General features: G+C 37.4%; 71 protein-coding genes and 1 riboswitch (2 of these 72 only partly in view). Of the genes, 4 read left to right on the forward strand and 67 right to left on the reverse strand.

The window, feature by feature from the left end; all coding sequences use genetic code 11:
* From H9635_RS09800 to trhO, 21 genes are all read right to left on the reverse strand, one after another.
* A protein-coding gene (locus tag H9635_RS09800) for a methyl-accepting chemotaxis protein (protein WP_318245200.1) crosses the window boundary here: on the reverse strand, positions 1-118 show its 5' portion. The gene continues 1,136 nt to the left of window position 1, outside the view; 118 of the gene's 1,254 nt are visible here — the first part of the coding sequence; its start codon is at positions 116-118; its stop codon lies off the left edge, out of view.
* A gap of 405 nt (positions 119-523) precedes the next feature.
* Entirely contained in the window at positions 524-1,138 is a 615-nt protein-coding gene (gene kynB, locus H9635_RS09805) for an arylformamidase (protein WP_191700057.1), read from the reverse strand.
* 10 nt (positions 1,139-1,148) lie between these two features.
* Positions 1,149-2,495 carry a sodium-dependent transporter gene (locus tag H9635_RS09810; RefSeq protein WP_191700060.1) on the reverse strand — a complete coding sequence of 449 codons (1,347 nt, stop codon included), beginning with the start codon at positions 2,493-2,495 and terminating at the stop codon, positions 1,149-1,151.
* A gap of 39 nt (positions 2,496-2,534) precedes the next feature.
* Positions 2,535-3,392: a tryptophan 2,3-dioxygenase gene (kynA, locus tag H9635_RS09815; protein WP_191700062.1), complete on the reverse strand. Its 858-nt coding sequence runs from the start codon at positions 3,390-3,392 to the stop codon at positions 2,535-2,537.
* An 11-nt stretch (positions 3,393-3,403) separates the two neighbouring features.
* Positions 3,404-4,663 carry a kynureninase gene (kynU, locus tag H9635_RS09820; RefSeq protein ID WP_191700064.1) on the reverse strand — a complete coding sequence of 420 codons (1,260 nt, stop codon included), beginning with the start codon at positions 4,661-4,663 and terminating at the stop codon, positions 3,404-3,406.
* Between the two features lie 80 nt (positions 4,664-4,743).
* Positions 4,744-5,622 carry a hypothetical protein gene (locus H9635_RS09825; RefSeq protein ID WP_191700066.1) on the reverse strand — a complete coding sequence of 293 codons (879 nt, stop codon included), beginning with the start codon at positions 5,620-5,622 and terminating at the stop codon, positions 4,744-4,746.
* Positions 5,615-6,091, reverse strand: coding sequence for an RNA polymerase sigma factor (locus H9635_RS09830; protein WP_191700068.1), 477 nt, complete (start codon positions 6,089-6,091; stop codon positions 5,615-5,617). Before H9635_RS09830 ends, H9635_RS09825 begins: the two co-directional genes overlap by 8 nt.
* Positions 6,092-6,502: 411 nt before the next feature.
* Positions 6,503-6,682, reverse strand: a complete 180-nt coding sequence (locus H9635_RS09835; protein ID WP_191700070.1) for a hypothetical protein — start codon at positions 6,680-6,682, stop codon at positions 6,503-6,505.
* 127 nt (positions 6,683-6,809) lie between these two features.
* Positions 6,810-7,517, reverse strand: coding sequence for a response regulator transcription factor (locus H9635_RS09840; protein ID WP_191700072.1), 708 nt, complete (start codon positions 7,515-7,517; stop codon positions 6,810-6,812).
* Between the two features lie 22 nt (positions 7,518-7,539).
* Positions 7,540-8,193, reverse strand: a complete 654-nt coding sequence (gene phoU, locus H9635_RS09845) for a phosphate signaling complex protein PhoU (protein WP_191700074.1) — start codon at positions 8,191-8,193, stop codon at positions 7,540-7,542.
* Between the two features lie 15 nt (positions 8,194-8,208).
* A complete protein-coding gene (gene pstB, locus H9635_RS09850) occupies positions 8,209-9,024 on the reverse strand; it encodes a phosphate ABC transporter ATP-binding protein PstB (protein ID WP_225231236.1) in 816 nt (271 codons plus the stop codon).
* A gap of 16 nt (positions 9,025-9,040) precedes the next feature.
* Positions 9,041-9,865, reverse strand: a complete 825-nt coding sequence (gene pstA, locus H9635_RS09855; RefSeq protein WP_191700076.1) for a phosphate ABC transporter permease PstA — start codon at positions 9,863-9,865, stop codon at positions 9,041-9,043.
* A gap of 1 nt (position 9,866) precedes the next feature.
* The gene (gene pstC / locus H9635_RS09860; protein ID WP_191700078.1) at positions 9,867-10,781 is read right to left on the reverse strand and encodes a phosphate ABC transporter permease subunit PstC; all 915 of its coding nucleotides are present in this window, start codon (positions 10,779-10,781) and stop codon (positions 9,867-9,869) included.
* Between the two features lie 21 nt (positions 10,782-10,802).
* A complete protein-coding gene (locus tag H9635_RS09865; protein WP_191700081.1) occupies positions 10,803-11,633 on the reverse strand; it encodes a phosphate ABC transporter substrate-binding protein in 831 nt (276 codons plus the stop codon).
* Between the two features lie 468 nt (positions 11,634-12,101).
* Positions 12,102-13,463: a hypothetical protein gene (locus H9635_RS09870; RefSeq protein WP_191700083.1), complete on the reverse strand. Its 1,362-nt coding sequence runs from the start codon at positions 13,461-13,463 to the stop codon at positions 12,102-12,104.
* A gap of 17 nt (positions 13,464-13,480) precedes the next feature.
* A complete protein-coding gene (locus H9635_RS09875; protein WP_191700085.1) occupies positions 13,481-14,059 on the reverse strand; it encodes an FtsX-like permease family protein in 579 nt (192 codons plus the stop codon).
* Positions 14,049-14,813, reverse strand: a complete 765-nt coding sequence (locus tag H9635_RS09880) for an ABC transporter ATP-binding protein (RefSeq protein ID WP_191700087.1) — start codon at positions 14,811-14,813, stop codon at positions 14,049-14,051. Before H9635_RS09880 ends, H9635_RS09875 begins: the two co-directional genes overlap by 11 nt.
* A 75-nt stretch (positions 14,814-14,888) precedes the next feature.
* Positions 14,889-15,863, reverse strand: a complete 975-nt coding sequence (locus H9635_RS09885) for a sensor histidine kinase (protein WP_191700089.1) — start codon at positions 15,861-15,863, stop codon at positions 14,889-14,891.
* The gene (locus H9635_RS19475; RefSeq protein ID WP_191700091.1) at positions 15,860-16,471 is read right to left on the reverse strand and encodes a response regulator transcription factor; all 612 of its coding nucleotides are present in this window, start codon (positions 16,469-16,471) and stop codon (positions 15,860-15,862) included. Before H9635_RS19475 ends, H9635_RS09885 begins: the two co-directional genes overlap by 4 nt.
* Positions 16,472-16,568: 97 nt before the next feature.
* Positions 16,569-17,162, reverse strand: a complete 594-nt coding sequence (locus H9635_RS09895) for a hypothetical protein (RefSeq protein ID WP_191700093.1) — start codon at positions 17,160-17,162, stop codon at positions 16,569-16,571.
* 129 nt (positions 17,163-17,291) lie between these two features.
* Positions 17,292-18,233 carry an oxygen-dependent tRNA uridine(34) hydroxylase TrhO gene (gene trhO, locus H9635_RS09900; protein WP_191700095.1) on the reverse strand — a complete coding sequence of 314 codons (942 nt, stop codon included), beginning with the start codon at positions 18,231-18,233 and terminating at the stop codon, positions 17,292-17,294.
* 221 nt (positions 18,234-18,454) lie between these two features.
* Between trhO and H9635_RS09905 the strand changes: the two genes are divergently transcribed.
* Positions 18,455-19,219, forward strand: coding sequence for a YqjF family protein (locus H9635_RS09905; protein ID WP_191700447.1), 765 nt, complete (start codon positions 18,455-18,457; stop codon positions 19,217-19,219).
* Between the two features lie 126 nt (positions 19,220-19,345).
* On the opposite strand, the gene H9635_RS09910 is transcribed toward H9635_RS09905, so the two are convergent.
* Positions 19,346-21,916, reverse strand: a complete 2,571-nt coding sequence (locus H9635_RS09910) for a vitamin B12-dependent ribonucleotide reductase (protein ID WP_191700097.1) — start codon at positions 21,914-21,916, stop codon at positions 19,346-19,348.
* 251 nt (positions 21,917-22,167) lie between these two features.
* On the reverse strand, positions 22,168-23,001 hold the full coding sequence (locus H9635_RS09915) for a lipoate--protein ligase family protein (protein ID WP_225231237.1): 834 nt from the start codon (positions 22,999-23,001) through the stop codon (positions 22,168-22,170).
* A gap of 99 nt (positions 23,002-23,100) precedes the next feature.
* Between H9635_RS09915 and H9635_RS09920 the strand changes: the two genes are divergently transcribed.
* On the forward strand, positions 23,101-23,484 hold the full coding sequence (locus H9635_RS09920; RefSeq protein WP_191700099.1) for a rhodanese-like domain-containing protein: 384 nt from the start codon (positions 23,101-23,103) through the stop codon (positions 23,482-23,484).
* A gap of 128 nt (positions 23,485-23,612) precedes the next feature.
* Here the strand turns inward: H9635_RS09920 and gcvPB are convergent, their stop codons facing one another.
* The 8 genes from gcvPB to H9635_RS09960 all read right to left on the reverse strand — a co-directional run bounded on the left by gcvPB (position 23,613) and on the right by H9635_RS09960 (position 31,241).
* Positions 23,613-25,094, reverse strand: coding sequence for an aminomethyl-transferring glycine dehydrogenase subunit GcvPB (gcvPB, locus tag H9635_RS09925; protein ID WP_191700101.1), 1,482 nt, complete (start codon positions 25,092-25,094; stop codon positions 23,613-23,615).
* The gene (gene gcvPA, locus H9635_RS09930) at positions 25,087-26,433 is read right to left on the reverse strand and encodes an aminomethyl-transferring glycine dehydrogenase subunit GcvPA (RefSeq protein WP_191700103.1); all 1,347 of its coding nucleotides are present in this window, start codon (positions 26,431-26,433) and stop codon (positions 25,087-25,089) included. Before gcvPA ends, gcvPB begins: the two co-directional genes overlap by 8 nt.
* A gap of 23 nt (positions 26,434-26,456) precedes the next feature.
* Positions 26,457-27,560: a glycine cleavage system aminomethyltransferase GcvT gene (gcvT, locus tag H9635_RS09935; protein WP_191700105.1), complete on the reverse strand. Its 1,104-nt coding sequence runs from the start codon at positions 27,558-27,560 to the stop codon at positions 26,457-26,459.
* Positions 27,561-27,831: 271 nt separating this feature from the next.
* Positions 27,832-27,924: riboswitch (glycine riboswitch) on the reverse strand.
* 129 nt (positions 27,925-28,053) lie between these two features.
* Positions 28,054-28,566: a shikimate kinase gene (locus H9635_RS09940; RefSeq protein WP_191700107.1), complete on the reverse strand. Its 513-nt coding sequence runs from the start codon at positions 28,564-28,566 to the stop codon at positions 28,054-28,056.
* A 636-nt stretch (positions 28,567-29,202) separates the two neighbouring features.
* A complete protein-coding gene (locus tag H9635_RS09945) occupies positions 29,203-29,439 on the reverse strand; it encodes a DUF3006 family protein (protein WP_191700108.1) in 237 nt (78 codons plus the stop codon).
* Positions 29,440-29,442: 3 nt separating this feature from the next.
* Positions 29,443-30,489, reverse strand: a complete 1,047-nt coding sequence (locus H9635_RS19480; protein ID WP_318245201.1) for an MBL fold metallo-hydrolase — start codon at positions 30,487-30,489, stop codon at positions 29,443-29,445.
* 157 nt (positions 30,490-30,646) lie between these two features.
* Complete coding sequence (locus H9635_RS09955) at positions 30,647-31,024, reverse strand: hypothetical protein (RefSeq protein WP_191700110.1); 378 nt, start codon at positions 31,022-31,024, stop codon at positions 30,647-30,649.
* Positions 31,017-31,241, reverse strand: coding sequence for a transcriptional regulator (locus tag H9635_RS09960; RefSeq protein WP_191700112.1), 225 nt, complete (start codon positions 31,239-31,241; stop codon positions 31,017-31,019). The genes H9635_RS09955 and H9635_RS09960 overlap by 8 nt, the downstream gene beginning before the upstream one ends.
* A 105-nt stretch (positions 31,242-31,346) precedes the next feature.
* On the opposite strand from H9635_RS09960, the gene H9635_RS09965 reads away from it, so the two are divergent.
* Positions 31,347-31,952, forward strand: coding sequence for an HNH endonuclease (locus H9635_RS09965; protein ID WP_191700114.1), 606 nt, complete (start codon positions 31,347-31,349; stop codon positions 31,950-31,952).
* Between the two features lie 23 nt (positions 31,953-31,975).
* Here H9635_RS09965 and H9635_RS09970 read toward each other — a convergent pair whose 3' ends face one another.
* From H9635_RS09970 to H9635_RS09995, 7 genes are all read right to left on the reverse strand, one after another.
* Positions 31,976-33,208: an N-acetylmuramoyl-L-alanine amidase gene (locus tag H9635_RS09970; protein ID WP_191700116.1), complete on the reverse strand. Its 1,233-nt coding sequence runs from the start codon at positions 33,206-33,208 to the stop codon at positions 31,976-31,978.
* Positions 33,201-33,314 carry a 60S ribosomal export protein NMD3 gene (locus H9635_RS19245; protein WP_225231238.1) on the reverse strand — a complete coding sequence of 38 codons (114 nt, stop codon included), beginning with the start codon at positions 33,312-33,314 and terminating at the stop codon, positions 33,201-33,203. Before H9635_RS19245 ends, H9635_RS09970 begins: the two co-directional genes overlap by 8 nt.
* Positions 33,314-33,574 (reverse strand): holin, encoded by a 261-nt coding sequence (locus H9635_RS09975; protein WP_191700118.1) that lies wholly within the window; start codon positions 33,572-33,574, stop codon positions 33,314-33,316. The genes H9635_RS19245 and H9635_RS09975 overlap by 1 nt, the downstream gene beginning before the upstream one ends.
* Before the next feature lie 12 nt (positions 33,575-33,586).
* On the reverse strand, positions 33,587-34,009 hold the full coding sequence (locus tag H9635_RS09980; RefSeq protein WP_191700120.1) for a hypothetical protein: 423 nt from the start codon (positions 34,007-34,009) through the stop codon (positions 33,587-33,589).
* A gap of 293 nt (positions 34,010-34,302) precedes the next feature.
* Positions 34,303-35,178 (reverse strand): PIN domain-containing protein, encoded by an 876-nt coding sequence (locus H9635_RS09985; protein ID WP_191700122.1) that lies wholly within the window; start codon positions 35,176-35,178, stop codon positions 34,303-34,305.
* Between the two features lie 107 nt (positions 35,179-35,285).
* Positions 35,286-35,474, reverse strand: coding sequence for a hypothetical protein (locus H9635_RS09990; RefSeq protein ID WP_191700124.1), 189 nt, complete (start codon positions 35,472-35,474; stop codon positions 35,286-35,288).
* A gap of 58 nt (positions 35,475-35,532) precedes the next feature.
* Positions 35,533-35,946, reverse strand: coding sequence for a helix-turn-helix domain-containing protein (locus tag H9635_RS09995; RefSeq protein WP_191700126.1), 414 nt, complete (start codon positions 35,944-35,946; stop codon positions 35,533-35,535).
* 244 nt (positions 35,947-36,190) lie between these two features.
* Here H9635_RS09995 and H9635_RS10000 point away from each other — a divergent pair, with 244 nt between their 5' ends.
* Positions 36,191-36,583, forward strand: a complete 393-nt coding sequence (locus H9635_RS10000) for a hypothetical protein (protein WP_191700128.1) — start codon at positions 36,191-36,193, stop codon at positions 36,581-36,583.
* Positions 36,584-36,656: 73 nt separating this feature from the next.
* Here H9635_RS10000 and H9635_RS10005 read toward each other — a convergent pair whose 3' ends face one another.
* The 29 genes from H9635_RS10005 to terL form a co-directional block, all read right to left on the reverse strand.
* Complete coding sequence (locus H9635_RS10005) at positions 36,657-36,806, reverse strand: hypothetical protein (RefSeq protein ID WP_191700130.1); 150 nt, start codon at positions 36,804-36,806, stop codon at positions 36,657-36,659.
* Between the two features lie 59 nt (positions 36,807-36,865).
* Complete coding sequence (locus H9635_RS10010) at positions 36,866-37,168, reverse strand: hypothetical protein (RefSeq protein WP_191700132.1); 303 nt, start codon at positions 37,166-37,168, stop codon at positions 36,866-36,868.
* Positions 37,165-37,977, reverse strand: a complete 813-nt coding sequence (locus tag H9635_RS10015) for a hypothetical protein (protein ID WP_191700134.1) — start codon at positions 37,975-37,977, stop codon at positions 37,165-37,167. The genes H9635_RS10010 and H9635_RS10015 overlap by 4 nt, the downstream gene beginning before the upstream one ends.
* Complete coding sequence (locus H9635_RS10020) at positions 37,977-38,525, reverse strand: putative phage tail protein (RefSeq protein WP_191700136.1); 549 nt, start codon at positions 38,523-38,525, stop codon at positions 37,977-37,979. The genes H9635_RS10015 and H9635_RS10020 overlap by 1 nt, the downstream gene beginning before the upstream one ends.
* A complete protein-coding gene (locus tag H9635_RS10025; protein ID WP_191700138.1) occupies positions 38,518-39,606 on the reverse strand; it encodes a baseplate J/gp47 family protein in 1,089 nt (362 codons plus the stop codon). The genes H9635_RS10020 and H9635_RS10025 overlap by 8 nt, the downstream gene beginning before the upstream one ends.
* On the reverse strand, positions 39,603-40,013 hold the full coding sequence (locus H9635_RS10030; protein ID WP_191700140.1) for a DUF2634 domain-containing protein: 411 nt from the start codon (positions 40,011-40,013) through the stop codon (positions 39,603-39,605). Before H9635_RS10030 ends, H9635_RS10025 begins: the two co-directional genes overlap by 4 nt.
* Positions 40,013-40,390 (reverse strand): DUF2577 domain-containing protein, encoded by a 378-nt coding sequence (locus tag H9635_RS10035; protein WP_191700142.1) that lies wholly within the window; start codon positions 40,388-40,390, stop codon positions 40,013-40,015. Before H9635_RS10035 ends, H9635_RS10030 begins: the two co-directional genes overlap by 1 nt.
* A gap of 1 nt (position 40,391) precedes the next feature.
* On the reverse strand, positions 40,392-41,354 hold the full coding sequence (locus H9635_RS10040) for an XkdQ/YqbQ family protein (RefSeq protein WP_191700144.1): 963 nt from the start codon (positions 41,352-41,354) through the stop codon (positions 40,392-40,394).
* A complete protein-coding gene (locus tag H9635_RS10045; protein WP_191700147.1) occupies positions 41,347-42,030 on the reverse strand; it encodes a LysM peptidoglycan-binding domain-containing protein in 684 nt (227 codons plus the stop codon). The genes H9635_RS10040 and H9635_RS10045 overlap by 8 nt, the downstream gene beginning before the upstream one ends.
* Positions 42,023-44,176, reverse strand: a complete 2,154-nt coding sequence (locus H9635_RS10050) for a tape measure protein (protein WP_191700149.1) — start codon at positions 44,174-44,176, stop codon at positions 42,023-42,025. Before H9635_RS10050 ends, H9635_RS10045 begins: the two co-directional genes overlap by 8 nt.
* Before the next feature lie 58 nt (positions 44,177-44,234).
* The gene (locus H9635_RS10055; RefSeq protein WP_191700151.1) at positions 44,235-44,651 is read right to left on the reverse strand and encodes a hypothetical protein; all 417 of its coding nucleotides are present in this window, start codon (positions 44,649-44,651) and stop codon (positions 44,235-44,237) included.
* A 1-nt stretch (position 44,652) separates the two neighbouring features.
* The gene (locus H9635_RS10060) at positions 44,653-44,997 is read right to left on the reverse strand and encodes a hypothetical protein (protein WP_191700153.1); all 345 of its coding nucleotides are present in this window, start codon (positions 44,995-44,997) and stop codon (positions 44,653-44,655) included.
* A gap of 52 nt (positions 44,998-45,049) precedes the next feature.
* A complete protein-coding gene (locus H9635_RS10065; protein WP_225231240.1) occupies positions 45,050-45,205 on the reverse strand; it encodes a hypothetical protein in 156 nt (51 codons plus the stop codon).
* Between the two features lie 41 nt (positions 45,206-45,246).
* Positions 45,247-45,678 carry a phage tail assembly chaperone gene (locus tag H9635_RS10070; RefSeq protein ID WP_191700155.1) on the reverse strand — a complete coding sequence of 144 codons (432 nt, stop codon included), beginning with the start codon at positions 45,676-45,678 and terminating at the stop codon, positions 45,247-45,249.
* 67 nt (positions 45,679-45,745) lie between these two features.
* Positions 45,746-46,321, reverse strand: coding sequence for a phage tail tube protein (locus H9635_RS10075; protein ID WP_225231241.1), 576 nt, complete (start codon positions 46,319-46,321; stop codon positions 45,746-45,748).
* A 14-nt stretch (positions 46,322-46,335) separates the two neighbouring features.
* Positions 46,336-47,664: a phage tail sheath subtilisin-like domain-containing protein gene (locus H9635_RS10080; protein WP_191700157.1), complete on the reverse strand. Its 1,329-nt coding sequence runs from the start codon at positions 47,662-47,664 to the stop codon at positions 46,336-46,338.
* Positions 47,664-47,888 (reverse strand): hypothetical protein, encoded by a 225-nt coding sequence (locus tag H9635_RS10085; RefSeq protein WP_191700471.1) that lies wholly within the window; start codon positions 47,886-47,888, stop codon positions 47,664-47,666. Before H9635_RS10085 ends, H9635_RS10080 begins: the two co-directional genes overlap by 1 nt.
* The gene (locus tag H9635_RS10090) at positions 47,872-48,318 is read right to left on the reverse strand and encodes a phage tail terminator family protein (protein ID WP_191700159.1); all 447 of its coding nucleotides are present in this window, start codon (positions 48,316-48,318) and stop codon (positions 47,872-47,874) included. The genes H9635_RS10085 and H9635_RS10090 overlap by 17 nt, the downstream gene beginning before the upstream one ends.
* A complete protein-coding gene (locus tag H9635_RS10095; protein WP_191700161.1) occupies positions 48,308-48,811 on the reverse strand; it encodes an HK97 gp10 family phage protein in 504 nt (167 codons plus the stop codon). The genes H9635_RS10090 and H9635_RS10095 overlap by 11 nt, the downstream gene beginning before the upstream one ends.
* Positions 48,811-49,173, reverse strand: coding sequence for a hypothetical protein (locus H9635_RS10100; protein WP_191700163.1), 363 nt, complete (start codon positions 49,171-49,173; stop codon positions 48,811-48,813). The genes H9635_RS10095 and H9635_RS10100 overlap by 1 nt, the downstream gene beginning before the upstream one ends.
* Complete coding sequence (locus H9635_RS10105; protein ID WP_191700165.1) at positions 49,167-49,562, reverse strand: hypothetical protein; 396 nt, start codon at positions 49,560-49,562, stop codon at positions 49,167-49,169. Before H9635_RS10105 ends, H9635_RS10100 begins: the two co-directional genes overlap by 7 nt.
* An 11-nt stretch (positions 49,563-49,573) precedes the next feature.
* A complete protein-coding gene (locus tag H9635_RS10110; protein WP_191700167.1) occupies positions 49,574-49,855 on the reverse strand; it encodes a hypothetical protein in 282 nt (93 codons plus the stop codon).
* Between the two features lie 13 nt (positions 49,856-49,868).
* Entirely contained in the window at positions 49,869-50,894 is a 1,026-nt protein-coding gene (locus H9635_RS10115; protein WP_191700168.1) for a major capsid protein, read from the reverse strand.
* A gap of 34 nt (positions 50,895-50,928) precedes the next feature.
* Positions 50,929-51,243 (reverse strand): hypothetical protein, encoded by a 315-nt coding sequence (locus H9635_RS10120; RefSeq protein WP_191700169.1) that lies wholly within the window; start codon positions 51,241-51,243, stop codon positions 50,929-50,931.
* A 24-nt stretch (positions 51,244-51,267) separates the two neighbouring features.
* The gene (locus H9635_RS10125) at positions 51,268-51,867 is read right to left on the reverse strand and encodes a phage scaffolding protein (RefSeq protein ID WP_191700170.1); all 600 of its coding nucleotides are present in this window, start codon (positions 51,865-51,867) and stop codon (positions 51,268-51,270) included.
* 216 nt (positions 51,868-52,083) lie between these two features.
* The gene (locus tag H9635_RS19390; RefSeq protein WP_263617046.1) at positions 52,084-52,212 is read right to left on the reverse strand and encodes a hypothetical protein; all 129 of its coding nucleotides are present in this window, start codon (positions 52,210-52,212) and stop codon (positions 52,084-52,086) included.
* A gap of 46 nt (positions 52,213-52,258) precedes the next feature.
* A complete protein-coding gene (locus tag H9635_RS10130; protein ID WP_191700171.1) occupies positions 52,259-53,290 on the reverse strand; it encodes a minor capsid protein in 1,032 nt (343 codons plus the stop codon).
* A complete protein-coding gene (locus H9635_RS10135) occupies positions 53,271-54,776 on the reverse strand; it encodes a phage portal protein (RefSeq protein WP_225231242.1) in 1,506 nt (501 codons plus the stop codon). Before H9635_RS10135 ends, H9635_RS10130 begins: the two co-directional genes overlap by 20 nt.
* Before the next feature lie 14 nt (positions 54,777-54,790).
* Positions 54,791-56,152: the 3' portion of a phage terminase large subunit gene (gene terL / locus H9635_RS10140; protein ID WP_191700172.1), read on the reverse strand. 48 nt of this gene lie beyond the right edge of the window; only the last 1,362 of its 1,410 coding nucleotides appear in the window; its start codon lies off the right edge, out of view — the gene reads right to left on this strand; the stop codon is at positions 54,791-54,793.

Consider the following 56,152-nt stretch of genomic DNA (forward strand, 5'->3'; position numbering starts at 1 on the left):
TCCAAAATGTTAGTATTAGTCGCTCATTGAAATACATGGCGGCCATAATAAATGTTATAAATAAAATATAGTGTTTATTGATAGCGAATCCATCCAGGTAAAATAATAGAATAGTCACTATTGCCGGGAGTAGCGAGAATATTAATCCTTTTGCAAAGTAAGATATGTTTAAAAAATATGTTACCGACGATATTAAAATCACACTGCCTCCCGCTATAAGGAATGGGATGGAATGATTTAATCCATTTTTATAAATAAGCGGAGACACTATTAATATAACTAAAATTATTGTTATAAAACAATTTAACTGATGAATCCAATTTAACTTATCGACGCTCTTTTTCAATTTTCATCCCCCTAGGATTTTAAGACTATGCCATTATTGTCTTGTAGGAATATTTTACAATTCACAACTTCAAAATTCAATCAATATTTTTACATTTAATGGATTTATTAGAAATTCAATATTTTCAACAAAACAAAAAGAAGCACGACGATTTTTTTCGTGTGCTTCTCTCTATTATCATTTCTTCCGTATTACAGCCCGTACCGGTGACCCGTCAGCGCCTTCTATTTTTAACGGTAATGCAATTAAATCATAGAGCCCGGGCGTTACTTCACTTAAATCCAGCCCCTCTAAAATATGTATTCCATTTTCATAGAGTGCATGATGGGCTGATACTTCCTTACTATCTAAAGGATCAACAGAAGGATTATCCACACCGAGTAAAATAACACCGCGCTCCTTTAAAAAGGATGCTGCATCTGGAGAAATAACTGGTATCTTTTCCGGAAATTGTTTGGAAGATTGACTCACCATTTTCAACAGCACACGCTTTGCTCCAAGAAAATCAATGGATGATAGCATTTCAACTGTAATGACTTCTTCTCCGACACAAGATACAATATAACAATCGCCAATATAAGTATTGATGTCTAATTGTTCGATTGTCTCAGCCTCACTATTAAAATGAAAAGGCGCATCTACATGTGTACCGGTATGCAAGGAAGTTGTTATTCTCCCAATATTGACCGAGCCCGTCTGCTGCTTTGTATACCCAACTTCAAACGAAAACGGCGTATCCCCCGGCCAGTTCGGCATCCCTTTTTTCATCGTTTGTGTAATATCAATCCACATAGCAGCACCTCTAATACTGAAATACTAAATAACCGAGAACGAGCACAATTACTGCCGGTACTACAAAGGTCATTAGAATTCGATAGGTTCTGTAAAAGCCTTCCCCCATTTTACTCCCCTGTAACAACTCACTTTTAACAATATTTTTATCCATAATATGCATAATAAAAATTGCTATTAGTAAATTGCCGACCGGTAAAATTACATTTGACACAACAAAATCAGTAAAATCAAAAATACTTCGGCCAAATATTGATACATCACCTAGTGTACTGTATGTCAGTGTCGATGGAATTGAAGCGATAAAAACAAGTACACCAATAATCATCGTAATTTGAGCGCGGGTAATATTCCACTTCTCGATTATTGCTGCTACTATAATTTCATACATACTGAAGGATGAAGTTAACGTCGCAAATAAAAATAATATTAAAAACATCGCAAGGAACACTTCTCCAAATGGCATCTGTGAGAATGCAGCCGGCAATACCATAAATAATAATGGCGGTCCGCTTGCTACTTCCATATCAAAAGCAAAGACGACCGGGAAAATGGCCAAACCTGCTAAAAATGAAACAAAAATACTCAACCCTACAACTGACCCCGCTGAATTTGGTAAGCTCACATCTTTCTTTAAATAAGAACTATATGTAACTAAACAAGAAAATCCAACTGCGAGCGCAAAAAATGATTGCCCTAAAGCATATAGTATCGATTCACCTGTGATGTTCGAAAAGTCCGGATACAAGAAAAACTTGATTCCTTCCATCGCGCCATCAAGCGTAACAGCTCTAATTACCAAAATAAAGAACATAATAAATAAAAGCGGCATCATAAACTTATTCGCTTTTTCAATTCCGTTCTGTACACCTAGTGCGATAATGATTACATTGGCAATTGTGAATAATGCTAGTCCTAAAAGTGCAATCCATGGTGTACCTGTTACTTGTCCAAAAAATGCTCCTGGATCCAATGTCGGCTCAATAACATTACCAACTACTGAGACGCCACTATATACAAAAATCCAGCCACCTACAACACTATAAAACGATAATAACAGGAAACATCCTAATATACCGAGCTTTCCGATCCATGCCCAAACTTTTGGGTTTGGCGAAAGAACTTTATACGCAGTAACCGCTTCTTTTTGCGCGGCACGCCCGATAATATATTCTGATAAAAGCATCGGTAAACCAATTATTAATGTTAGTACTACAAAAATTAAAAAGAATGCGCCGCCTCCACTTTGACCGGCTACGTAGGGCATCTTCCATATCGCCCCAAGCCCTATCGCTGCGCCCGCTGACGCTAATACAAATCCTAACTTGCTTGACCACTGTCCTTTACTCTTCTCCATTGACCTCACTCCACTCATACTAAACTAAGCTTAACTAAACTATAACACTGTTCGTAAATCCCATAACTCAGGGAAAAAACGATGATCAAGAACTTGACGCAAATAATTGACTCCGGATGATCCACCCGTGCCTACTTTAAAGCCAATAATACGCTCGACCGTTTTCATATGACGGAATCGCCATTGCTGCAATGAATCTTCTATATCAACCAGCTTTTCGCCGAGCTGGTATAAATCCCAGTACTTATCGGTATTTTCATAGACGGTTTTCCATGCAGCAGCAACAGAATCGTCACCACTATATACTACCGAAAAATCTCGATTTAGCAAAGCCTCATTAACTGGTAACCCAGCTTTTGCCAATGCTTTGATAGAAACGTCATAAATACTCGGTGCACTATACGCTTCTTTTAATCTGGCCAAAACATCTTTTTCTTTCTCATAAATTTTAAGAATATGAGGTGTTTTATATCCAAGCGAAAACTCTATTAAACGATATTGATAGCTTTGGAAACCGGATGCTTTTCCAAGATCATCTCGGAACTGCAAATATTCTGCAGGTGTCATTGTCGCTAGCACATCCCATGCCTGAATAATTTGCATTTGGATTTTTGAAACTCTTGCCAGCATTTTAAAAGCCGGCTGCATTTCACCACGTTCAATTGCTTGAATCGCACCTTGCATTTCATGAATAATCAGTTTCATCCAAAGCTCGCTTACTTGATGAATAATGATAAATAGCATTTCATCGTGGTGATTGGACAGGCGGTTTTGATTGTTTAAAATAGCGTCTAAGCTTAAGTACTCGCCATATGTCATATCCTCGCGAAAATCCGTATGAATGCCCTTTTCACTGTTTAATTTTTGCTGTAAATCCGAAATCGAACGCTTTTCCATTAAACCACTCCTTATGCAATAATATCTCGCTTATTCTCATGATTCTCATAAGTTTTATTAATAACAATATCTTTTAAAATTTGTACTGCCCGCCAAACTTCTTCAAAGGAATTATATAGCGCAACAGGTGCCAGGCGGATACCATTTGGTGCACGGAAATCCGGTACGACTCCATTTCCCTTTAAAGCTTTACAAATCCTAGCAGCCTCGTCATGCACTAAAAACAGATGGCCCCCTCGTGTTTCATCAAGCGGGTTACCGAATGTAAATGTATTTGGCATTTCGTGCATAATGCATTCCATCATATAATCTGTTAAAGCAAGCGACTTTTCACGTACAGCATCAATACCTACTTCTGCAAAAATGGAAAGTGCACCTTCAATAGGCGCCAGACTTAATATATGAGGTGTCCCAATTTGGTAAGCCCCTGCATGAGGCGCTGTCGAAATCGTTGTCGTTAAATCAAATTGTTTTTCCTTTGCCGAGCCGAACCAGCCGGCTAAACCAGGTGCTGTACCAAAGTGCTTTTCATGGACAAACAAACCTGCAACTGATCCCGGGCCCCCATTTAAATGCTTATAATTGCACCAAAATGCAAAGTCTGCACCAATTTCATGAAGCTGATGTGGAATCGAGCCGATTGAATGGCATAAATCAAAGCCAACGATAATGTCTCGTTCGTGAGCCGCTTTCGTAATTGCCTGTAAATCCAGCACTTGCCCACTGCGATATAACACAGCCGGTAAAACAGCGACTGCTACATCATCAGTCATTGCTTCAATAATTGCTTCAGTTGTAATTGTTTGCCCATTCTCACTTTTTACGAGCTTCATATGGCTTTCCGGTAAATTATGTAGCGCAATTTGACTGGCAATCGCATATAAGTCAGACGGGAAATTCAGCTCATCTGCCAAAATTTTATTCCGCTTCTCGGTAGGTTTGAAAAATGTAGTAAGTAGCTGGTGTAAGTTCGTCGTAGTTGAACCGGTTAATACGACTTCCTCACTTTTTGCGCCAACAAGTGGTGCACAGTATTCACCGAGCTTTTCAGACAAATAAAACCACGGATGCTCCCCACTCGTCCAGCCATCAATTCCGTAATACTTCCATGAGTCAAGCAGGGTCAGTACCGATAGTTCTGCACGCTTTGAAAGCAGTCCTAGTGAATTGCCGTCTAAATAGATTTGACCTTCTTTTTTATAAAACTCATCGGCATATTTCCGAAGTGGATCCTGTTGATCTAGTAATCTTGCTTTTTCAATTGTGGACATCTTTTCACCTCTTCATTATTACTTACTATTATCGTACGAAGGAATAGATTTATTGTCAAAGTATTCTGAAACCAAATCCATTAATTTAATATAAACATTGAATATAAATAAACCGGAACAAGAAGGCCTATCAATAAAAATGATAGTTTGCGCCAATTATTTTTCCCGTATTTATTTTCAATCAAAATATTGATGCCGGCTACAGCAAGACTGCTGCCGACAATCCACATAAAATGAATATGGGGTGTGATAAACAGGAGGATAAGCAAGCTTAATAAATAGAATAACGTCAGCACACTTTGTCCTGTATGGGAATGCTTAGGTAACTTTCTTTTTGGATCCGATTTATCACGCATTTGGCGATCAGCGTATGCATAACTACCGATTAATAAAACAAACAGTGAATAAAACGCTACAGAGTGTAGAGTAGTCGGTTGATCATACTGAATAAGCGGTATACCCGAACCATCTTCCAATTTATAATACTGTCCTGTTGAAGCATCTTCATAGTAGATATTTCGAGAATCCAAATGTTGATAATACAGCTTAGATGTATCGTCGCTGAAATTAAACCGGTAAGAAGAATAAATTACCGAAGTTGCATCCGGTTTATCAGTTATTTGTAGTTGATTGTATACTTTCCAAATCTCATCCAATGCTTTCTCATTTGTCACCCGATTTACATGTAACTGCAGCGCGGACTTCGGATTCCCCTTTCCATTTACTGTATAAACAGAAATTAGTTGGCTATCATTAGTAGTTGTTGCCGTTTGATTATCGAGAGGAGTAGTTGCAATTAAAAACATTGTAATACCTACAATGCTGACGATTAATGCAAATATACGCCAATCAACAACCTTTTGCTTGCTGCGCCTTATTATCTTGTTAAGATCAGCCTGTTTTTTTTCCTCATCTACTTTAATATTGCGTAAGGTTTTTAAATGCTTCTCTTCAAACATCTTTTTCCCCTCCCAACAATTCACGCAATACCTTTAAACCGCGCGCCGTATTATTTTTCACCTTTACTTCACTACAGTTTAAAATCATCGCCGTCTCTTTTACCGAATATTCTTCGATATAGCGAAGGATAACTACTTCCCGATAGTTCCATTTAATTTTTTGTAACGCGCCATAGAGCTTTTCGATTTCTGCATTGCGCTCAATGATTTCTTCTGGTAAACCTTCCTTTGCAATAGGTTCTGAATTTAATTGAAAAAATCCAATAATTTTTTTCCTGCGGTAATGATCATATACAAGATTTCGTGCGATTTTCAGCAAATATGTACGTTCATACTCGGTATAATTTTTATGATAAAAACGGTAAAAGGTTTCTTGCAAAAGATCATGTGTTAACTCTTGATCATTTGTTAAATAACGTATGTATTTATAAACAGCTTCGTAATTGTCCTCAAAAACTTCACGTCGCAAAAAATCAGCCTCCTTCCTCTATAAAGACGAGTGACATACAATTTGGAATCACTTTGATTCACCACTATAAGTTGGCGGTGACAAAATTGGAAAAATAAGATTTTCTAATGAAGTGCGTTCTGCCGCCTCGCGATAGCGCAAGCGGCATGGTTAGGTAGTTTTTACTTCACTTTATAACGAGGGCAAAATTTTGGGATTGGTGGGCCTCGCAAACGGTAATAAAGGCAGTGATAAAGACATGTATCACGTGGCTTTATCGCTGTCTTGCCGCAGCCCACCAATCAAGTGGAATTTTATTAGAAAAGCAACCCCATGTTATGGTGATGAGCCATCACTTTGTTTCTATGTAAAAAATTACAAAAATAAAACCCCATGCAATTTTTCGATTGCACAGGGTTTCAAATTGCCTAATTATACGCCCATTTTACGACGTGTGTTGCTCGTTTTTTTCGTTTGTTGACTTTTCATCTTTTTCGTTGAAGTGTCACCTTTTAAATTGCCCTTGCCGTTATTGGCATTGTTTTTCTTAGCTTCTAATTGTTGTTTCACAAGTTCCTGTAAGCTTAATTTCTTTTTCTCTTGCTCAGACATATTCATACCTCCTCATTTACCTTCTCCACTTAGTATAAATCGAGGTTCACTCATTTGTAAAAGAAATGATGCATTTTCCCAATTTAAATTTAAACCAATGACGAATACTCATAAAAATAGTCTCCTACTAGTTGTAAGAGACTTCCTTTGTCGGGGAATTAAAGTAATATCCAATTCCGCTTTTCGTTTTTATCCATTTAGGGGAGCTTGGCTGTTCTTCAATTTTTTCTCGTAGTCTTCGGATATGTACATCGACTGTACGCCGATCACCTTTAGTAAAGTCCAGTATATCAATGATTTCTTCACGGGATTTAATATTTCCAGGCTGCTCTAGTAAATGCAGCAGCAATTTAAATTCACGCTTCGTTAATGGAATCTCTACTTCATCTTTAAATACTTTAAAGGTTACTAAATCGACACGGAACGGCCCAATTAATAGTTCTGATATACGCTCCTGTTGCCGAATTTCTTTTTCATGACGTTTTAAATGGATCCGAAGACGAGTGAGCATTTCACGGAACCCAAACGGTTTACGAATGTATTCCGTTGCACCAATCTCAAGGGCAAGCACAATATCCAACTCATCTGTACGGGCACTTATCATAATGATTGGAAAATCGTGCTCGAAACGAATTTGACGGCATAATTCGATCCCTTCAATATCGGGAAGCATCCAATCCAGCAAAATCGCATCCGGTTCAAACGCTTTAATAACTTGCATAATATTTTTCCCATTTTTAACGCAATGAACTTCATAGCCGTCCTTTACTAAATAAATACGCAGTAAATTCACTAAATTTTCGTCATCTTCAACGACTAATATTTTTTTCGTCATTAATGATTCCCCGCTTCTCTAGTTAATTTAGGTCAAATAACTGCCCTTTAATAAAGTACGCTGTTGATTCCGCCATATTTGTAATATGATCTGCTGCACGCTCAACAAAGCGATTAATGAAAAGCAACTGCAAAGTCTGCTCCGTATCTTCTGGACTTTCTTTTAAAAACTCTGTCAGTACCGCATAATTTTCATGGTTTTTTTGATCGACTTTATCGTCAAGCTCACCTACTGCTTTTGCTAAAGCAATATCTTCCTCGATGAAAGCAGTCATCGATTTTTTCAGCATATCCATTGAGATATTTTTCATTTCAACTAAGGATGTTTTTGCCAATATAGAATCGGTTTTGCTAATTCTGATCGTCGCTTTTGCTGTATTTACGGCAAAATCCGCTATACGCTCGATGTTGGAAGACATTTTAATCATACTAATAATACGACGTAAGTCACGAGCTACAGGCTGTTCTTTCGCCATCAACCAAATTGCCATTTGATTGATCTCATTTTCCAGGTCATCTATGGACGAATCTTCTTCAATAACTGCTAACGCTAATACCATGTCCTGTTCTTCTAAGGCTTTAAACGCTTTTTCCATTGCTGCAACCGTCAAGTCAACCATTTCACCCATCTTATTTTGTAACTCGAGCATGTTCTTTTCGAAATTTTCGCGAATCATCCGTAAATCCCCCTCTTATCCGAATCGTCCTGTTACATAGTCTTCTGTACGCTCATCTTTTGGTGTCGAGAAAATCACATTTGTATCATCATATTCAACAACCTCGCCATTTAAGAAGAACGCTGTTTTATCACTAATACGTGCTGCTTGCTGCATGTTGTGCGTTACAATAACAATTGTATAATCTTTTTTCATTTGCGTGATTAATTCTTCTACTTTTAATGTAGAAATTGGATCAAGCGCTGAAGTTGGTTCATCCATTAATATTACATCCGGCTTCATTGCGATAGCACGAGCTATACATATACGTTGTTGCTGACCTCCGGATAATCCTAAAGCAGAAGATTTTAAACGGTCTTTTACTTCGTCCCAAATGGCAGCACCGCGTAAAGATTCCTCAACTATTTCATTTAGAATTTTTTTATTTTTAATCCCTTGCATACGTGGACCATAGGCTACATTATCATAAATGCTCATTGGGAATAGATTCGACTTTTGGAACACCATCCCTACTTTTGTACGCAGTTTTATAACATCATTCGATTCATATACATTTTCACCATCAATATGAATATTACCGATTACACGTACACCGTCAATCAGGTCATTCATACGATTTAAAGTGCGCAAAAATGTTGACTTACCACAACCAGATGGACCGATTAATGCTGTTACTTCCTTTTCTTTTATATCTAAATTGACATTGTATAATGCCTGTTTTTCACCGTAAAATAAATTTAAGTCATTTACTTGTATTTTCGTGGCAAATTCGTCCGTCGTTGCAGTTGTTGTTGAATTGAAGATTGATGCCTCTGATACGATCATAGTCATGTTAATTTAGCTCCTTTTAATAATCTGCTTTGTTTAATTTTTTTGAAATATACGTTGCCGATAAATTCAGCACTAAAATAATGACGATTAATACGATACCAACAGCAGCTGCAAGACCGATATCGCCAGCCTCCTGCGTAACTAAAAATGAATGTACAGTTAATGTACGGGCAGATGAGAATATACTAGTTGGCATAGCCGCTACTGTACCAGCCGTTAAGAAAATTGCCGCCGATTCCCCTACGATACGACCAATTGACAGGATAATACCTGATAAAATACCTGGCATTGCACTTGGTAGGATTATTTTAATTAGTGTCTGCAATTTTGTCGTTCCTAATGCAAGTGAACCTTCACGATATGTTGTCGGTACTGTCTTTAATGCTTCTTCAGTTGTTCGGATAACAACTGGTAATACGATGATTGTTAAAGTTAGTGATGCTGCGATAATAGACATTCCTAGCTTTAAAATCGCTACAAAGAATACGGCACCGAATAGACCATAAATAATGGATGGTATCCCTGTTAAACTTTCCGTTGCAAAACGAATGATGCGGACTAGACGACCTTGTTTTGCGTACTCTTGTAAGTAAACAGCCGCTAAAATTCCGATTGGTGTTGCAATGGCTAATGAAATTAAAATTGTTAATATTGTTGTGACGATCATCGGGAAAATACCGCCGCCACCTGTTGGTGAATAATCACCGAATATAAAATCAAAGCTGATGTATGAAAAACCTTTATAGAATATATAGCCCACGATTATAACTAGGACAGCTACCGAAACAAATGCGGAACCCCAAAGTAATCCACGGAGCATATTATCTTTAAATTGTCGCATGTTACTGAGCTCCCTTCGCTGTTATACGAGCTAATACAAAATTTAAAATTAAAATGAATGAGAATAAAACAATCCCTGTAGCAAACAGCATCTCCTGGTGAGTCCCTGCTGCATAGCCCATTTCAAGCGCGATGTTTGTCGTTAATGGACGCACACTATCTGTTAAGCTTGTCGGAATAATGAGTGAGTTCCCCGCCACTAAAATTACGGCCATTGTTTCTCCTAATGCTCGGCCTAATCCTAGTACGATTGCCGCCATAATCCCTGATTTTGCAGCTGGAACGACTACTTTAAAGATTGTCCCGATTTGCGAAACACCAAGTGCCAACGAACCTTCTCTATATGTTTTTGGTACTGCGCGAATAGCTGTTTCTGCTACTGTTACGATTGTTGGCAGCATCATGATCGCTAGTACTAGAATTACTGCAATTAAACTTTGCCCACGTGCTAACCCTAAATTGTTCTGTAAAAAAGGTACGATAATTGCCAATCCGAATATCCCGTACAATACAGATGGAATACCTGCTAAAAGCTGAATCGCCGGTGATACGATTTTTGCTACTGATTTCGGCGCTATTTCCGCTAAAAAAATTGCTGTCAGTAATCCAATCGGTACACCAATGATAAGCGCTCCAATTGTTGCATAAATTGATGCAACAATCATTGGGAAAATACCGAATTTATCTTCCGAAGGCACCCAATCATTGCCAAAAAGGAAATCAAAGAAACTGTAGCCGCCCGTTATAAACGGGTTTGAGCCTTTATAAAATACAAACCCTACAATTAGTAGTAGGCTGACAACTGATAAAAGCGCACATGCCAGGAAAATTTTTGATGAAAGACTTTCCAAAAAATATTTTCGTTTATTGCCTTTACTAATTTGCTGTTCTAGTTCATTTTTGTCTTGTATATTCACAAATTTATCCTCCAGCACTGATTATTTCGTTAATGGAATTGCTCCAGCAGCTTCCACAATTTTCTGTCCATCTGCACTTAATATATAATCCATAAACTTCGTTGCTGCTTCTGGAACGTCTTCTTTATGAACGAATAAGAATGGTCGGGATAATTGATAGTTCCCATCTAATACATTGCCTGCTTCTGCTTTTACCCCATTAATATCCATAGCTGAAACCGTTTCATCAATGTATTCGAATGATATAAATCCAACAGCGTGTTTATTTGTTGCGACTGTTGTTTTAATATTGCCATTGCCGCTTGCAACAATTGCATTGCGAATTAACTGACCTGATTTATAGCCTACGATTTCCTGGAAAGCATCACGCGAACCAGAACCATCCTCACGCGACACGACTACAATCTCTAAATCTTTACCGCCAAGTTCTTTCCAGTTCGTAATTTCCCCTGTGAAAATCTGCTTTACTTGTTCCATCGTTAAATCTTTTACAGGATTGGAAGGATGTGCAACAACTACAATCCCATCATAGGCAATGATTAGTTCCTCAATACCCGAATCTATTTCTTCCTGTTTAAGATCACGCGATGACATACCGATTTGTGAAACATCCTTAATTGCATTTGTAATACCTGCTGATGAACCAATTTGGTTAATTTCTATTTTTACATTTTCATTATCTTCATATTTCTCTGCTAACTTTTCAGCTAAAGGTCCAACCGATGTGGAACCTGAGATTGTGATTAAATCTTCACTGCCGGAATTTGATTCCGATGTTTCTTCTCTATTGCAGGCTGCTAATACTACCATTAGAATTGTTAACCCAATGAAGTAACATGTTTTTTTCAACATACTTCAATCCTCCATCAACTTGCATTTTTTCTATCTGCCTTAACAATACCTTTATAAAATTAATAACATATGTGAATCATGTAAACCTTCTGTAAATTATGAAGAGAGTAATGCATATTTTTGTAAAACTTTTCAATAAAATCTGAATATTTTGTATTAATAGTTCTATTAGCCTTAACTTTTTATAATTGTGGTTGAATCGGGCAATTTATACATCAGTAAGAAGCCATATTTCAGATAGTTCTGAAATTAATAGTTAAATTACAGTTAAATAGCGTTAATATTTCTATTAAATTAGATGTAAAGAGCCTCTTTTTTTGAAAATGAGATGAATTTTCCGTAAATCTCATTTACAAAACCTTTACAATGGCTAAGTTTTTTATTTTACATAATAAAAAAAGCCGATTTTCATCACAAGAAGTTGTGAAAAATCGACTTTAATATTAATTTGCATTCCTTTTAGCTTTCCTACCGCCTTTGGATAACATATTTTTTCGTCAGTCCGAAAGTAACCATAAAATAAAGGAAGTATATCATCCCTATAACTACTACTATTGAAACGGATACTATATTAAAATTCAGCATTGCGCTAAATCCAGCCAGATCAATAAATTGATTAAGAATGATTGTAATTGGTATGGATAAGCAGATTGGAACGACTATTGGAAACGTAAAGAACACAAAAATTTGCTTCGCTAATGTCTTTCGCTGTAACTCCTCATTTACGCCCAATCGATTGAGCAGTCTATACTTTTTCTCATCATCACGTAGATTCGATAATATTTTTAGTGCTAAAATAGCCATAGCCAGTAAAATAAAGACGACCGCTAAGTATAATGCCCCGACTATAAAGATAGCTGAGAATGCTGCAGCATATAATCGACGCTGCTCTTTAACCCGGTAGTCACTCGATAAAATAGAGTAATTGTTTTCTTCTATTTTATAACTATAACTTAATGCATCTTGAAGTTTTTGTGCATCAAATGGTCCTTCTTCTAGAGTAATGGCTACCGCTGTTTGACTTATTTCCATACCTTCTACTACTTCATCCGGCACGACAATGACAAAATAGCTCCATAAAAACATCGGCATAGATTCCACTACATGACTTAATGTATAAGTTTGACCTTTATGATTAAATGATGCCTCTGAAAAGTCTGCCCCTTGAATTCCCGGCATATCAGAGAAAATTGCAAATTGATTTTCTAGATTTAGTGGTTTGCTGCCAAGTTCTTGCAATAGCTCATTTACATCCGATTCTTTCATGAACATATCGACGTCCTGATATTTATCGCCCTGCCAAATTGTATGCTTATGGAATGTCCTTTCATTTGTGGAATAGCCGTTATACACCTTCGACCAATCTATAGGCATATAAGATTCAATCGTTTCCTTTGCTTGTTCCAATGGAATACTGCCCTCTTGCTCCGCATTAATATTGGCTATAATATCAAACGGATATTGTTTATCTAAATTTGCTTCTTCAATTTCTTTATATAAAAAGCTGAAATTAGCAGCAATCATGGCAAATACAATTAAAAAAGACAGCGACCCAAGTAGAATGGCATTAGAGCTTAACATCGCACTCAATTGACGTAGTAAAAATTGATTTGTCCCACGTTGTGTAAAATGTTTAAACCCTAATAAAATATACATTAAGCTTTTGGCAAGTCCCATATGGAATGTCACCAAGGATATGGCTAATAATAGCATCAGCCATACGAGGTTCCCCGGGTTTGAATCGACTTCTAAAAAGATATGCTTTAATTCCCGAGAAAAAAAGATAAATGATACGATGATTCCAACTAAGGATACGCCTGTCACTAGCATGGCGACATACGGATGTTTTACCCCCTGCTCCACTTTCTTCTCTCCATGAATGAGTTCGTAAATAGTAACACGGTTAAATAAAAGCTTGATACTATGGATGAGAACAGGAATATACTACAAACCATTCCAATCGTTAATAGAACACCTTTTAATGAAAACATCGAAAACTCAAATGGAATATCCAGAAGTTGAGTCATTAACAGCATGAGTCCCTGATAAAAAAGTGACCCCATAAAAAATCCAACAACCATCGCAAAAATACCGAGTAAGCTATTTTCAAATAAAAACAGTTTCACAATATGCTTTCGTTTCATTCCGACTGTTAAATAAGTGCCAAATTCTCTTTTTCGCAGTCGTAGCATAAAGGCATTCGCGTAACCGAGTACAAAAGCTATAATGATACAAATTATAATCGATAGAAACACTAATCCTAATGCCAATTCCGCTATGGATTGAGCTTGAGTTTGTAACTGATCATTAAATATCAAATTATTCATTGCAAAAATAAGGGAGATCGTTAATGCAACGGTTATAAAATAAATTAAATAATTGCCAATTTGTCTTCGCACATTGCGTAAGGCTAACTTACGATACATGCCCCTCACCTCCGAGCAATGCCATCGTCGCTAAAATATCTTCATGCATCGCACGTTGACTTTGATTTCCTCGAAACAATTCATTCCAAATCTTTCCGTCCTTTAAGAACAATACCCGCTTTGCAAAGCTACCAACAAGAGCATCATGTGTCACCATTAAAATTGTGGAGTGTAATTGTTCATTCATAAATAAAAGTGTTTCCATCAGCTTTTTGGAATTGGCTGAATCTAATGCCCCCGTAGGCTCATCAGCTAAAATTATACTTGGATTTGTAATAAGTGCTCTTGCACAAGCAACACGCTGACGTTGCCCACCAGAAAGCGCCATCGGAAACTTCTTTAGCTGTTCCTGAATTCCTAACTTATTTGCAATGTCTATTAAGCGCTTCTCTGTTTCTTTAGGAGATACTCCTTGTAAATTAAGAGGGAGTGTAATGTTTTCTTCTACTGTTAAAGTATCGAGTAAATTATATTCCTGGAAAATAAATCCTAGCTTATCGCGTCGATAATCTGCTAACTCCCTTTCCTTCTTATTCGATATTTGCTCTCCGTCCAACAAAATGTTCCCTGCGCTAATTCGATCAATTGTCGCAATACAATTTAAAAGTGTACTTTTCCCCGAACCTGATGCACCCATAATCGCTATAAATTCTCCATCCCCAACTTCAAAGGAAATGCTATCAAGTGCTTTTGTTATAATGGCTTCAGCACCATAATATTTTGTTACCTGTTCAATTTGTAATCTTTTTTTCATCGAAACACCCTCCGCTTCGACATTATCATATCACGCTGTGCACGGTTCTTTTCTAACAGACTGGTAGCAGAATTCTTACATTTCCGTTAGATTTGGAAAGATTAACTGAAATCGAGTATAGCTGTTATGTTCTGATTTTATATTCAACTCGATATGTAACTCTTTGCACAGCTGTGCCACAATATATAAGCCCATTCCAGTACTTGTCCCTAATTTACGACCGTTTGACCCTGTATATCCCCGTTGGGTAATACGCTCTAATTCGTGAGACAAAATACCGATTCCATCATCTTCATAAATTAGTTCCTTACCCTTTACACGCATTGTAATCTTCGCACCAGGGCAATATTTGGCACTGTTCGTCAATAGCTGATTGACGATGAATTGTAGAGCTTTATTATCCGTATAAATATTGGCATCCCCATCAATTTCAACCTTCATTTTTGATGCAATTAATAAATCCATTTGGTTTTTCACCACATCATTTAAAATGGCATTCAGTGAATGCTCTTTCAGCTGCTTGTCCTTTTCGATGGAATCCAGCCGCGCATAATGTAAAATGTTATCAGTTAAATTATCCGCACGCTTTAGTTCCCGACGCAATTTCCAAACATCCTGCTCATTGGCTAAAATTAACGACATCGCAGTTAGAGGCGTTTTGATTTCATGAATCCATTGTTCGACGTATTCCTTATATTCTTTCGCTGAACGTTGGCTTTGCTCTACACGGGATATAGCATCTTGAGAAACAGCCATCATCGCCTCATAATATTTATGTTCTACTAAAGATTTTGGTTTTCGTAAAACTTCACCTAATAAACATATTTCCTCTAGCTTTTCCATCTGCTGCTTCATTTCTTCATAGCGCTTCTTTTCATAAAAAAAGCTTGTTATAAGCCAACTGAGCTGTATGAAAATGAAGGCTAATGATATCATGGCAATCGTTCCAAATGGTACATCAATTAACATAAAAATTAACAGGAATAAAAGATAACCAATCCATAAGAAACCTACCGATATTAGTTTAGACTGAAGAAATCCTCTGATCATAGACGGTAGCCTACGCCACGTACTGTTTTAATAAAGTCTGTCGCATTTAGTAGTTTTAGCTTTTCGCGCAATCGGTTAATGTTGACATACAATGTATTTTCATCAATATACAGCGAGTTATTCCATAAATCCTCTATAATTTCTTCCCTTGTAACAAGTTCTTTTTTCATTAAACAAGCTAAAATACGTGTTTCATTTTTGGTAAGCTCGGTAGAATTGTTTTCAAAGCTAACCATCATATTCCCTACATCCAATGTTAATCCGCGCACTGACTGATGACTCGTTATTTTTCTCATCAATAATCGCGAAATGCGCGCTAATAGGATCGAAGAATTATAAGGTTTGCGAATATAATCATCCGCACCAACGCCAAAACCAATAAGTTCGTCCTCTGTAGAATCCCGTGCCGTCAAAAAAATGATTGGCACATCTGAAGATTCTCGGAGCTTACGGCAAATTTCAAAGCCACTTTCTCCTGGAAGATTGACATCTAACAGTGCTAAGTCACACGGGGGTGCATCCACGGGTAAATAGCCATTACTTTTTAAGAGCTGTTTTAATTCTTCCAAAATTACCGTATCATCTTCTACTACATAAATTTTTTGCACAAAAAGTACCCCTTTAAAGCATTTTTCCTTATTATACACAATGTTTATTCATGAAAAACACAGCCTATTTAAAGAAATAGACTGTGAAACAAGAAAATTAAGGTAAATATATTTCAGAAATGAATACTACTTCCCCATCTTTTTCATATAATTTCAAAAATCCGCTCATTGGATCAAATTCCTCCCAAGTTACTTGTACTGATTCTCCCGGGTTTTCGAGCATCCAGATTGGCACATCCTTTTTTATACTTATCTCTTTCGTTCCTTCTGTGGATTCAATTAGTCTATAACCATTCGGCGCATCCTCATCGATGAGTTTATTCGTATACGTAATATTTATAACAAATGATTCTTCGTTAATATCGAAACTATTTAAAATAGCTGTTTTATAATTAGTTGTTTCGTTTATAACGGCTTCTTGTAAATCAAGTCGATTTTGCAAATAATAAGTGGACTCTTTGAGCAACGATAATTCATTCATGACTTGCTCCCACTCATCCAATGCTGTCAGTTTATTTTCATGGTCTACAATCGTTTCCTGCTGATCCTGAAGTGTTTGTTCAAGCTTACTTATAGTATTTCCATCTTTATTATCCGAACGGGACATTGTATTTTCGTCATTTGTACAGCCCGCCACAATAAGTGTAGCCAAAAAACATCTGAACAGTAGCGAATATTTCTTGTTGCCCAATAAAGATCCCTCTTCCTTTTTTACCCTAATAAATTACGATATTCTAATGTACTAGAAAGTTTACCTAAAGACACAAAAAAGGTAAGCTATGTAATAGCTTACCTTTCTATTATTATGATGGGTGATTTTTTATGCTTCCAGTAACGCAATTGCTTCTTCAACTTGTTGCTCAGATAGCCCATTACGTACAATATAGCGGTTACGTTCATGTTTCGTACACTCTATTGTACAGCCGCCTAAATGCTTCGCTTCGTTTTCTTCTGATGCTAAAACTTGCTTGTTGCATTCAGGATTTGCACAGTTAATATAGCGCTCACATGGTGTACCATCGAAATGATCACGACCAACTACGACATGCTCTACTTGGTTGATCGGCACTGTTAAACGCTCATCGAATACATACATTTGACCGTCCCAAAGTTGACCTTTTGTTGCTGGGTCTTTACTGTATGTTGCTACACCACCATGTAATTGACCAACATCCCCAAATCCTTCACGCTTCATCCAGCCGGAAAATTTTTCGCAGCGGATACCGCCAGTACAGTAAGTTAATACGTTCTTACCTTCAAATAGTTCACGGTTTTCACGTACCCATTGCGGTGTATCACGGAAATTCTGTACTTCTGGACGAATCGCGCCTCGGAAATGGCCAACATCATATTCATATGTGTTGCGCACATCTAAAACAACCGTATTCTCATCTTGCAGTTCCTTCATAAATTGCTCAGGGGATAAATAACGGCCAGTCAATTCATGTGGATTAACATCTTCCTCTAAGCCTAAGTTAACAAGCTCTGGTCGAGGACGGACATGCATTTTTTTGAACGCATGGCTTTCTACCGCATCAATTTTAAATACGATACCTTCAAATAAAGGATCTGACTTCATCTTCTCCATGTAGGCTTCTGTTTGCTCAATTGTTCCAGAAACTGTCCCGTTAATGCCTTCATTAGCGACTAAAATACGTCCCTTTAAACCGATTTCTTTACAGAAAGCTAAATGCTCCGCTGAGAATACTGCCGGATCTTCAATTGTTGTATAATGATAATATAATAATACTTGATAATTCATGTTTTCCACCTATCATTCATATATTTGCAGGATATACCTGATAGTTTAAAACTACCTTACAATGATAAGGTATTGCACAATCATTTCCTATCAGTATTTAGACTGATATTTTAGGACAATTTTCCCTTTTCCCACCTTTTTTATAGAGAATATATAAATAGTGATATATTTTATATATAAATAATTTAGTGCAAAGGAAGCAAAATGTGGTGAAAGAACAGATGATAACAGAAAAAAATAAGTGGGATGACAGTCATCGTCCATGGGCACTACCAAATTTACCATGGGGTATGAAGCAGACATGGAGTGATCTTTTGTTTGCCCATTACCCGATTAAATATGAAATGTTAAGAAAGATAGTACCGAAAGAGCTGGAACTGGATTCATATGAAGGAACTTATTGGATAGGAGTTGTTCCTTTCCTTATGTCAGGAGTTAGAATGAGGGGGCTGCCGCCAATTCCCGGAACTGATCGCTTTCCGGAACTTAATGTACGTACATATGTGACGATGGATGGGAAACCCGGCGTATACTTTTTTAGTTTGGATGCTGACAATTGGCCGGCTGTCAAAGGAGCCCGAACATTTTTCCATTTACCGTATTGGTATTCTAAGATGAAAATTATCAATCGTGGCTCATCCATAGAATTTGAAAGTAAAAGACGCCATGACTTGGAAATTGAATTTGCTTGTAGCTATAGACCAATTTCAGATCCCTATTTAGCAGCAAAGGGTTCTTTTGATGAATGGATGTCGGAGCGTTACTGCTTCTATACTTTAAATTCGTCAAAGACCCCTGTCCGCTGTGATATTTTGCATAGACCATGGATTATACAAAAAGCTGAAGCCGAGATTACGATAAATACGATACTCTCAAAGCAAGGCATTGAAGTGGAAAATACAGTTCCTATCGTCCACTTCGCAAAAAGGATTGACGTGCGTGCCTGGCCATTAGTCCATCATGCTACGAATCGGTTAAGTTTTTAGAGTTAAGATTTTTTTAATCCAGTTCTATATCACATAAATATCCACTAAAAAATCACCTCAACTCTAATAATTCTTTAGAGATGAGGTGATTTTATTAATGTTTGTTTCAAATTCACATGGAAAAATTTATAGTCCGCATTTCAGCTGTGCGCCACAGTTTGTACATGTGTTGCAGCCGCCCATTTCCTCTACCGTACCTTGACGGCAAACAGGACATGTATTACCTACTTCCGAACCGATTGTTACGTCAGTATCTGTTAATGGTTTAATCGTATCCACTAACACAACTTGACGTTTTACTTGATCTTCCATTTGTTTGAACTCTTCAAACTCTAATTGCTCATCTGAATTTGCCTCTTCAGCTTTTAAAGTTAATACTTGTGTATCACGGGAACCGTCAACATACACCGTACCACCTTTTGCACCGCCGCGGTATAGACGCTCGTACACTTGTTGTACTTGCTCTACTCCATAGCCTTTTGGTGCATTTACTGTTTTCGAAATCGATGAATCAATCCAGTTTTGAATAATACATTGAACATCTGCATGAGCTTCAGCAGAAAGCTCCATTGAAGATTTGAACCAGTTTGGTAAGTTATTTTCATCCACACCTGGGTTCGCATCTAAATATTCTTTTACGATTTCGGCTTTTACTTCAATAAACTTCCCTAAACGACCTGAACGGTAGTAAGTGAAGCTGAAGTAAGGTTCAAGCCCTGTCGCAACGCCGACCATTGTACCTGTGGATCCAGTTGGTGCAACCGTCAATAAATGCGAGTTACGAATACCGTTTGCCACAATATTTTCACGAATATGCTGTGGCATTTTTTTCATGAAGCCTGTGTTAATGAATGCTTCACGTAAACGCGCTGTTTCTGCTTCTGTTTGTCCTTCTAGGAACGGGAAGCTTCCGCGCTCTGTTGCTAATTCAATTGACTGCTCATAAGCTGCAACCGCAATTGTTTTGAAGATTTGATCAACAAGTGCATTGCCTTCTTGGGAACCATATTCTTTTTCACAATAGATTAGTAAATCCGCAAGCCCCATAACACCAAGACCTACACGACGTTCACCAAGTGCTTGCTTTTTATTTTCGTCAAGGAAGTAAGGTGTTGCATCAATTACGTTATCCTGCATACGTACGCCAACTTTTACTGTTTCACGTAACGCCTCAAAATCAACTGTTTTTGATTCCTTATTTGCAAACTTCGCTAAGTTTACTGCAGCTAAGTTACAAACAGAATATGGAGCTAATGGTTGTTCACCACAAGGGTTTGTCGCAACGACTTGCTGACCGTATGCTTTCGCGTTCGTCATGTCATTTGCGTTATCAATGAAGAAAATCCCTGGTTCTGCAGCATATGTTGCACAAATATTAATCAAATTCCAAAGTTCTTTTGCTTTAATTGTACGATATGTGCGCACTGGGTACCCAAGCTTTTCCCATTCGCGAACATCGCCAACTTCATGCCATTTTTCATTGTAATCTTTCATTTGCTCTGGCGTGTAGTTTGCTACATCCGGGAAGCGCAGTGGGAATTCCCCGTCATTTTCTACAGCTTCCATAAATTCTTTAGTTAATGTTACTGAAATATTCGCACCCGTTAAGAAGTCTGCATTATGGACTGAATACGTTCCGCCATCACGAAGCTTCGTTTCAGCATCACGGATAATCGCTTCATTAAATCCACCAAAGCCTTCAATATTTTTATAGTTCACAATACCTTGATACATCGCATCTTCTTGATGTGATAAAGGCTTGAATTTTAATTTTTCTTTTGCTAGACGAATAATCGATTCATCATCGGTATTCTCGATTAAATAACGTAGAATACGAGGGTTTTGCATTTTTGAAATGATAAACTCTACGATATCTGGATGCCAGTCTGCCAACATAATCATTTGAGCACCACGGCGAGAACCACCTTGCTCAACAAGATGTGTCAGCTTGGCAATATCATCAAGCCAGCTCACAGAACCACTTGATTTACCGTTTACACCGCGCGCTAATGTGTTACGTGGACGGAGAGTTGAACCGTTTGTACCAACACCGCCACCACGGCTCATAATTTCCATTACTTGCTTACGGTGGTCACTGATTCCTTCACGAGAGTCTGCCACAAATGGCATTACGTAACAGTTGAAGAATGTTACTTCTGTTTCCGAGCCAGCGCCATAAATTACACGGCCTGCCGGAATGAAGTTCATCGATACAAGCTGTTCGTAAAACTTCTCGAACCATTCTTTTCGCTTTTCTTCAGTTTTTTCTACAGATGCTAAGCCTGTTGCATTTCGCTTTGCAATCTGCTCATAGAAAATTTCCAAAGGCTTTTCAATAATATCTAAAGAGCGCTCAATTATTCCTGTTGTCTGCTCTTCTCCCTCTAGTACGTGGCGATAATCCTCTTCAATTTCAATAAGTGCACTCTTCTTTTCCAGATCAATTGATTGGATAATACCCAGTCCACGTGCTGGGAATTTGGGATCCTGCTTTACTGTCAGTACAACAAAATCTCCTGCTTTTAATGTTTTCTTTTCTGTATCCTTAAAAGAATACCGGTCAATCATGACAAGACGCGACACACCTTTATGCGTAATATGCATATCCGGTGTAATCGGATGAACTTGAGGAAATTGCTTAATATCCTGATTTAACTGATTGAATGGGATGGATTGTTCTAAAACACTTACCACCATGCAAGCCCCCTTTGAACGCTATTTAATAATGTTAACATTCCCAACAAAAACGAGAATCAAACACCATATCTTGTGTTTGATTCATTAGGACTATCCCATATGTTGAGTTATATATAATTCCTTAAAAAAGATTACACCAAATATTTATTTCAATCAAGGGTTGATTTTTTTTAGTTTATGTTAAATCCCTGTATATCAACGTTTCGAGTATCAAAATTTTTTTCACAAAAATAAAAACAAATGTTCGTAATCTATTTTTTGAAATTCCAGTCATCTGTTAAATATTTTTTTTGCATTAATTGATCCACATATTGCTGTTGTTTTTCGTTTAATTCATATGGAATCAAATCAATATTTAGTGCCTCTTCAAATCCTTTTGAAAATGCATTTACACATTGCTCAATTGTAAATGGGCTATCGACAAACTGATTCATCGCTACTGCCTTTTCAGGTAATTTTTTTCTCATTCTTTCTTTTGCCTCAGCAGAATCGAAATTAAATACCGATAATAACAATTCTTCATTCAAATCCAATAATATTGCGCCATGCTGTAATATGACACCTTTTTGACGTGTTTGCGCACTGCCTGCCACTTTTTTTCCTTCTACAACAAGCTCATACCAGCTTGGCGCATCGAAGCAAACTGCACTTTTCGGCTTTTTCAGATCATCCAGCTGTTCCTTCGTTTCTGGTACACTGAAATAGGCATTTAACCCGAGATGACGAAACCCCTGTAAAATCCCTTCGCTAATAACACGATATGCTTCTGTTACCGTCTCAGGCATATTCGGATAGCTTTCAGAGACAATCACTGAATATGTTAGCTCCTGATCATGTAAAACAGCACGCCCACCAGTAGGACGGCGAATAAAACCTAAATTTTGCTTTTGGACTGCTTGTAGATTAATATCTTTATGTACTTGCTGGAAGTAACCGATTGATAAAGTTGCAGGATTCCATTCATAAAATCGAATGACAGGGGGGATTTCTCCTTCACTGTGCCAATCAAGCAAAGCTTCATCTAACGCCATATTAAATGCCGGGCTACATGGACCGGAATTAATAAAATACCATTGTTTTTTCATAATTTCTCGCCTCCAATAATACATTTTAGCAAACTGGCTCGACTAACTCTAGTTCATCTCTTATAATAGAAAGTACAGAAAGAAAGGGGCAATATCGCTGTGACAATTTTATACACGATTCTAGCAATTTTAGTCGTAATCGTTGCTTACGTAGTAATCAATTCAATGCGATTGAAAAAAGCGGTAACAAATTTAACGCAGGAACAATTTATTGAAGGTTATCGTAAAGCACAATTGATCGATTTACGCGAACCGAAAGAATTCGAAGCCGGCCATATTTTAGGCGCTCGAAACATTCCTATGACGCAATTCAACACACGTCATAAAGAAATACGTCCTGACCTGCCTGTTTACCTTTACTGCCAAAATTCCGGCCGTAGTGCACGAGCAGCACTATCTTTAAAGAAAAAGGGTTATAGCCAGCTTTATCAATTGCAGGGTGGCTTTAAAACTTGGACAGGTAAAGTAAAATCAAAAAACTAATCTTAAAGGCTCTCTAGATCATTAGAGGGCTTTTAATTTTGAGTTTCTACTATTATAAAGTAAATTGTAAGAAGTCTAACTTCTCCATTAGAAAAAGGGTCAGAATATCTCTGACCCTTTTGAAAATATTAAGACACTGTTACTTGTTCTTGTTTTTTATAACGTAATACTGGCGTTCTTGCAGCACGTGTCTCGTCCAGACGGTTAACAACTGTCGTATGAGGGGCTTCCTGAACTAACGCAGGATTATCTATTGTTTCTTGTGCGATTTGAATCATTGCATCACAGAATGCATCTAAAGTTTCCTTCGATTCTGTTTCAGTCGGTTCAATCATAATTCCCTCTTCAACATTTAATGGGAAATATACTGTTGGTGGATGATATCCGAAATCAAGCAGGCGTTTTGCGATATCCAGTGTTCGTACGCCTAATTTCTTCTGGCGACGCCCCGATAAAACGAACTCATGCTTACAATGACGGTTATATGGCAAATCAAAATGCTCTTCTAAACGGCGCATCATATAATTTGCATTTAATACTGCATATTCTGTAACAGCTTTTAAGCCATCTGGTCCCATCGTACGGATATACGTATAAGCACGAACATTTATGCCGAAGTTTCCGTAATATGGTTTTACACGACCAATTGATTGTGGACGGTTGTAATCGAAGTGGTATGTACCATCTTCTTTTTTCACTAGTACTGGTTTTGGCAAGAATGGAATTAAATCCGCTTTTACACCTACAGGACCTGAACCTGGGCCGCCACCACCGTGTGGACCAGTAAATGTTTTATGAAGGTTTAAGTGAACACAGTCAAAGCCCATGTCACCAGGACGCGCTTTACTCATAACGGCATTTAGGTTTGCGCCATCATAGTAAACTTTTCCGCCAACACCGTGAACAATATTCGCCATCTCTATAATATTCTCTTCGAATAAGCCTAAAGTATTTGGGTTTGTCAGCATTAATGCTGCTGTATCTGGACCAACTACACGACGTAAATCTTCTAAGTCGACTAAACCGTCTTCCCCTGATTTAATAGTAATTGTTTCAAATCCTGCAACCGTTGCAGAAGCCGGGTTTGTACCATGTGCTGAGTCCGGAACAATTACTTTATTTCGATGCCCTTCTCCATTTGCTTCATGGAATGCACGAATCATCATCAGTGCTGTCCATTCACCATGTGCACCTGCTGCCGGTTGTAGCGTTACTTCATCCATACCCGTAATTTCCTGTAGGGATGTCTGTAAATCGTACAACAATTCCATTGCCCCTTGAACTGTTGACTCATCCTGTAATGGATGAATATTCGCGAAACCAGAAAAACGTGCAACTGTTTCGTTAATTTTTGGATTGTATTTCATCGTACAAGAACCTAGTGGATAGAATCCTGAGTCCACACCATGGTTACGGCGGGAAAGTGCTGTATAGTGACGCATAATATCCAATTCAGAAACTTCAGGTAGCTCAGCTGCTTCTTGGCGTACTAAATTTGATGGAATAAGCTCCTCAAGATCAAAATCAGGAACATCTAGTGGCTCTAAGTTGTAACCAATACGGCCTGGTTTTGTAATTTCGAAAATGAGTGTTTGGTTTTCGTTATTCATTATAAGCCCCCATTTCTGCAACTAGTGCATCAATTTCTTCTTTTGTACGTATTTCAGTAACAGCGATTAGTGCATGGTTTTCTAATTCAGGGTAAACTCGCCCTAAATCAAATCCACCGATGATGCCTTTTTCAATTAATGCTTTATTTAACTGTGTCACATTATGTTTTGTGTTTACTACGATTTCGTTGAAGTGCGCACCTTGGTATACAACTTCGAATCCAGCTGCTTCAAACGCATTTTTTGCGTAACGTGTTTTCACGATATTTTGTTTTGCCATTTCCTGCATGCCTTGCTTTCCAAGTGCTGTCATTGCAACTGATGAAGCAAGAGCAAGTAACGCTTGGTTTGAGCAAATATTTGATGTCGCTTTATCACGACGAATATGTTGTTCACGTGCTTGTAATGTCAATACGTAACCTCTACGTCCATCTTGGTCTACTGTTTCCCCAACTAAACGTCCCGGTACTTTACGCATCAATTTTGTCGTAACAGCGAAGTAACCGCAGTGTGGACCACCAAAAGCTTCGGAAATGCCGAATGGCTGTGCGTCACCAACTGTAATGTCCGCTCCTAATTTTCCTGGAGGTGTTAAAACGCCAAGTGCTAATGGATTAGCAGATACGATAAATAATCCTTTTGCATCATGTGTAATATCTGCAAGAGGTTGTAAGTTTTCAATTTGTCCGAAGAAGTTTGGATATTGCACGATAACACCAGCTGTTTGATCGTCAATTAATCCTTTTAACGCTTCAACATCTGTTACACCGTCTTTTGTAGGGATTGTTATCACTTCAATTGATTGACCGTATGCATACATCGTTACTACATCTTTATACTCAGGGTGTACTGCACCGGAAACTAATAGCTTTTTACGGCGAGTATGGCCTGCAGCAAGCATTCCTGCCTCTGCTAACGCTGTCCCCCCATCATACATAGAAGAGTTTGCGATATCCATACCTGTAAGCTCGGCGATCATCGTTTGGAACTCAAAAATTGCTTGTAACTCACCTTGGGAAATTTCCGGTTGGTATGGCGTATAGGCTGTATAAAACTCTGACCGGGAAATAACATGATCAACAATTACAGGTTTGTAGTGATTATATACACCAGCACCTAAAAACGATACATTGCTAGCAGTATCTTTGTTTTTTGACGCCAGTTGCGATAATTCCTTCATTAAAGCTGCTTCTGATTTTGCAGGTTTAATATTGTAGTTTCCTTGGAAGCGAACTTTTTCCGGGATATCTGCAAAAAGTTCATCGATTGTAGCAACTCCGACGCGATCTAACATTTCTTGCTTATCTTGTTCCGTCATTGGTAAATAACGATGTTTCATTGTTAACCCTCTTTTCAAAAGTATTATTTTGTACGTTTATAAAACGGTTTTTCCACAATTACTGCTTTCGCTCTATTTTTGCGAATTTCAACTTCTAACTCAGTTCCGACTTCAGCGAATTTTGCGTCAATTAAAGCTAGACCGATGTTGCGTTTCGTCATCGGAGATTGTGTACCTGTTGTAACTTCTCCAATTTCAATACCATCTTTAAATACTTTATAGCCGGTACGTGGAATCCCTTTATCAATCATCTCAATACCTACTGATTTACGAGCTAGACCTTTTTCTTTTTGATCAATTAATGCTTGTTGTCCGATAAATTGTGGTTCTTTAGCTAATTTCACTGCAAACCCAATCCCAGCTTCAAGTGGTGTAATCTCTTTAGACAGTTCCTGTCCGTATAATGGCAGGCATGCTTCAAATCGTAATGTATCGCGGGCACCTAAACCAGCTGCAACAACACCTTTGTCTTTACCTGCATCCAAAATTTTATTCCATAGTTCGATAATAGCTTCTGGTGTACCGTAAAGTTCAAATCCATCTTCACCTGTATAACCAGAGCGTGATACAAGTACCGATTGTCCAGCTACATCAACATTGTCTTTAAATTTGAAATATTTAATCGCTGCCAAGTCTTCCGTCGTTAACGATTGCAGCAATTCCTCTGCTAATGGACCTTGTAATGCAATTTGAGCATAGTCATCTGAAGCGTTTGTTACTGTAACATTGCCTTCTACATGATTTTGCAACCATTCGAAGTCTTTTTCAATATTAGAGGCATTGACACAAAGCAAATAGCGCTCATCTGCTAAACGATATGTTAATAAATCATCTACAACTCCGCCGTCTTCATAGCATAGTGCACTGTATTGTGCCCCGCCAACTGCAATTTTGGAAATGTCATTCGTCAGCATTTTTTGTAAATATGGTAATGCATCTGAACCTTCTACAAAAATTTCTCCCATATGTGAAACATCAAAAAGACCAGCACGGTTACGAACTGCATCATGTTCTTCTTTAATAGAAGAAAATTGTACAGGTAATTCCCACCCACCAAAGTCAATTGTTTTCCCACCATATTTTGCGTATTCATCAAATAGCGGTGTACGTTTTAATTCATTTGTCATGTCATTTCCTCCTTAAATTTTTTATGTTATAACCATTGTAAAAATGTGACGGGGAATGATTAATTTGTGCGGTACAGCTAGCTGCCTCTTTTTATTTTTAAATTCGAAAACGTATTTTTTCCCATAAAAAAAGACAGACGAATCCCATTTAATAGGATTCTCTGTCCTTGCACCTGAAAGTTACACCTAAATTTGATACTCTATCACATTTTAGGCTTTCCCCTTTGGTGGCTGGCAGTAACTTGTACTACAACAGCACTCTCCAGAGTTGCGTCAAATACGAGTCTTTTTGCCTGAGAGATTCATAGCACCGCTATTTGCTCCTTCGGCGACGTGACATCACGTTCTCTCCCCGTATCATCATCCGCGCTAGTTTTTCAACTAATTTAAATTAACTGTACTCTTAGCAATATCCTAACATTGAATGTGTTGTAAACGCAATCTTTTTTTAATTTTACTTAATAAACGAACATTACTGCACTTTTTAAAGCGATTATTCGCCTTTTAATCTATTCACTTGAAAAGCAATGTATTCAACTATTTGTCTTAAAGATCTACCTACTGTCAGTACTTGTATATGGCTTGCTTCCCGATAAGCCTTTCTACGGCTATGATATAGTTCTTCCAACTCTTCTTCTGTCTTTATTTGTACTATGGGACGGTTTTTATCATTACGAATTCGCATATATATATCTTCGAATTTGGCGTCAAGGAAAAAGACTAGCCCTGTCTTTCGCATAATTTTACGATTTTCTCCATTAACAGCTACCCCACCGCCAGTCGAGATAATGCATGCTTCATCACGGAAGTTTTTTAAAAATTCCGTCTCTATTTTTCGGAAGTGTGCTTCCCCGTATTGTTCAAAGATTTCCGGAATTGACATTCCCTGTTGCCGAACGATTTCATGGTCCATATCATAATAGGGCATCTTTAAGAAATAGCTTAATCTTCTGCCAATTGCACTTTTTCCGCATCCCATAAATCCAACTAAATATATTTTTCGCATGCTGTTCACCTTCTTCTAATTACGAACTACTTATCCATAGCACCTCAATTTCAATATATCAAAAACTGGTTTTGTACTTTAATGTGAAATTCCAATTTTTAATGCATTACTTACTACTTCCCATCAACGATGCTTAGGTGATTTTCACTTTAAGTATTTTTTACCCAATTTTTAATAATTGTCGAGATATTAACTTCTTTCATTTAAATTTCACACTGTCATTTCCCTCTATTTTTAGAGACAGATGACAATTGTTGAAAGAAGTCGAAACTTCAATGAGTATTTAGTATGTTTATCGTAGCACGAACGTAAATAGATTCCAATGAATTATAAAAATTTGTAATCAAGTATTTGGGTTATTTTTTTTCAAAAATAAATATTAATTCTTTTCTGATGTTTTGTAGTATATATCCTAACAAAACGCAGTTATTTATAATTAGGGTGTTTTTATTATATTTCAAGACATTTATTTATTATAAAGTTAATCCCGATTCTAACCGAATCTTATTGAACGAATTGGGGTACAGTTGGGGTACAGTTCTAAACTAAATTTATTTCTAAACACTAAGCATAGGCAGGTGCGATTACATTTATTAAAACAAAAAAACCTCCCACTATTAATGGAAGGTTTTTTTGCTATTTTTTATTCTTTAACTTATCAATCAAACTCTGAACATCACTTTTACGAATTTCTTTTTCATTATCTAGTTTTGTTAAGGTATATAATTCATCTTCTAATTTAATCTCAACTATGTCACCTTCTAAAATTCCATCCGGTACAAATTTGTTAGAGATTTCTACTTGATTCTCTTCATTACCTTTTTCAACAAAGACGTATAAGTCATTTTCTATTCTATCTAAAGTGTACTTCATATATTACTCACACGCCCATCCATCTTTATCTCTATCCATTTTTGATTGATACGCAGGATGTCCTTTTCCAACTCCAGCAGGATATACTGTACGTAAATCTGTACAGTTTTTAAAGTTGGTTCTTGTTGCAGGCTTTGTCGTTTTTACTGGTGTTGTTTTTACTGGTGTAACTTTTGGAGCAGGCTTTGTTGTCTTTACAGGTGTAGCAGATGGTTTTGAACAGTCAGTAGTCACTGTATGTTTAATCCCATCTGTTTTAACTATGATATTACAATGTTTTGCTGTTTCGTATACCTTAGCCCCAACATTCTTTAATCGAGATGGAATCGCTACATGCGGATGGCCGTAGCTATTATTTTTTCCGTAGCTTAGGATTCCTACTTTCGGTTTTACATTACTAATAAATTTGGCAGAGCTACTTGTATTCGAACCATGATGTCCTGCTTTTAATACTGTGGCCGTCACATTAGTTGTAGCCATTAATGCATCTTCAATCTCTACACTAGCATCGCCCATTAGTAAGAATGAAACTTTGTTGTAAATCATTTTCAAAACAATTGAAGCATCATTATTATCTGTTGCACTTTCATTTGCGTATAGAACTTCCAAGTTCATTTTTGGATCTAATTGATACGTTTTGCCGACTGTAGGTACATGATACTTGATATTTTTCTTGTCGACCAAAGTCAGCATCTCATAATATGTATCGGTTGTATGTGCTTTACCTGAATCAATAAAGTTTTTTACTGGAATTGAATTTAGAACGTTGATTAAACCACCAATATGGTCAGCATCTGGATGTGTTGCCACTACATAATCCAGTGATTTAACACCTTTTGCTTTTAAGTAAGCAACTACATCTTTGCCAGCAGAACGTGGACCGCCATCGACTAACATTGTCTTACCACCTGGCGCCTTTACTAAAGTGGCATCTCCTTGTCCAACATCAATAAAGTGTACCTCTAATTCCTTTGTATTTGCACTTGCTGTTGGTAATGAAATCGAGACTATTAGCACGATTGCAAAAAATAAACTTAGTATTTTTTTCATAATAACCCTCCTGTTTAGAGTATATAACCGGTTGGTATTATTTACAATATAATAAATAAAAACCCTCTTATAAAAAACATAGTTGATATAGTCCAGCACAAAGGACCTCAAGTGATGTCTTTTCAGGATGGGACATTACATTATTAATAACTTGAGGTTATTTTCTGTCTGCAGGAGTGCGATATTCCATTCCAAGTACACGTTTCATCTCTTGACTTACCCAGTTCCGTAAAGCGATGTTCCCGTAACTTCTCGTTTCATTCATTCCTCTGAACAATATAAAGTACTCGGTTATAAAATCGTCCGAACTTTTCTTTTCAATTTTGCATCCCTTCTTATATAGATAGTCCTTCATTTTTTTAAATTCCTGAAAGGTTTCATTTATTTTCACATCGTACCATTCTTCAAAAATCTTACTCATTTTCAATTGGTTTAAATGATTTTTATCGCGCTCCAGTGTCTTTAAGAACAATTCCAATATGATATATCGGTGAATGTCATCGCTGATATCCATAATTTCCTTTTCCTTATGCATTTAAACCACTCGCCCTATTAATCACTGGATATGCAGCTAAGATATTATCGAATTTAAAAGTGCGTTTTGCATGACGTGTAAAACAGTACGCTTGCACAGTATCACCGACAATTTTAATTAATTTAATACGTCGCTTTGTGATCGTGTTATCTTTGGCCATGTACATAATATCTACAATCTGATTGTGTTGCATTGTCTTTTTAATTTGGTCTTTCATAATAACACTCCGTTCTATTTTTCATCATTATAGAACAAATGTTCCTGTTTTAAAACAAGGAATTTTTAGATATAGTGACAAATAAATGGGTGGGAGGGAAAACTTATGGGAAGGAACAAAGGGTTAGATTTAATTGGTCAAGAATTCGGACGCCTGAAAGTTGTAAGTGATACAGGAAAACGGCATCCCAAGAGAGGGAAGATTTGGCTGTGTATCTGCGAATGTAACACAACCAAAGAGGTTGCTTCCACTTATTTAAAACGAGGGTCCGCTAAAAGTTGTGGTTGTTTACGTAGAGAGAGCAAAAGGAAAGGAATAACTTTTACCCAAAAAATTTATAACAAACCCACAGTTGAAGAAGTCATAGAATCTAAAAAACATGTAGAATATGCATTTGTGGAGGATGGTTTATTTTTAGTTTTTAAGGATAAATCCGTTTATTATATACGTGATAACTATGCATTACTAAGAAAAACGACACCATTAAATGAATATCAAATTGTGACCGTTGTTATTGATAAAAGGCAAAGACATTATTATATGCATCGCTTATTAGCATTAGCCTTTGTTCCCAATCCAGAATGTAAAAAAGTGGTGTCTTTTAGAGATGGAAATCCATACAATCTCGATATAGAGAACCTCTTTTGGTTATCTCAGAGCGAACTGATAAAAAACAATAATAAAAAAATAAAGCCCGGCACCACTGTTTAATGTAGTATCGGGCTTTATAATTATTATTTATGATTCTTCACTATGGTACCTGTAGCTAGTGCATCGACATCATCAGCAGTAATGGTACCATCTTCTAGTTTCTCACGCCAAATCTCATTATAGCCTGCTTTAATCGCTGCCTCTACAATAATTTTACGACGTGCAGCACTTTCGCGCGTAATATCATGCTCTGCTTTTAAAGTTCCTGAGCTATACACTTTTTCTTCCTCCTTATCAAAATTATCAAATTGAGATAGATTATTTGCTTCAATAATAGATATTAACTTACTGGCATACGCTGGGTCTGTTGCATAGCCTGCCTTTTGTAACTCCTGGCAAACAAATTTGTAATCAGTGTTGCCTATGATGGCTTTATAGCGTGGACGTTCCTTTAAAAACTGTGCATGATCTACAATGCTATGACCCCAACTATTGTATTTTCGCCATTTTGCATCTACCGTAATCCATTTACCGCTAACGTATTCTTTCGTAGGTAATGTAACAGTTTGACCTTTCCAGTCTGACGCTGCTTTAATACCAAATAAATTATTAGCTTTTATCGCTTTGTCCGATGTACCCCAACCACTTTCTAAAATTGCTTGAGCCATAACTACTGACGGTAAAATTCGATGCTGTGACCAACAACTGGCTACATGATCCTTTACCGTGTTTATGAAATGTGTTTGGTTATCCTTTTTTGGTGTAGGATCTGAAATTTTAACGCCAAAATAATTGTTAATCCCTTCATACGTTAATCGCGCTTGTTTTTCTATTTCAAAGGCAATGATTCTTTCATCGTTTAAATTGCTAATGAAGCCGTACTCGATTAATACTGCTGGCATCTTAGTTAAACGAATAACAGCAAAGTTTGCACGTTTCATCCCACGATCCCTTAGCCCGATACCTCTAACGATGTATTCATGTATCGCTTTCTGTAATTTAATCGTATTAGTACTAACTGAACCATTGAAAATGTATGTTTCGAAGCCGGTCGCTGTTTTATTAACAGCGCTGTTATCATGAAAAGAGATGAATATGTCTGCTCCCCATTCATTAGCTATCTTTGCTCTGTCATTAAGTGTCACGTAAACATTGGTACGTCTTGATAACTTAACTTCATATCCCTGAGCCTTTAGTTTCTTTTCAAGTGCAATAGCTACTGCTAATACGTTTTCTGCTTCCTTTGAGTTAGCACCGATTGCCCCTGGGTCATGTCCACCATGCCCAGGATCGATAAATATTCTCTTTTTACTCATCTGTAAACACCTCATTTTCAGGGGCATGGTAGCATTCTCCGCACATTGGCTCACCGTTGAACTTTTCTAATGGTTCGATTCCTTTTCCGCATACTACGCATTCCATTATTTATCCTCCTTTGCCACTTTAGTTAAATCAAATAATCCACATGCGGATAATCCAGCAATTGCTCCTGCAACCACCATCGTATAGTAATCGTAATCAGCAAACGGTGTAACAATAATGGCCACAAAAATACCGACTACAATTGATGTAATCGGCAAGTAACGTGCAGCAATTTTTGTAGTACGTTTAACCACCTCAATAAACGCTGTGACCAAGATTGTAATAGCAGATGCGATAATTAATAATGTAGTTAAATCCATAATAAATCCCTCCTATTTAAATATAGCCATAAAGGCTGCAACGATTGTAACTAATCCTCCACTACCAATAGCACCATATAATGCGACAGTTGCTTTATCCTTATTGTCCAATTTTTTAATGGCAATTTCTTTTTTTGCCTGCGCTTCAAATTCCATTTGTTTTAGTGCATGGTCGGCGAAAGGTTTTAATAAATCCCTAGTTTCCTTACCATCCTTCATAACCGTTACTTCCAAGTCCTTCTGCCCTGTTTGAACTTTTGCCATATCCGTTTTTATACTTGTTACTTCTTGCTTAAAAACCAAGTGTTCTTTTTCTAGTATTTCCAAGCGTGGCAAGATGTTTTCGTGAATGGCTTTTTCGTGATCTTCCACTGTTTTAAACATTGAACCACTTCCTTCTTCTGGCATTGCCCCCTTACCCCCAATTCTTTGCAATATAAAAGCCCTCCACAGATTGTTGTGGAAAGCCTAAAAAATTCATATCATTAACTATTCCCATCCTACGCTTATATTCCTACTGTATTTCTAAAATCCACCTACCTTCTCCCCAAACATTAACTACTTACCCCCAATTATTTCGCTATATATAAAGTATTTGTAAAAAAATGCTGTGTTACACAAAAATTTGTTTTGCGTAAGTTGTCCGCCTCTTTAACCAATTATAAGAAAAACCTTCTACAATGTAGAAGGCAAAAAAATTATAAATTAATATTTCATTTCAAATAATATTAATCAAAAAATTCTCCAGTATCATAAGAACCTCGGCATGATTTACAGTTAATCCACCAAGTTAATCCGCCATATGATGAACGGCCCCACGCACCAAATGTTTGTGTTGAACCGCAATTTGGACAGTAATTTTGGTCGTTTATTTTCTCTTGAATAGACTTTTCTGTTTCGATACTGATTAAATTTTCTTTAATATCATTTAGAGCTGTAGCGATATTGAGATAAAAATCAAGTTGTAAGTTAATTACTTGTGTTTCCAATTGAATATTAACTTGATCAATCAACTCTCTTAAATCCTCATGAAAATCAGAACCATTAAGGTTTGCAAAATCCTCCTTATTATCACTGATAAAATAGCTTTGGTTTTTTTGTCCCTTCATATATTCAATTAAACTAAAAATTATCAAGGAATCCCCCATGCTATTTTTATTTCTTGCAAATGGTTTTTTATTATTTAATGCATGTTCTACTGATTGATTCTTTACATCATCAATAATAGGCAATACCTCGGTATGAGAATGGTAAAGTAAATGCTCAATTTTTAGTACTCTTTCGTTTACCCCTTGATTGAAATAATCTTGCTTCTCTGTAACACTATCAATAAGCCCCTTTAATAATAAAGCGTCTGATGAATCTAAATAATTCTGAATATCATTAAAGTTTCTTATTTTCGCCCTTAAAGATTTGTTAAGCTTATTTAAAACTTTTTCTTCTTTATTCCTGTTCCATTCATCAATAATTACAATTGGTAAAACTAATATTATTTTTCTTGATTCAACTAATTCATTTAATTTTTCTAAAATTTCGTTACTGTTGCCATAAAAATCTGTCGCTAAGTTTATCCAAGTACACGTATCAATAGTAACTCTTGCCACCAATTCGAATCATTCCTTTCTTCGTACTCATACAGGAAAAGGTAGGATATTCATTTAATAATTTATTGCGCAAAAAAATTAACAAATACGCATTTTGACACGAATAATTATTTACATTTATTTTTATCTCCTGGTATAAATTCTCCTTTACACCAACGAACAAAATTCATCGAATGTAACAAGTAAGTTTTACTAGTATTTGATTTTAATAAACCATCTTTTTCAGTAGTTTGAATAAGCTTTTCATATTCATTTATCTTTTCGTCGAGCATTTTTATGAATTCATTTTTAGACATATCTCATCTCCCTTTTGCCTACTAAATTCGACAAAAGGAGAAATCTACCTTTAATTTTTTATTCTAGTATCAAACTTTTTTTTACATATCGTTTGTAATTAATGAAATCTATTGCTGCTTTTATTTCATCCTCTGTTATTTCCTCGCCCTCTAAAAGCAACTTCACATAATTCTTAGATTTAATATCTTCAAATTCCTCTAAATCTATTGGATATGAATATTTACTTTTAGTATCAATATTTTTCGAATAATTAACCGTCTCCATAAGCACGATAATAGATACCTCTAGTGCATTGGCTAAATCAAGATACTCATGAATTTCTGGGAGGAAATGAATTTCATTTTCATATTGCGATATAGCAGATTGGTTTTTATTTGTTCGTTTTGCCAATTGTTTTTGGCTCAATTTAAGTTCGTTTCTTCGCTTCTTTACATAATCACCGAATCTAATGTTTAGGTTTTCTTCTCTCATAAATTAAGCCCCTCGTTTCCAGTTTATAACTTTCATTGTAATCAAATGGTTATAAGGAGGCAATTTAAAATAATGTATTTCTGATATTTCATATTTCAGTTATTTATGAGTTACTCTACATTTTGGAACAGTTGTGAGACATCTTCCCTGTTTCTAATAAAATGATGATAAATATTTACTGTGTAAGTTTTTATATAATTGTATAATTGTCATATCATATATTTGAAAGGAGTGTTCTTTTCTTATGAAAAGATTCACCAAAGAAAGCCTATATAAAGTTTTACATAGTAAATTCAATGAATTTCTTGAAGATTCATATGATAAAAATACTTTTAACCGATGGTATCCTGTAGGACGTTATAAAAAAACGGCTAATGATAGTAATAAACCTATTTTCGTGAATTTTTCAAAGAAAGAAACTAAAACAAGTCTTTCAATTCACTTTGAACTATATGTTGCTCATGAATATCCACAAGATAATCAAGATACTCTTCTAAGAGGTCTTCTTTATAATGTAAAAGATTTCCTATATGACGATTTCTTAAGTGATCTTGAAACATGGAAACTTGATCCTTCTCTCGCTTGGGAAGAAAGCTTAGAGTCTTTTATAAAGCAAGCTAACAAAAAGTATCGTTAAAACTAAAGAGAGCCGTCTTCTTATGTATAAACGGCTCTCTAATCTTAGGTTTAATAATATTTAAGTAAACTACCTAAATTGCTGACGGGTCATATATCCCCGCTAGAAATTCAACTCCGCTGTCCTTTAAATGTTCATATACTTGTAGTTTTAATGTACTCGGTACTGCTTCAAATTCCAATTTCCCCAAAATCACTCGTTGTGCTAATAATAATGCCATCATATCTTCATCTCCTAAAATTTTATATAATATTTGATATAAAAAAGAACGATACAGATTCATCATGGAGTAATCGTCAGAATGATTTCTGTCAATACTTCCTCATGAAAATCCGTTCGTTCTGTTAATGCGTTGTTTTGTGCTTTTAATAGCTTATTTTCTTGCTCTAATTGAAGGATTCGATCTTTTTCATTTATTTCAGGCATATCAAATTCTTGACCTTCACCGAGTTCTAACTCTGTAAAATCAATAACGCCTTTAAAAGAAAAAACTTCAATATTATTTGTTATCCCTATAATCGAATCTTCATATTTATAGATTTTTTCTGCGCTTAATTCTAAATCACCAAAGAGCAGCTGTTTCATCGAATAACCCCTCCCGCCCAGGTAGTTTCGGCTGTAACCGTAGCCCCTGGCATATTACCGTCCTTGCCTATTGTAGAGCCTCCATAACAGGAAAGTCCTGTCCGGTTATTAGAGCCCCCTAGCCCAGCGACGTACACTATTGAATTAGCCGCAACATAAATTGCTACATCGTAAGCCGATATTGTACAACCGTTTATCATTACGTTAGCGTGAAAGACAGATATTCCGGTACTGCCGGTTACTGGTGTGTAGGCACCTGTTATTAAGTTAGTTACTTGAACAAACCGGCTTGTGGAGATTGTTAGACCGAAGTTACTCAGCCCCGTGAAGTTGGTGCTTAGGCTATATACCCGGATTACTGCCTCACAGTCTCTCACAGTCACGCTCTGTATTTTAACTTCGGTATTGATGCCGCTGTTACTACTTAACTCCAAAGTACCGAATTGGAAGCCCTCTACAGTGACAGGCTCGGGGTACGTGCCCGCGTCTACGTATATTCTAACGACCTTGCCGCCCAGATTCTTCTTTAAACTGTTTATAGCACTTTGAATTGTCTTAAACTCACGAGTATTCCCTACATTAATGGTACGACTTTTAGTTTCTGAGTGAGGATTAATTTCGTCCAAATGCGTAGTAACTTTGGTTTCTAATTCACTTAAGTCTTGCTCGATTTGTGTTAAATCATCATTTTCCTGTAGTTCTTTTAATGCAGCATCAATTTTATCCATATTTCCGTTAGGGACTGCAACATCGTAAAACTGCTCAGGAGCTGGTTTAACTAACTTGAAATTCGGTGTTTGTCCAGCCATTAGTTAAGCACATCCTCTCTTAAATGTTTATGTGTAAATGCTGCTAATTGAGCATGAGTGTAACGTGTAAGCATAATGTGCTGGTTATATCGAAGTTCTACCGTCAAAATCATATTTTGAGGAGTAATACGCTCAAGCATTAGTTCAACAGCTTCAAACTGCCCTTTCACAGTTAACTCTAGCTTCACCTTTAGCCATTTTTCAGCTACATTACGTTCGTAGTAATACTTCCCCTCGCCTAGTAAGCTATCAAGCAATTGTTTTAATACCTTGTTAGTATAAGGGGCTTGTTCCTGATAACGTGACAATAATCTAAATCGACGCGTTTCAATGGTATCTGTCGCTGGTACATTGAGCTTCAGCATTTTTTCTAAGCGCGATAAACCACTGTCTGTAGCAGTTACAATAAATTGATCATTTAATATATCCTCAATTTTTTGCCACAATCCATTTAGTATTGGCGTCTCTACAAGAGCAACGGCTTGAATCTCCTCAATTTCCTTAAAGATTTGCGGTAGATAACCAAGAAAGTCAACTTCTCTAGCCATTTATAACACCAACCTTTGGAATGGCATCAGGCGCAATTTGAACATTAGCAGTCCCACCATTTAATTGAGTATTTGCAATGTCCAGGACACCCGAAACATTTAACAAGCGATATTCTATTTGACTGATACGTATAACAAGACCAGCGTTATCTTCTTCACTTTCAGCCCACTCTTTAGCTAGTTCCACGAAGTAATCCTCAATAACGCTTTGAACATTTGCTTGTATATCATCCCAAGTCCATCCAGCTTGATACGTAATGTTGAGACCAATATTAATACTCACTTCATCAACTGCAAACACTGTGACGCTATGGTCAATTGGTGCATACCCTAATCCCTCGCCCTGTGCATACAATGGATCTACAGCTTCTTGTACATCAGCTACGAGCGTTTGCGTTGGTTTTTGATAGAGTGAGTTAATTATGACTAACTTTACTGTGCCCCCGCCACCCCATGCGCGATATACACGTACACCACCTACACCCGGTTGAGCTAATGTCTTTTCTTTATAATCAGCTCGATTCCCACCGAAAGATACGGAGCCAAAACTGTTAAAATAACGACGGCGCATTACTTCTGTATCTTCTTCATCTTCACCTGGGACAAGTAACTCAACTAATTGGGCCGTTTGCAAACCATCAATATAATTGATTGGAATTAGGGTACCGTATTCTGTATTTCCAATAACTCCGTAAGTTTCACATTCTAAAATAAACTGTCCATTACTAATCTTCTCAATGACTGTATAGTTCAGTCGATCTAAGCTAAAACGAGCACCAATTGGTACATCTATATTAAAGATAGCTCGCCATTTCGCTTTAGTTGCTGGCTTTGGAGTTAAACCTCGTTCTGCCATACGTCGAATTAAAGTCTCTCTAGGAGCTGTATCAGCAAATACCATATCGACATAGTTTTTTAAGGTTGTTAGCATCTGAATGATTTCAATACTGTTTACAGCGGTAGCGTTATATAACGGTGAGGTTTCACGCATATCCAAGCGTTCATCAAGTTCAGCTACATTAGTTCTTTTAATGGCTTGTATATCTTCAAGAGTTGAATCTAAATTAAACGGCTGTGTCATGCATAAATCACCTCTCTTTCTGCTTCAATTTCTCCATAAATCGAACGGACAATAAATTGCACATGGACCTTATTTTTATTAGTGGTTACTACAAAAGAATCCACATCATTTATACGGTCATCTTGTAATAAGCATTCTTTAATTCTTCTCGGTGCTTCACTGGCAACATAAGCTGTTGGCATTCCGAATAAATCCTTTAATTCAACGAAATTGTTCCAAGAATAGATAATATGATCATAACGTTCAATAGAAAGCATAATAAAAATCGCTTGTTTCAATGCTTCTCTTTCATCGATGAAACCTGAACAGCGATTTTTATTAAAATTTATATAATGCGCTTTTGTAGGCTCGACCACTTCCTCAAAGTCTGCAGTTAAACCATCATTTTCAATCTGTCTTGGTAGCATCAAACCACCTCTTTATCAATTATTAAATACTGCTGACCACCATGTGCACGGATCATTGTTACCTTATCCCCAATAATCAATCCATTGTGTATTAGAAACTTTTTACGACCTTTGTATTCATGATTATGAGATGCATATGCTGCATCACCCGAACCACCAGTACGATTTTCTGTTAAATGGTCCACTGTCATATCCACTTCATAATCCATAACAGCACGTGTTAATTTAAGTTGCTCTTGCTCAAGTAAAAGCTTTTGGTCTACACGAACTTTTAATGGAGCTATTGATTCAACTGTTCCGTAAACAATATCCGTTAGCTTTTGGGCATTTACAGCATCCAGTACAACTTTTCTCAAAGCGCGAATAATATCAGACATATCACGCAACAAAATCACCGCCAATCAATTTCAAATCCATTCGATGATCTGATTCATAAAAAGAATGTTTTACTGTTTCGACCATCATAAAATTAGCAACAGTTAAGTCGCCAAGATACATTTGCACGCCTAATGTTGAACCACCTCTTACACGTGGGTCTCCAAACACTTTATTTATGTGCAGCTTACGTGATTTTTGATTATACAGTGCTAACAGTGCATCAGCTTTTACTTTGCCATTCTCGCCCTCATCAACACTTTCAGTTAACTGAAGTACACCCCATTGATTTATATTGGCGCTATCCTGAGCAATAAATATTTCGCGTTTACCGGTCTTTTTATTTTCACGGGACAACTTAATTTTATTGTGTGTATTTTCATCGATGGAAGTGGTGTACTCAAATGTTTCGCCACTATCTTCATCCACTAGAATATCAAGCTTTAATTGCTTAATGTTGCGATAATTTAACTTTCCGTAATCATCATAAAGCACAAATAAATTACCTGTATTTTTCGTAGTTATTGCACCAGCGTTATCCATAATCGTGAATAACTCTTGATTATCTTCAACACGAGAAGCAATGACAAACTTTGTATCTGCTATCATGCCACCTTGTAAACCAAAATCAGCAATGAGCATCTGAAGAACCTGAGCTGCCGTTTTATTTTTATATACATAGGTATCTTTGTTTTTAAAGTAGCGCAATTGATCATAAGCCGTAACGGATATAATGCGATTGTTGGTACGCTTTTTCGTAAATACAAATCCAGCGAAGATTTTATCACCGTCATAATCAAAGCGGACCATATCTCCTTCATGGAAGCCTAATAGTTCATCTTTAATTACGTTAAACGTTAATTTACCAGGCATCGACTTACGATGTGTCTCCCATATAATAGGCTCTTGTACGGCAACATCAAAGATACGGCCACGTGATAGTATGAGCAATTGATACTTACCCAAGTTTAATCACCTGCCCGGCTCTAATTAAATTGGGGTTAGATAAATTATTAAGCTTTGCTAAATCATCGGTTTTCGCACCATTACCTAATTCCTTTTTAGCAATTGACCATAAAGTATCACCTGCTTTGACAGTATACGTTTTTGGTGTCTGCTTGCCTGTTGTCGGTCTTGATTTCTCTACAGTGACCTTTTGTTTAGGTTGTGCAGAACTAGCCGTATTTGAAGTGCTAGAAGCTGATTTAATGTTTAACTTTTTGGTACCGAATGGACGGAATTGTTTTAAAGAGATTGTTGTTTTGATGTCAAAACCATTCTCAGCATCTTCATCAATCGTATAGTCCTCAATTGATACCGTCATATTCGTATCAAATAATAAAGAGCCGTCCGGTTTCATTCGATTAACAATGAACTGGAAAGGCTCTTGAGATACTTTTAATTTTTCGAGATGGTCTAAAAAATATGAAGCTGATTGAAATCCGCTTGGATATACAGCAAATGGATATTTAACGTTGGGGAACTCAACTTCAAATTCTATATCAGTAAGACCAGCCTTTTTTAACAGGTTAACTTCACCTTCATTAATTAAAGTAATCGTTTCATTTTTATTGTTAACTTTCATACTCATAGCAGATGGAGCGACAGGAAGCTGTACACCATCCATAAAAAAGTTATACATCCGTATCGTCCCCCTCTGCTAATACTGCTACTACTTCCTCGACTTTTTCACCAAAACGATCAATAACCCCATCGATATCCATTTCGGAATTGATGTGGTTCTCATTTTTCATATCTACTTTAATTTCGGCTGTAGTATAGCGGTTAATGGCTTCACGATCAGCTAAATCGCGAAGATATTTTAATTCATTGGCTGTGCCATCCATCGATTTTGCCATTTTTGCTGTGTTGCCGGCTGTTTTCTCGGCCGCTTCCTTTGAAGATGGAGATTCACCTAAATTATTCATAAGGCTTTCCCAATCTATAGCAGCCGCCTGTTTATTTGATTGTTTTTGAGCGCCGCCTTCAAATAGATTAGCACCCCAATCGTGACCAGTATTATAAGCATCCGTAATATCAAAAGTTTTCATCTGGAAGTCCGAAGCAACCATTCTATCAATCTGATATTTATTTTCACCCAGCACTTCAGCAGACCAACTTTCCAGATTACTTCTCCACCCACCTACTGCACTAGCTAAATTTGATCCAAATACAAAGTCAATACCTCTAGCGATACTTTCTAAAATTCCTAGTACGTTATCACCTAGTTGAACAAACATACGTCCGATAGCAGATAAGTCACCACTAAATACATTAACCAATCCTTCTGCTACAGTGACTGCTACATTATAAATATTGGCATACGCTTCCATCGCTACATTCCATATATAGATAAAAACGTTTGCTATAGTGGCTCCGAGTGCCAGAAACACTCCAGCTACAACTCCAGTCGCACTAATTGACGTACCAGCAAAATGATTTACAGCTGCCACCGCGACATAAAATAGACCAATTAGTAAAATGATTGCCATGATAACCCAAAAAATTGGATTAGCCGCTAATGCGGCGTTTAGTCCTAGCGAAGCTGCAACCATCGCCCATGTAGCACCTGTCCCGGTACCCATTGCCGCTGCGTAAATCAATGAAGCTGTTGCGCTAATAGCTGACCATGCTACAGTTGCCATTTGTGCTAACTTCATAGCTGTGAGAGCTCCAACGTATATCAAAACAGCAGATGTAGCAGTGCCGATAATCGGCGCAATTAACGACCAATTATCATAAACAAAAGCACCTACGCTCGTCATTATATCAAAGGCTGCCGTTGCAACTCCTGCGATTGTATACAAAGAATTGGTCATGCTATTCATTAGCTCTTGCATTCGTGTGCTATTTGCCACTTTGTTTATTTTTAGGAGAATCGGTGAAAATGCGTCTACTGCGTAGTTTTTCATTTTCGTCCAAATTTGACTCCATGTTATCGGCATACTTTCGAAAGCGGCATTTGTATCTTCTGCAGCATAAAACATAGCCTTTTTAATGATTTCGGCAGTGATTATACCATCCGCAGCTAATTTTTTAATGTTAGAAGCATCAATATTAAATGCATCCTCTAAATAACGCTGTATATTAGCTACAATCGGTTGTGCATTATCAAGGATTGCATTTAACTCTTCCCCCTGTAACCTTCCAGCTGCCATAGCTTGCGTAAGCTGAAGCATGACAGATCTAATTCCTTCCGCCGATGTACCTGAATTCGAAAAGGTTTTGTTCAATTGTTCCGCAAAAGCTACGATTTCTTCATTACTACTGAAAGCGGCAGCAGCTTGTAAACCCAACTTACCAACCATGTCTGCTGTAGCTTGATAAGGTGCATATGTTCGTTGTGCACTTTCGTAAATCATACGTTGCAGTTGCGCTGTCGTTTGTAAACCATCATTCATTAAGTTTAAACGCGCTGTAGTATTTGTCATTTCATCCGACAAATCGATGATCCCCATAACGGATTGAAACGACAGATAAGCGCCTACAATAGCCAACATCTTACTCAACATAGCATTGGCAGCAGAAGTACCATTCTGGATTGAATTATTTAAATTATTTTGTTGAATATTAGCTTGACTTATTTGTGTTTCTATCTGGTCAAACGCTTGTTCAGCTCGTGCTAATTCACGCCTTGCGATTTCTATACTCGATACATCAACCGCATTACCTGATGCTCGTTGTAAATGTTCAAAACTATTAATAGTCGCTTGCATCGCAACATTCATTGCCTTAAACGCTTGTGATAAACCATCTTGGATTTGAATTGCTGTACGTATGGTTGCCACTTTAAAACCTCCTTTCAAACATAAAAAGAGCGCAACTTTATAGTTGCCCTCTCTTTATTTACCTATTTAACTTTTGCTTTTTAATAAAATCAATCCACGATTCAATCGCTTCAATGTATTCGTGATTCGAAGCATCTTCTATACGTTCCTGGTCATATGGGCTTGTTAAAATTTGCATCCACGTTTTTCTACCTTGAAGTTTAATTTTACCAACTGGATATGAATTATAACTGAACGAAATTGTTTTATTACTCATTCGATTTAATTTGACTAACTTATTTAAGTTATTCTGGTTTAATTTATAAAGTAAGTGTTTAATGAAATCTTCTTCATTTAGGTCAATTTCACAGTATTTACTACCGACTAAATCTTTCACTGCTCTTTCGTAGTAAAAATCCGAAATTGCCCCTTCATAAATCCTTTTTGGCATTTGTGGTTTATTTTGATTCAACTTTAAAAATAATTTACGTAGCATATTAAAACAACTTTTGTATTAGCGCTTTATAAATTTTTTCGTCAACTTCAATTAAACTACGTTTACCATCAAGAAATTCAATCGCTAGCGTATGCGTTCCTTTATTCTTAGCCGATAGACCAGCTAATAAACCCACCGGACCAAGCAATACACCTCCTATTAAACCACGACTAACTCCACTTACCGCACTTTTGCGATGTTCTTCAGTGATTAATTCGTAGTTGCTTATGGTAGTTTTATCAAGCTGAATACTTTTTGTAAATCCTGTTTGTATACTAACCTGACCGAATGCACTCATCACATTGCAATTCAAATATTCTCCAGCTATTACTTTGTTTTTCGCCATAAATTATCCCTCCTTAAGACAACTATACAAAATTCAGGAAGTAATAACCATATTACCTTTTTCGTTTACCCTTACGCCCGGCTTTCTTCGCCTCTTTAGCAGCTTCTTCATCTGCCTTTTGTTTCACTTGTACAGCAGCAATCACAAAAGCCTTTTCCCACTTCGGTAGAGAATCATATTCTGACGGCCACTTATGTAATTTATGCAAACAGTAATAAGCAATGTTTGCATCATAGTCGCCGTCTTCAATTAGTTTTTTGCTTCTTCAACTGCCTCTTCCATTCCAATATCGAATCCATTTACCGATTGAATGATCTTTAAATATTCGGCATATTCACCAGGTAAAAGCATCTTTTTAAGTAATGCCTCTGCTCCCATTACCTTGTATGAATTTTGAAGCTCAGTATCATGCAAATTCGGGAATTTAGTACATTCTACCGCTAATGAAGTTAAATATGCATCATAATCTGTTGTTGGTTGAAATACATTTTTCTTTCCTGGTACCGGTAATCGTTTTGTATGTTGTTTACGTAATGCTTCATCACGGTCTGAATCTACTGAAGCTACTTGCCACTTCATTGGTTTTTGTGTTTCAGGATCTACGAAACGCTTTGAAACTATGTGTTCCTCTGCCTCTGGATTAATTGCATTTTGTGCTAAGAAAGCTGTTAAGTTACTCATTTATGTTCACCATTCCTTTGTTATTTTTTAAGTATACGAAAAAGCCTGCCGATGAACGGCAAGCTCGTTATTGCATTTCTGCTAAAATAGAAAACTCTTCCGGCATATCCCAATCCTCGAAAGTGAAGTCAACTGAATCTTCAAGGTATTCCGCATCTGCATCTAGTGCTGCAATAATACCACCATCCATATTACAATCGATTAAAATTGTTGTTTGGCGACCAATGGAGGAAGAGCTATCTTCATTCGTCACTTGAATATCAAAATAAATATCTTCGCCTGTATCTTTGTAACGTTTCAATAGTTTACGGAAAATCGATGTATTGAAGTGGAATGTAGCTGATCCTGTCCCTTCCCATCCAGTTGACTTGTTCCCCTTACCGGTACGGCCCATAATTGGAACCTGTGTTTTCGTTTTGTCCATACGCGCCTCTAAATTAATTAGATTGGCGAATAAATACCGATTGCCTTCAATTGTAACGAAAGCTCGCCCTTGGGCACCGTGAACAGCGTCACGCGCGTGCATTGTTGTCTCTGCAAAGAACTGTAGATCCAACTTCAGTGGTAATTGTGGTGCTTTCTTTTGATTTAAAAATCGTGACAACATAGTTGCTGCCACGATACGTTTAATCAGTTTATTCATCTAGTATTCCCTCCTTAAGCAACCTCTGTGCTAACGTAAAGTTGTGACATGGTTAAGGTATTAATTACTTCCTCTTGTACAACTACAGCACGTTTCGATTGTCCTTGTCCTACAAGTAATTTTTCTTTGTCATAGTTTTGAATCGCTCGTATCCGTTGCATCTCCATTCGATGTGCACCAATATCTTTCCACAGCGAAATTCGACCATCATTATCATTTGGTACTTTTCCAAGGTAACGAGTATTGAATAAGTGAGCTGTATCAATGGCTAGTTGATCTAATACACGTATCGTTTGATTAAAAGAGAAATCTTCATTCTTATCTGGTCTAAATGAAGTAAATGTATTTACATCTTCTAAAACATTAAAATTCCCTCCAACACGGTGGAAAACATACTTACCATTGTTTAATAGCAATGTTAATTGAGGTTGTGTCTTTGTCTCTGACATATCAAGTGTATGTTCACCGTCATAAGTACGGTTTGTATTTGATTGATTTACAGCAACACCAGCCTGCACACCTGTAACCCAATAAGTGGCACCAAATACTTCTTCACCTTCGCCGATAGTATCATTTTGAATATCAATGATACCCTCATGATCTACAGCTCCAAGCTTATGACCTACTAACTGAAACTTAGCTCCTACCTCATCACGTATACGCTTTGTGTACTCTACGTAAAGTGATTTAATAAGTGGATCACTCGATAAACAGCCGATTGTATTAAAGCCGTAACCTTCAAGTTCATCTAATGCCATTTGATGTGGTGTACCTGCGGTTAATGCAGTAGCCCCGTTTGCACCGCCTGTTAAAGGTGCGCCAGCTGTAACAGCCAATGTTGCATTTTTCTTAAAATCAACATAATCGTTGTCTTTTAAAACTGTTGCATCTGCTACTGAAACCTGTTCATCGACTAAGGTATTATCTAAATACGTATACACATCAAATTTAGAAGGCTCATCGACATTTGCTCGAATTACATTACGAATCGCATTACCTCGCTCGCCTTTGTATTTTGCTTTAGCAAAATCATTTTCAGCAAAAGAGCCTCCAAGGCTTAGCTTATGGAAGAAAACAGTAAGAGCACCCTTGAATAAATCACGGATGCCCTTTAACTTCTCATGTGTGTAATCGTAGCCAAATAATTTAAGAGAGTCCTTTTGGAAATCCTCTTTTGTAACTGTCATTACTGCATCATCTACGCCCCAATCAAGAACAATAGGTAATGCTGCATATCCACGATCAGATAAATTTACGAATGCTCGTTGTTTGGAAATGAAATTATGATACGTACCTGGTAACACTTTATTCTGCGTTAACCAAAAGCCTCCACCTAATGCCATTACTTCTTCACTCCTTTGTCAAACTGTTTTAATACCTCATCTACCTGAGCAAATGAGTAATGTTCATCACCTTTTAACAATGCGTTCAGTGCATCCCGACGATGAATATATTTACGACTTGTAACAAGCTGTGCTTTTGTAAACGTTGGTACCACTGATTGAATCGTTTCACCGACTGATTCAGCAGTAACAGGTTCTACTTTTGCTTTAATCGTTCTCGCCAACTGATACCACCCTTTCTCCATTTGTAAATTGTTCCAACGAGCCCATTAGCACTTTCATCTCGACTTCTTGAAGAAAGAAATCAAAGCGTATAAAGTTATGACCAATACCGTCAACAACCTCGCTATTTTTCCCTCTTGCAAGCATCACAGCGCCATTTAAGAGCGTGACATCCTTTAATGCTTGCTGAACTTTCAAGCACATATTCGCGCTTTCTGATGCGCCATTGCTCGGGAAATACTGAACGTTAAATAACGGCGTTACTTTCCACCGATTTCCGATTTGCATAATGTGCTCAAAGTTCAAAAACTGAATAAAAAAAGCAGGAGTCACAAACCCCTGTGGCACTTCATCAATATATTTTCTATAGTTACTACCGAAAGCTTCCTGGAGCTTCCGTGAAATAGCAACAACAATATCATCAATTTCCATCGAAAGCCTCCTTTAGTAATCGCGTTAACTTCCCTTCTAAAATAGCAGGTGCTGCACGTTCTACTTCATCTGCTGAAATGGTCATCATAAAGCGACCGTTTACCCACCCTTGATGATTACGCGTTCTATGCCCATATTCAACGTAAGATGCATATTCCACAGGATTGATAACCTCTACTTCGTAATAAGGTCCATACTTTTTAACTGTCATGGAATCTACAAATTTCTTTGCTCCACCGCCACCGCCAAATGTAGCTGATAATTCAGCTTCACGATTACTATTAGCAGTCCAACCACGACGTAAAGTACCGCCTGTTGTGCCATCTTCATATACACCAACAGGGGTACGTTTGATAACCTTCGCTAATAAACGAGCTGCTAATTCCTTTGCTGCATCTTCACAAAACTTTTCAAAGCTTGCTTTTTCTAGTTGCTCCATCTTCTTCTGCATACGCTTCAACTGACGAAAATCTACTTTGCCCCATCTAGCCATTAAGTCCACCCCTTGAAAACGTCTAATACAATTTCTTGGTGGTCAATGAAGACAGCAGGTTCACCGCTACGCGCATATTCAGCAGTCTTACCGTTTTGTGAAACGATGATTTTGCAACCTGCAGGGATATCATGCTCATTGCCGAGCGACAACTTAATTTGTTGCACGATAATAGCACCAGCACCTGTTTGAGATGTAGCGCTAATATTTTTATGAGAGAGCTTGCATTTTAAACTCTGATGCAAAATAAATTCCCCGGGCTTTGTAATATGAGTTAGCGGATCTGTTACCTCGCCCCAACCGATAACATCACATGTACCATGCCATAATGTTTCAAGCGCCTTTCTACGAGTGCTTACCATGAGAGCACCCGATATTTAACAAAATCAGTATCATTGTGCTGCAGGTAATTTAAAAAGGCGTAAAAATTAGCTTCTGGCGTGGATTTGGCATCTACAAGAAATTCAACATCTGTGTCACCGTCTTTGACACGTTTAGTAGCTGTCGAAAAGTCCAGTGAGCTCACATCAAGTAAACCCATAGACTTTTTCGCATACAAAAACTCACCCACTGCCATATCAATAGCAATGTGAGTGAGTCCTTCGGGTACAGCACTTAAATTCGTTTGATTTTTAATATGATCAATGGTTTTATTGACTGCGAAATTTAACAAATACATATCGGTACTGGTTGGATCGTTTGAAACAGGGACACCCAAGGCCCCTAAACGTAACAATACTGTAGCGAGCATAAACTCACACCCTATTTAGTTTTTTCGGCTTCTTCAATTTTCTTGATAATGCCTTCTTCTGTTGTGGCTTTGCCAATGTCGATGCCTTTTTGTTCAGCATGTGCTTTCAGTTCTTCCAACGTCATGCCTTCAAAAGGATTGTCTGGAGTTTCAGATTGCTTTTTAGCAACATCACCCAGCACTTTGACTAGGTTTTCATTTACATGATCGTTTTCCATTTCAAATTGAGCTCCACGAGTGTAGGTTTCACCCTCATATCGTACCGGTACTTTAATTACTTCAACTAATTTCATATATAAATCCTCCTTATGCAATCGGCTGTAATTGGAATACGTTATTTGCTTCTGGGAATGACGGAATAGCTGTTGCTGCTGCTTTCACCCATGTAGATACTGGGTCAAGTCCTTCCTCATAAACCATAGCAATGACTTTACCGATGTTTTGTACATCTTCATTGCCTTGTCGTAATAAACGGCTTTCTTCTGGAGTAGGACCTAGTAAAGTTTCACCTAGCTCTACATCACCGAACATAACAAATTTATTTTCTGGGAAGTAACGGTGTGTCGTGTAAGTCCCATCTGCATTTTGAACACGGTACTTTGAATCATATGTTGCAATTGATGGTAACCCATGAGATTGCATGAATGCATTTAAATCCGCTAATGTGGCAACACGTCCACTATCTTTTCCAAATAATGCAGCAATGATTTTTGAATTACGCAAAATTAAGCTAACAATTTTAGTAGATGTTAAAGCGCGAGTAGGCTTTTCGTCTAATGCATTTACTGCACGAGTAATATCACCAACAATATCCGCATCTGGTGAATCCCAAGTAGCAGCTCCAGCCAATGCTTCTTTATTGTCGTCAGGTACATTGTAATTAACCTTTAATTCGCCTCCACCTTCCATTGGGAGCGACAATTCACCGTTTGCTAACGCCTGCATACGCATGATTTCTTTTTCAGCACGCACATCGCCTACTGCACGTTCCACTAAATTAAACACTCGCCCCACTAGCATTTGTTGCTCTTGTGGCGTACGTGGGAATTGTAAAGCAATTAAATCCTTTTCTTTGATTTGATACTTTTTCTTGATGTAAGCTGCTTCAAGTGCTTGGTTGCCTGCCTCGATAGAGCCGATTTCAGCTTCTGTATCAAAAGCGTGAATTTTAGCAGCAACAGGAAGGTTACTAGCACCCACTAAGTATTCGAATTCAAGAGTGTCATATTTGTTTTCTGGGAATAATTCTTCCCCTACAAATGGTGTTAATTTACGCTGTTTTAAATAGTTTAAAACTGTCTTTTGGTTAAACATTTCTAATACATCTGGCATGTTTGTTTTCCACCTTTCAAATTAAATGAATATATTATCGGAATTTAATTTCTTTTAAAGCTGTTTTTACTTCTTCTGTCGGCGCTTCTGGTAAACGCTCTTCTAAGATGTATGCTTCCACGATTAAAGAACCTGGTTGTGGACCATGTGTAACATCTACATCGTTATAAACGATACCTTTTGCTGTTGCATCATTTGCAGGATAAATCGTACCGGCTCTAACAATTTTACGACCGTTGGCATCTGTTGCAACCCCCGTATCGCTCACCTCATGAGTAAATGCTTGCACCTTGGATGATGCTAAAAAGTTAATACGTTCAAATTTAGATACACCTTTTACATATGGCATGTGTATGCCCTCCTTTTTCTTAATTTACGTCCATCGACTTGGAGTACTTGGATCTGCAACACCTTTTTCATTTTGTTGCTTAGCATACATGCTACCTAAATCCAATTCACCATCTTTATCGTTGTTACCACCTGCTGGACTCCACCCTTTAAATTCAGGCTTCTTCTCTTCCTTTTCAGGAACAAATAAAAAGGACTTTGATTCTTGCAGTGTTTTTAACTGCTCATCAAGTCCTGCTTTGACATTGCCTTTGTCGTCTAATTCAATTTTGGATTTGTCGACCAATCCAGTGACTAGATCAACGTCATGCACTTTATTAGCAATCGCTAATTTTAAGGCAGTAGACATGCGTTCATCTTTCAACTGCTGTTCATACTGCTCTTTTGCTTGCTTTTGCGATTCCTGCAACTTTGTAATTTCCGCTTGTAATTCCTCATTACCTTTTGCTTTACCCTGCAAATCTTTTAGTTGGGTCTCATGAGTTTTCACTTGTTCTTCAAGTGATTTCTTTGCCCCATTAACTTCATTAAATCGTTCAAGCGGAACCATGTTGCCATATTTATTAACAAGCGCATCTGCTTGTTCTTCACTAAATCCCATTGCAATCAAATCTTCTTTTTTCATTATTTCATCCATCCTCCTAATACGTGTTTTACGAGTAACGACTCGATAGGTTTTAGACTAGTTCTTTTACGTCTACTAGCAAAAGACGAGTGCCTTATTAGCTTTTATCCTCTGTTTAGGCTTTCGAGCAGATACTGGACCACCTAAACCTTTCCCGATTCGACATAATCAAGGATATGTTGGAATTCACTGCCCAAATCATCTTCAAATGTCGCTTTAGGGAGGCTCACCGCGTACAATATTTGAAACTTCCCGCTTTCCGTTCAGATAGCCAATTTGATGGCCTAATACATAACAGACTGCTGCAACTGTAACGACAAACAAGAAAAATATTAATGGACTCATGAAATCATCCTTTCCCTTTATTAATAGGCATTTGTATGGCAAAAACCTAAGCAACAAACCTTTCTTTCCATTCAAGGTATTTAATATTGCTAGAAATGTAATACACTTCGCCATTCTTTTTACGTGCTATTCGCTGACTGTAATCGTCCTCGAAATAAGGAGCTGTCGTGGTTCTGCACCTCGGATGAAAGGGATTGGCAGTAACACCGGGTTCAAAATCCGATAACTTAAATATTTTTCCGTCCATCGACTGGCAAAGATCGCTTGTTTTACTATCCAATGTCGCAATGATTTCATAACGCTCTACATCCAGTTCACTAAAAGCATCTTTTGATGCCGTAGCACTAAAAAAAGCCTGCTCGGTTAATACCAAACGGGCTGCACTTGAACGAGAAGTATTCATTTTCTTTTGGATAACACTAATTAAGCGCTGTGGGCTCTCACCTTTAGCTATAGAGAGCGTTAACTCTTTATGGAGTGTATCTATCAACTGACCTCTATCGCGCCAAATTTTAGCGCTGAACGTCAAATTATCGGCTGTCCAAGGCTTACTTATAATCTTTGCAAGTTTACCCTCGTCTAATGCCTGAAATGCAAAGCCAACATTGAAAGCTTTCTGCACCTCAAAAACTGTTTGATAATACTGGTTCTGATAAACATCCTTCATCAATCTCTCAAAGCCCTCTATTTGGTCTCCATAGAGCTTTTCAACATGATGCTGCAACTGTAACTTCAAACTTTCCAAACGTGAAATATGAACTCGAGAAGAAGCATTTTCAAGCTGCTTCATCCATTGCTGATTAATCGCGTTCTTTTGGCCGTATTTAATATAGTCGTCTACGGACCACTTAAATTCCTTTAATTCTTGTGTTTTAAGCAGTTGTTTAGCTTCATCCAAAGGAATCCCCTCAGACTTTGCAAAACGCTCATACCAACGCAAAATATCAGCTTCTAGCGAATTCATCGTTTGGATATAAGCCTTTTCTAAGTCGGCGTAGTAAAAGATGGAGCGTTTGTGCTGTGCATCTTCCAGAGCTTCGAAACGTTGACGCCAATAATTACGGGGTTTCTTTGCCATTCAATTCACCTTGCTTCTGTTGGAAAGTCGTATCGTAATTGTCCATCATATCCATCTGCTGCTGTTGCTCTTCTTTCAATCGCTTCAATTCAAGCTGTACATCTTTTACATAAGGATGTTGAGCTAAGCGACTTTCTAAAGGCATATACGACGATTTCTCAAGCACCTCAACGACTTCTTTTTCATTAATCAGGATGTCACGATTAAAAATGATATCAACTTTCTCGCCCTCAAAATCACCCTGACCAGTGTTGGCTAAGTGCTGATTAACAAACCATAAAAGCTGTTCAAATGATGCTTGAAACTCGGTTTCAATCCCATTAGCATCAAGCTCTATATCACTGTACATCGACTGTATATTCATTTGATTTGGATTATTACTCATGCGTTCGTCTTTTGCATCATAGCCACGGCCATTTTCAACGAGCGCCTTTTTAAACAGCGCAAGAATAGCTTTGTAATTGTCAGCATTAACCGTAACAGTAAGCGTATCAACGCCACCTTTCACTCCATCTGCTGACCGTACTTTAACAGCACCATAAATAGAGAGATTGCGCCGGAACTCGCCTAGATCTTGCCCGTCATAGTTATGCAGGACCAAGATTGTATTTCGTGCATCTTCCTGCATGTTGTTCTCAAAATCACTGAGCATGACATTGATACCATCCTGCAACGATTTAACCCGCTTAATTAATGGAATTTCACTGCTATTAAATTTAAAAGGAATTAAGGGAACACGTTTCCAGTTCACTTCTAGCTTCTCCTCGCCATTATAAACAGTTATATATGCACGAGATTCACTCGTTACTTCTGGCACCAACCGACCGTTAAACCATTCGTAATATTCAACACCGTTTGCACTGTATACTTCCGCTTTCTCAACAACTACCTCTTTATCGCCCTCATAAGCAACCGTAGTATAAATACGGACCGCAAAGTCTACTTCAGTAAGGTCTGAATCTTTCCAAAAAGGAATGATTTCATGTGGCGCGAAACGTTTGATAGAAAAATCACCTTGTTCATCGTAGTACGGATAGAGCCAACCGATACCTGTATTTAATGCATCTTGACCTACCTGCTTTAATGTCCGATGGAAGCGACGATTAAAAATAGTTTCAAGTGCTTTTAAATATGCTTGATTTTCGGATTCCAATGTAATTGGCTTAGCTAGTTGGTAATTAACTTTTTGATCTACGAGCTTAGCATATTGGTTATCTAATATTTTGTTGTTCGGAAGGTTCTTGTTAATCTCCAAGCGTCCACCTTTGCCGATGACCATACGCTCGCGTTTCAAAATATCCTGTTCACCTTCGTAATAAAGCTCACCTGTTAGCATCCATTTACGTTTTTCTGATGCTTTAAATTTATTGATTTCATTTTCTAGCAATTTTATATTGTTTATGATTTTATTTGCCCCTGAAGCAATACGCTCATTTAATAATTCCGTATCTGTAACTGCTCCTTGAAAAGGGAATAAGTTTGTCATTTACATCACCTCTCTTAGTCGAAACTGTATGTGTTACCGCTACCAATCTTTTCGGCAATACCTGTTGTTGCATCTGGAGCATCATCATGTTTATTTTTACCTTCACGCTGATACTCGGTCATAGCTTTAAAGTAATCAGGCCATCTAAAACGCCAGTCGGCAGGAAAATAGACGTGATCCATCACCCAGGTTGCATTGGACAATATGCGCGCTTGCTTGTTTTTTGATTGATGAAACGCATTAATTCGTGTTTTATTCCAGTTATGCTCTGATTTCAATATGCGCTCTACTGCTCGTGCATAGCCACGTCCACCGTTGTTACTCTCCATATCCGAAACATTAACCTTATCTTCCACAAGCATTTTAGCTGCTGCTGGTTCGGTTACCTCCATGCCGTCCTTTGTGTACAAGACATTGAGAATGTAAGCTTCATTACTAAACGTGACACCGTAGTTAATACTGCATAAATAGTCCGCTCCTGTATCAGCCGTATCAGTATAGTTTTTAATTTCTTTAAACTGTGGCATCTCCCCGTCATATGTTTTAAACGAGCTGTATAATCGCCCTTTAACATCAATCGGCTCCTGCTGATAGTTTGCCGCAGCAATCTCAGGGCTCATTGCACGTATCTTACTTTCGTATGATTTACGACTTAATATTTCATCACATAACATGGATCCATCATCTTGCTGTGCCTTTAAATTGATGTGGCGTACTTTTTTACCTTCTTCTTTAAAATGAACAAGCGCTCGCCCAGCCAAATCTTTGGAGGACCAACGCGTCATAATTATGATGATTTTCCCGCCTTCTTCAACACGAGAAAGCATCGTATTTGTGAACCATTCCCAGTGTTTATCGAGAACAGATTCATTGAAGGCTTCTTCTGCATTTTTGATTAAATCATCAATGATCAATAAAGAAGCACCAAAACCTGTTGCTGTACCAGTTGGGGAAGTAGCTAAATAGTTATTATATCCACCCTCTAAGCTCCATAAGTTCATGGCACCATCACCGTGCTTTATCCGGGTTTCAGGGAAGATGTCGCTATAAACGACTTTAGTTAAGTCGGCTTTTATTTCCGAAATATCATTTCGTACTGCTTTAGAAAAAGTTGTAGAAAGCATTTCATTATACGAACCGGTCATGATCTTTTCATTTTGATTCTGACCAAACACCCATTTAGCAAACATGGAAGCTGTCCGAGACTTACCATGACGTGGAGGGACGTTAACGATAAGCACTTCTTCATCCGATTGGTAAAAGTCCTGCATCTCATTACACATGTAAATTAAAAAGGCACGGCTTTCTTTATAAAAAGAAGGAGCGAGCACATTGCAAAACTTAAAGAAATTCATTTTGGCTTTATCAATGACTTC

The sequence above is a fragment of the Solibacillus faecavium genome, from assembly GCF_014836905.1.
Lineage (GTDB): Bacteria > Bacillota > Bacilli > Bacillales_A > Planococcaceae > Solibacillus > Solibacillus faecavium.

Excerpts from the sequence above, each read along its gene's own strand:
- kynB (WP_191700057.1), bottom strand. The coding sequence starts at position 1,138 with ATGTGGATTGATATTACACAAACGATGAAAAAAGGGATGCCGAACTGG.
- H9635_RS09810 (WP_191700060.1), bottom strand. The coding sequence starts at position 2,495 with ATGGAGAAGAGTAAAGGACAGTGGTCAAGCAAGTTAGGATTTGTATTA.
- kynA (WP_191700062.1), bottom strand. The coding sequence starts at position 3,392 with ATGGAAAAGCGTTCGATTTCGGATTTACAGCAAAAATTAAACAGTGAA.
- kynU (WP_191700064.1), bottom strand. The coding sequence starts at position 4,663 with ATGTCCACAATTGAAAAAGCAAGATTACTAGATCAACAGGATCCACTT.
- H9635_RS09825 (WP_191700066.1), bottom strand. The coding sequence starts at position 5,622 with ATGTTTGAAGAGAAGCATTTAAAAACCTTACGCAATATTAAAGTAGAT.
- H9635_RS09835 (WP_191700070.1), bottom strand. The coding sequence starts at position 6,682 with ATGTCTGAGCAAGAGAAAAAGAAATTAAGCTTACAGGAACTTGTGAAA.
- H9635_RS09840 (WP_191700072.1), bottom strand. The coding sequence starts at position 7,517 with ATGACGAAAAAAATATTAGTCGTTGAAGATGACGAAAATTTAGTGAAT.
- phoU (WP_191700074.1), bottom strand. The coding sequence starts at position 8,193 with ATGATTCGCGAAAATTTCGAAAAGAACATGCTCGAGTTACAAAATAAG.
- pstB (WP_225231236.1), bottom strand. The coding sequence starts at position 9,024 with ATGACTATGATCGTATCAGAGGCATCAATCTTCAATTCAACAACAACT.
- pstA (WP_191700076.1), bottom strand. The coding sequence starts at position 9,865 with ATGCGACAATTTAAAGATAATATGCTCCGTGGATTACTTTGGGGTTCC.
- H9635_RS09865 (WP_191700081.1), bottom strand. The coding sequence starts at position 11,633 with ATGTTGAAAAAAACATGTTACTTCATTGGGTTAACAATTCTAATGGTA.
- H9635_RS09870 (WP_191700083.1), bottom strand. The coding sequence starts at position 13,463 with ATGCTAGTGACAGGCGTATCCTTAGTTGGAATCATCGTATCATTTATC.
- H9635_RS09875 (WP_191700085.1), bottom strand. The coding sequence starts at position 14,059 with ATGTATCGTAAGTTAGCCTTACGCAATGTGCGAAGACAAATTGGCAAT.
- H9635_RS09880 (WP_191700087.1), bottom strand. The coding sequence starts at position 14,813 with ATGAAAAAAAGATTACAAATTGAACAGGTAACAAAATATTATGGTGCT.
- H9635_RS09885 (WP_191700089.1), bottom strand. The coding sequence starts at position 15,863 with ATGATCAGAGGATTTCTTCAGTCTAAACTAATATCGGTAGGTTTCTTA.
- trhO (WP_191700095.1), bottom strand. The coding sequence starts at position 18,233 with ATGAATTATCAAGTATTATTATATTATCATTATACAACAATTGAAGAT.
- H9635_RS09905 (WP_191700447.1), top strand. The coding sequence starts at position 18,455 with ATGATAACAGAAAAAAATAAGTGGGATGACAGTCATCGTCCATGGGCA.
- H9635_RS09910 (WP_191700097.1), bottom strand. The coding sequence starts at position 21,916 with ATGGTGGTAAGTGTTTTAGAACAATCCATCCCATTCAATCAGTTAAAT.
- H9635_RS09915 (WP_225231237.1), bottom strand. The coding sequence starts at position 23,001 with ATGAAAAAACAATGGTATTTTATTAATTCCGGTCCATGTAGCCCGGCA.
- gcvPB (WP_191700101.1), bottom strand. The coding sequence starts at position 25,094 with ATGAATAACGAAAACCAAACACTCATTTTCGAAATTACAAAACCAGGC.
- gcvPA (WP_191700103.1), bottom strand. The coding sequence starts at position 26,433 with ATGAAACATCGTTATTTACCAATGACGGAACAAGATAAGCAAGAAATG.
- gcvT (WP_191700105.1), bottom strand. The coding sequence starts at position 27,560 with ATGACAAATGAATTAAAACGTACACCGCTATTTGATGAATACGCAAAA.
- H9635_RS09940 (WP_191700107.1), bottom strand. The coding sequence starts at position 28,566 with ATGCGAAAAATATATTTAGTTGGATTTATGGGATGCGGAAAAAGTGCA.
- H9635_RS09945 (WP_191700108.1), bottom strand. The coding sequence starts at position 29,439 with ATGAAGTACACTTTAGATAGAATAGAAAATGACTTATACGTCTTTGTT.
- H9635_RS19480 (WP_318245201.1), bottom strand. The coding sequence starts at position 30,489 with ATGAAAAAAATACTAAGTTTATTTTTTGCAATCGTGCTAATAGTCTCG.
- H9635_RS09955 (WP_191700110.1), bottom strand. The coding sequence starts at position 31,024 with ATGCATAAGGAAAAGGAAATTATGGATATCAGCGATGACATTCACCGA.
- H9635_RS09960 (WP_191700112.1), bottom strand. The coding sequence starts at position 31,241 with ATGAAAGACCAAATTAAAAAGACAATGCAACACAATCAGATTGTAGAT.
- H9635_RS09965 (WP_191700114.1), top strand. The coding sequence starts at position 31,347 with ATGGGAAGGAACAAAGGGTTAGATTTAATTGGTCAAGAATTCGGACGC.
- H9635_RS09970 (WP_191700116.1), bottom strand. The coding sequence starts at position 33,208 with ATGAGTAAAAAGAGAATATTTATCGATCCTGGGCATGGTGGACATGAC.
- H9635_RS19245 (WP_225231238.1), bottom strand. The coding sequence starts at position 33,314 with ATGGAATGCGTAGTATGCGGAAAAGGAATCGAACCATTAGAAAAGTTC.
- H9635_RS09975 (WP_191700118.1), bottom strand. The coding sequence starts at position 33,574 with ATGGATTTAACTACATTATTAATTATCGCATCTGCTATTACAATCTTG.
- H9635_RS09990 (WP_191700124.1), bottom strand. The coding sequence starts at position 35,474 with ATGTCTAAAAATGAATTCATAAAAATGCTCGACGAAAAGATAAATGAA.
- H9635_RS09995 (WP_191700126.1), bottom strand. The coding sequence starts at position 35,946 with ATGAGAGAAGAAAACCTAAACATTAGATTCGGTGATTATGTAAAGAAG.
- H9635_RS10000 (WP_191700128.1), top strand. The coding sequence starts at position 36,191 with ATGAAAAGATTCACCAAAGAAAGCCTATATAAAGTTTTACATAGTAAA.
- H9635_RS10005 (WP_191700130.1), bottom strand. The coding sequence starts at position 36,806 with ATGATGGCATTATTATTAGCACAACGAGTGATTTTGGGGAAATTGGAA.
- H9635_RS10010 (WP_191700132.1), bottom strand. The coding sequence starts at position 37,168 with ATGAAACAGCTGCTCTTTGGTGATTTAGAATTAAGCGCAGAAAAAATC.
- H9635_RS10015 (WP_191700134.1), bottom strand. The coding sequence starts at position 37,977 with ATGGCTGGACAAACACCGAATTTCAAGTTAGTTAAACCAGCTCCTGAG.
- H9635_RS10020 (WP_191700136.1), bottom strand. The coding sequence starts at position 38,525 with ATGGCTAGAGAAGTTGACTTTCTTGGTTATCTACCGCAAATCTTTAAG.
- H9635_RS10025 (WP_191700138.1), bottom strand. The coding sequence starts at position 39,606 with ATGACACAGCCGTTTAATTTAGATTCAACTCTTGAAGATATACAAGCC.
- H9635_RS10030 (WP_191700140.1), bottom strand. The coding sequence starts at position 40,013 with ATGCTACCAAGACAGATTGAAAATGATGGTTTAACTGCAGACTTTGAG.
- H9635_RS10035 (WP_191700142.1), bottom strand. The coding sequence starts at position 40,390 with ATGTCTGATATTATTCGCGCTTTGAGAAAAGTTGTACTGGATGCTGTA.
- H9635_RS10045 (WP_191700147.1), bottom strand. The coding sequence starts at position 42,030 with ATGTATAACTTTTTTATGGATGGTGTACAGCTTCCTGTCGCTCCATCT.
- H9635_RS10055 (WP_191700151.1), bottom strand. The coding sequence starts at position 44,651 with ATGCTACGTAAATTATTTTTAAAGTTGAATCAAAATAAACCACAAATG.
- H9635_RS10060 (WP_191700153.1), bottom strand. The coding sequence starts at position 44,997 with ATGGCGAAAAACAAAGTAATAGCTGGAGAATATTTGAATTGCAATGTG.
- H9635_RS10070 (WP_191700155.1), bottom strand. The coding sequence starts at position 45,678 with ATGAGTAACTTAACAGCTTTCTTAGCACAAAATGCAATTAATCCAGAG.
- H9635_RS10075 (WP_225231241.1), bottom strand. The coding sequence starts at position 46,321 with ATGAATAAACTGATTAAACGTATCGTGGCAGCAACTATGTTGTCACGA.
- H9635_RS10080 (WP_191700157.1), bottom strand. The coding sequence starts at position 47,664 with ATGGCATTAGGTGGAGGCTTTTGGTTAACGCAGAATAAAGTGTTACCA.
- H9635_RS10090 (WP_191700159.1), bottom strand. The coding sequence starts at position 48,318 with ATGGAAATTGATGATATTGTTGTTGCTATTTCACGGAAGCTCCAGGAA.
- H9635_RS10095 (WP_191700161.1), bottom strand. The coding sequence starts at position 48,811 with ATGGCTAGATGGGGCAAAGTAGATTTTCGTCAGTTGAAGCGTATGCAG.
- H9635_RS10100 (WP_191700163.1), bottom strand. The coding sequence starts at position 49,173 with ATGGTAAGCACTCGTAGAAAGGCGCTTGAAACATTATGGCATGGTACA.
- H9635_RS10105 (WP_191700165.1), bottom strand. The coding sequence starts at position 49,562 with ATGCTCGCTACAGTATTGTTACGTTTAGGGGCCTTGGGTGTCCCTGTT.
- H9635_RS10110 (WP_191700167.1), bottom strand. The coding sequence starts at position 49,855 with ATGAAATTAGTTGAAGTAATTAAAGTACCGGTACGATATGAGGGTGAA.
- H9635_RS10115 (WP_191700168.1), bottom strand. The coding sequence starts at position 50,894 with ATGCCAGATGTATTAGAAATGTTTAACCAAAAGACAGTTTTAAACTAT.
- H9635_RS10120 (WP_191700169.1), bottom strand. The coding sequence starts at position 51,243 with ATGCCATATGTAAAAGGTGTATCTAAATTTGAACGTATTAACTTTTTA.
- H9635_RS10125 (WP_191700170.1), bottom strand. The coding sequence starts at position 51,867 with ATGAAAAAAGAAGATTTGATTGCAATGGGATTTAGTGAAGAACAAGCA.
- H9635_RS19390 (WP_263617046.1), bottom strand. The coding sequence starts at position 52,212 with ATGAGTCCATTAATATTTTTCTTGTTTGTCGTTACAGTTGCAGCAGTC.
- H9635_RS10130 (WP_191700171.1), bottom strand. The coding sequence starts at position 53,290 with ATGGCAAAGAAACCCCGTAATTATTGGCGTCAACGTTTCGAAGCTCTG.
- H9635_RS10135 (WP_225231242.1), bottom strand. The coding sequence starts at position 54,776 with ATGACAAACTTATTCCCTTTTCAAGGAGCAGTTACAGATACGGAATTA.